The organism is Chryseolinea lacunae, from assembly GCF_016735595.1.
GTDB lineage: Bacteria > Bacteroidota > Bacteroidia > Cytophagales > Cyclobacteriaceae > Chryseolinea > Chryseolinea lacunae.
The window spans coordinates 115,344-173,014 of sequence record NZ_JAERRB010000015.1; the positions used below are offsets into that span (position 1 = coordinate 115,344).

Sequence of the window (57,671 nt, forward strand, 5' to 3'; positions counted from 1 at the left end):
GGCTACGACACCTGGGCAACCAACGCATACAAGGAAGTGGGCGGCACTAACGCCTGGGCTGGGATGAGCCTGGACGAAAAACGCGGACTGGTGTTTATTCCAACCGGATCGCCCGCATTTGATTTTTATGGCGGAAACCGGAAAGGTGAAAATCTCTTTGGCAACTGCCTCATCGCACTCGATGCGAAAACCGGTGCGCGCAAGTGGCATCATCAACTGGTGCACCACGACTTGTGGGACTATGACCTGCCCGCCCCGCCAACACTGGTGACATTGCATAAGGATGGAAAGACAATTGACGCCGTTGCCCAGGTGACAAAGATGGGCATGGTGTTCGTGTTCGAGCGCGAAACTGGAACACCGGTGTTTCCCATAGAAGAACGCGCCGTGCCTTCATCGGATTTGATGGCCGAAGAAACCTGGCCCACGCAACCCTTCCCCGTGAAGCCACTTCCCTTTGTGCGTCATCGTTTTTCGGACGACGACATCACCGACATTTCTCCGGAAGCACATGCTTTTGTGAAAGCGAAAATTGAAGGAGCACGCAAGGGCACCATTTATACACCACCAAGCATCGACGGTGTGGTGCAATTTCCCGGAACCCGCGGCGGCGCGGAGTGGGGAGGAGCATCGTTTGACCCGGAGACCGGCTTGCTCTACGTGAACGCGAATGAAATTCCGTTGCTCATCAAAATGAAAGCCGTGGAGATGGCCGGGGGACAACAACTTCTTTCTCCCGGCGAAAAGGTATATACGTTGAATAACTGCACCATGTGCCACGGCGCCGATCGTGCCGGCACAGGCGTGTTCCCGTCGTTGCAAAATTTAGCAAAGCGTCTTCGCGAAAGCGATGTCAGCCAGATTTTGAAAAACGGCAAAGGACAAATGCCGGCGTTCCCGAACCTTTCTGTGCAAGACAAGGAAGCACTCCTGGCGTTTTTGTTTGACAAACAGCAACAGCAAACAACATCCACCAATCAAACACCGGCCCAACCCACCACGTACCGCTATGTGCACGACGGCTGGAAGACGCTTACTGATGCTGATGGCTATCCCGGTGTGAAACCTCCCTGGGGAACACTCAATGCGATCGACCTCAACACGGGCGACAGGGTTTGGCAAGTGCCACTGGGTGAATATCCGGAGCTTACGGCTAAGGGTATTCCCATCACCGGCACACAAAATCTGGGAGGCTCTCTCGTCACCGCGGGTGGCCTTGTGTTTGTTGCCGCTACGCGCGACGAAAAGCTCCGTGCGTTCGACAAGCAAACGGGCAAGTTGTTGTGGGAATATAAACTACCTGCCGGGGGCTATGCCACACCCGCCACCTATGTTGTAGACGGCAAACAATACATCGTGATTGCAGCGGGAGGAGGAGGAAAGGTAGGCTCTCCATCCGGCGATGCCTACGTGGCGTTTGCCTTGAAAGAACGGTAGTGTCTGCGTAGTGCGTCAACCCAACCCAGCACTAAAAATCTCACCGGCTTTTCATGAGATATGCAGGCCGTCGTGCTCTTCAGTATAGACGACAACCTATTGTGACAGACGCATGGCACGTACGATTACGCCTCAAGAACTTTACGCATGGTGCAGCATTCCCTGCGACCAGCTGCTCGCACATCCGCAGCGAAAAATTCCGTTTCGCCTCGCACACGATTCGGCCCATATGGGAATGCTCATGGCGCGCGAGCTCGTGGACGAGATAAAACAAAACAACGCTAACCATCGCCAAACCCGCGCGATCATTCCTTGCGGACCCGCGTGTTGGTATGCACCGTTCACCACGCTGGTGAACAAAGAAAAGGTTTCACTAAAGAATGTGGTGGTGTTTCATATGGACGAATGCCTGGATTGGCAGGGAAACGAATTGCCAAAAAAACATCCTTATAATTTCCGGGGATTCATGGAAAAATACTTTTATGATCCGGTTCATGCCGATTTAACGGTACCCCTGGAGAACCGTAACTGGCTCAACGCGTATAACATTCCTGATGTAAAAGAAAAAATCGCCGTCGCGCCCATCGACATTACGTATGGCGGTTGGGGACAAGATGGGCACATTGCCTACAACCAGGCACGCCGTCATCCATTCAGCGAGGTCTCGCTTGAAGCTTTGCGCAACTCCACTATCCGGGTTCAAGAGAATAATATCGACACCATCATTGCGCTGGCGCAGCGAACCTTTGGTGCAGCCTACCAGTTTGTGCCACCCATGTCGGTGACGTTGGGAGTGAAGGAATGCCTGTCTGCAAAAAAGGTGAGACTCTACAGCGACACGGGCAAGTGGAAGCAAACCGCGTTGCGTGTGGCTTTGTTTGGTCCGTTAACGCCGGAGTATCCCATCACGTTATGCCAGGAGCATGCAGACGTGGTTATCACCGCCACCGTGAAAACAGCTACACATCCCATCAGCGAAAATCCGGATTGGGAACTGGGACTTTAGTATGTTGCAAACTACTATGAAGCCGCTGCACATTCCTCCCCATGAGCAACAATACGCCGGCATGATCGGCACCGGTGGCCTTGGCACCGGAAAGTTTTTTCATCTCAATGGCAATCACACACTCGGCCGTGAAGAAAGCCGCAGCGGCCGGTTTCTCGACGTGGAAGACTATTGCAAACAGCACATCATTCTCCACTATGTGAAGGTGCTTGCCGGTCCTCAATTTTCCGTAACACCCATCGGCAAGGTGGGGGAGGACGATCTTGGCCACACCCTCTTGCGCGAGATGAACGCAACCGGATTTGTTATGGATCACGTGCAGACGCAACACGCCGCTTCGACCTTGTTCTCGTTATGCTTCTACTATCCCGACGGCAGCGGCGGCAACCTCACTACCGACAATTCGGCCAGCGCACAGGTAACGGCAGAAGACATTGCCCGGGCCTCATCCGAAATCAACGCGCTTGGTTCACGCGGCATAGTGATGGCAGCGCCTGAGGTGCCACTGGCTGCGCGTGCGAAATTGCTAATGCTGGGCAAAGCGGCCGGCGCCTGCTGCGCAGCATCGTTTACAGCGGAAGAGCTAAGGCAACCCGAAACGCACACGATGTTGTCGTCAACGGATTTGTTGTCAATCAATTTGAGTGAAGCGCATGCTTTGATTCCGGGTCACGAACATGCCAACACAAAAGACGTTGTGGAGCGAACCATTCAAACACTCCGCGAAGCCAACCCGCACATGCTCGTGGCCATCACCGACGGACGGATGGGAAGCTGGTGCTGGGATGGCCACACGTTGAACTTCCGGAAAAGCATAGACACAGTTCCCAGGAGCACAGCAGGAGCGGGCGACGCTTTTTTTTCGGGATTGCTTTGTGGACAAATAGCGGGCCTTTCCTTTTTTGAAGCGCAGGAGCTTGCCACGCTGGTGGCCGCGTTGAGCGTCACGTCGCAGCACACCATTCATAAAACACTTGACCGTTGTGCCCTGAAAGAATTTTATCAACACACGGCCACGGCATTGTCGTTGGCGGTTAAAAAACTATTGGAGGACTAACAACTATGGGCGTCGTCATGCGCATTATTCAGCAATTTGATCCGTGTCATGAACGCGACTTCATGGCGCTGGAGCAGCAATTCGATCAACTGGAAAAGAGCCGTCCCGACTATCCGAAAGGAAAGCGGATGCAGCCCATTTCGGGCGGTGAACCGCTCAACACGCTGATCTGGCAATATGAATTTCCGGATCTGGAAACGGCCTACAAAACACTGAACTTCTTTAGCGGCGACGACGGCCACGAAGACCTTTACCGGCAGCAGGTGGCGTTTATCCGCCAGGCAAAGATCGAGTTCTACAAGACGCTGGATTTTTAGCGCGGACCGCGCCGCCAAAACAAAGGAGTCTGTATATTTACTGAAACTAACCCGTTCAGCACATGATCCGACTCCTCGTCCTATTCCTGCTCACACTGTCCACAACAACCCTCCACGCCCAGGCTACTGCACAGAAAGCAACCTCCGGCAATCCCATATTTCCCGGCTGGTATGCCGACCCCGAGGGCGTGATTTTTGGAAAAACATACTGGGTGTATCCCACCTATTCGGATGCCTATAACCGGCAGGTGTTCTTCGACGCGTTTTCGTCTACCGACCTGGTGCATTGGACAAAGCACGAACGCATTCTGGACACAACGCGTGTAACGTGGGCCAAACGCGCCATGTGGGCACCGGCGGCGTTGGAGAAAAACGGGAAGTACTATCTGTTCTTTGGTGCCAACGACATTCAGAGCAATGCCGAAAAAGGCGGGATTGGGGTGGCCGTAGCCGACCGTCCCCAGGGACCCTTCAAAGATCTGTTGGGTAAACCCCTCATCGATGCCTTTCACAACGGCGCCCAACCCATCGACCAGTTTGTGTTCAAAGACAAAGACGGCACCTACTATATTATCTATGGCGGCTGGCGACACTGTAACATCGCGAAGTTGAACAGCGACTTCACCGCGGTGTTGTCGTTTGCCGATGGCAACACATTTAAAGAGATCACACCACAAGGCTATGTGGAAGGTCCCTTCATGTTTATCCGGAACAACAAGTATTATTTCATGTGGTCGGAAGGCGCTTGGGGTGGCCCCGATTATTGTGTGGCCTACGCCATTGCCGACTCGCCATTTGGTCCCTTCATCCGTATCGGAAAAGTATTGGAGCAGGATGCTGCAGTGGCGCGGGGCGCTGGTCATCATTCGGTGATGCATACACCGGGAACCGACGCATGGTATATCGTGTATCACCGCAGACCCTTGACCGAGACGGATGCAAACCATCGCGAAACGTGTATTGAAACGTTAACCTTTGATGCAAAAGGACTCATCGAACCCGTGAAGCTCACAACGCAAGGCGTGTCGCCCCGGAAGATCAAATGAGGACACCGGACTGCCGTGTTTGGCGGGGACGTAATTCTAAATAGAATCTTTAAAATCAGCTAACAAACACGATGCCATGCAGCGAGTGTGGAATTTTATTCCCACTTTTTTCCCCAACGCATGCCATAGAGCGCTCTGAAATTCCACAGCCAAAATTATCGCGCCGATATCAGGAATTCTTCCTGTAATTTTTAATGCAGGATGCATTTTATTTCTCCTTCACACTGTATACTTGTGCACGTCCTGCACTATGATATTGATTGTTGACGACAACCAAGAGAATATATACTCCCTGAAGAAGTTACTGGAGCTTCACAAATTTGTGGTGGACAGTGCGCTGTCGGGCGAGGAAGCGTTGAAGAAGGTGCTGAAGAATTCGTATTCGCTGATCATCCTCGACGTTCAAATGCCCGACATGGATGGCTTTGAAGTGGCGGAGGCCATCTCGGGCTACAGCAAGTCAAAAGACATTCCCATCCTCTTTCTTTCGGCCGTGAACACGGAAAAGAAATTTATTACAAAAGGATTTCAATCCGGCGGCGTAGACTACGTCACCAAGCCGTTCGATCCGGACCTGCTGCTGTTGAAGGTAAAAAGCTTTTACAAAATCTCGGAACAAAACCGGCAGCTCAGCGCCATGGACAAGTTCTTGCGCGAAGAAATTGAATTTCGAAAGAAAGCCGAGAACGAACTGCAGGAGCGTGTCGAAGAATTGAAGTCCATCCTGGAGTCGATGCCCCAAATGGCATTCACCACAAAACCCGATGGCAACATCGAATTTGTGAACAACCACTGGGCCATGTACAGTGACGACAACACTGCGTTTCCCACCACGGAGGGCATCACGGTGACGGACTGTATGAAAATGGCCATCCAAACACAGAAGCAATTCATCCAGGAGGTGCGCATCAAGGTGCTGAACGGCGACGACTATCGCTTCCACGTGCTCTATCTCACACCGGTGAAGAAGGAAGACCACCTCATCAAATGGGTGGGCATCTTCACCGACATTCATGAGCAAAAGATGGCGTCTCAAATTCTCGAGAACAAGGTTGAGGAAAGAACGCAGGAGTTGAAACACATCAACCGTAAACTTCAGGAAAGCAACAGCGAACTACAGCAATTCGCCTTTGTGGCGTCACACGATTTGCAGGAACCGCTTCGGAAAATTCAGGTGTTCAGCAATATGGTGATGGAAAAATATCCACCGCCCCAGAGCGAAGGAAAACGTTTCCTGGAAAAAATCATTTCGTCGGCCGACCGTATGCGCAAGCTCATCACCGACCTGTTGGACTATTCGAGGCCTCCCGACAAGGATCTCTTTCAGGAAACCGATCTCAACGCTGTGGTTAACGAAGTGTTGGTGGATCTTGAGTTGAAGGTGAAAGCAAAGAATGCCATCGTCGATGTGGGGCCGATACCTCGGGCGGTGGTGATTCCCGGACAGATCAAGCAAGTGTTTCAGAACCTGATCAGCAACGCCCTCAAGTTTTCGAAGGAAGAAACCTTTCCCGAAATCAGCATTCGGGCAGAACGTGTCGACAGCAAATCCTTAGCCGCGAGCCCGACCCGCGATGGCGACTATTTGCGCATCACCTTGCGCGACAATGGCATCGGGTTCCAGCAGCATTATGCCGACAAGGTGTTTGAAATCTTTCAACGCCTGAATCAAAAAGATTCTTATGAGGGAACAGGCATTGGACTTGCCATAGTGAAGAAAACAATCGATCGTCACAACGGTCTTATCAGCGTGACGAGCGAAGAGAATGTCGGGACAAAATTCACCATCGTGCTGCCTCTTCGGCCAATTGAAATTTCCGGAGCATGAAAATTAAAATTAGCAGAGCATACTTAACAGAACCTTGTTTTTTATAGTGAAATGAAGACTACGTATAAGAGAAACCTCATCATTGGCTTTGGCGTATCGCTATTGATCCTGATGATTAGTTCGGTGGCCTCCTACATCAGCATCCGCAATTTGCTGGACAGTTCAAACTGGGTGAATCATACCCATGCGGTTATTCTCGAATTGAACGACGTGATGTCGGCGTTGAAAGATGCCGAGACGGGACAACGCGGCTATTTGCTGACCGGCGAAAAGGATTATCAAGAACCTTACAAGGCAGCACAGGCCGTGGCGGACAGAGCTCTTGACAACGTGCAGGCGCTCACCCTCGACAATACCGCACAGCAAAAGGGCATTGAAGATCTTCGCCGCCTCGTGACAAAGCGGTTCACCATTCTGCAACGCGTCATCGACCACCGCGATTCCGTGGGCACGTTGCAGATAAAAGACCTTCGCATGGGCAAGGACTATATGGACTCGGTGCGCTCGCTCATGACGTCTATGCGCGAACGCGAAGAAGCACTATTGAAGGAGCGAACCTCGCGCATGGAAACATTCTCCAACTTCACGCCGGTGCTCATTGTGACTGCCGCTGTCATCGCCTTGCTCATCACCATCGCGTTCTATGTGCGCGTCCGCAACGACTTCGAAGAGAAAGCGATCCTGCAACGTGAACTGGAAGCGAAAGAGAAAGACATCAGCACACGCATCGGCATCATACGAGGCATTGCCGACAAGGTCGCGGCGGGCGACTACGGCATTCGTGTTGACGACCAGCAAAGCGATGCGCTGGGCAATGTGGCGGGGTCACTCAACAAGATGGCATCGTCGCTACAGGAGTCGTTTGTGCAGCTCTCTGACAAGGAGTGGTTGCAAGCTGGCATCGCCGGACTGAACGATGTGATGATCGGGGAGAAGACGTTGCAGGCCCTCACCAACCAGGTCATCGAGTTTGTGTCGTCCTACTCGCAAAGCCAGGTGGGCGCCCTCTACATTCTGGAACGCGACGAGCTTCAGGTGTTTGCAGGCTATGCCTATATGCCCGACAAGTCGCGTGCGCGATTCAAGATTGGCGAAGGCCTCGTAGGGCAGGCCGTGTCGACCGGCAAGCTCATGGAACTGAAAGATGTTCCTGAGGAAAGCATCTACATCAGCTTCACCACCGGCCAGGCCCGACCCAGGCACATCGTGGCCATTCCGCTCTACGACGGCTACACCATCAAAGGTGCACTGGAAGTGGCTTCCCTGCATACATTCACCACCCGTGACCTTGAGTTTTTGAGAACGTCAGCAGCCAACATCGGCGTATCGATCAGCACAGCGCAGAACCGGAAGCGCATGCAGGAACTGCTGGAAGAAACACAATCCCAAACCGAAGAACTACAGGCCCAGCACAGCGAGCTGGAACACGTGAACAGCGAGCTGGAAGTGCAAACCGAAAAGCTCCAGGCTTCCGAAGAAGAATTGAAAGTGCAACAGGAAGAACTGCGCCAGGCCAACCAGGAACTGGAAGAAAGAAGCCGCATGCTCGAAGACCGGAACGAGTTGATCACCGAGCGCAACCTCGAAATACAGGCGAAGGCGGAACAGCTCGCGCAGACCACCCGCTATAAATCCGAGTTTCTTGCCAACATGTCGCACGAACTGCGCACACCACTCAACTCCATCCTGTTGCTATCGCGACTGATGTCCGAAAATCCGGAGAAGAATCTCAACACCGATCAGGTAGAATATGCCCGTGTCATCCAAAGCTCAGGCAACGGTTTGTTATCGCTCATCGACGAAATATTGGACCTCTCCAAAATTGAGTCCGGAAAAATGCGGCTTGAATATAGCCAGGTGTCGGTGCAGGAAATTATCGAAGAGATGCAAGGCGTGTTTCATCCCATGGCCAAAGTGAAAGGCATCGAGTTCCTCACAACGGTGGCGAAGGATGTGCCCGAAAAGATAGAGACCGACAAACTACGGCTCGTGCAGATCTTGCGCAACCTTTTGTCGAACGCGCTGAAGTTCACCGCGAATGGCTATGTGAGCCTGGATGTGGCCAAAGAAGGTAAAGACATGTTCATGCTGAGAATTGCTGTGAAGGATACGGGCATAGGTGTGCCGTTGGAAAAACAGCAGCTCATCTTTGAAGCCTTTCAGCAAGCCGATGGTTCGACGCGCCGTAAATATGGCGGAACCGGGTTGGGCCTTTCCATCAGCCGCGAATTGGCCAAGCTTTTGGGTGGAGAAATCCGCATGAAAAGTGAAGTGGGTAAAGGCAGTGAATTTATATTAAACATACCCCTGAGCCAGCCGCAGGGAAAACCCGAAACGTTCACCAACAGTCTCTCGGATTTACTCACCAGCGATCCGCTGCAATGCAATCGCCCTAAAACAGACGCCAAGTATATTAGCACGTCCATTCCCGAAAACATTCCCGACGACAGGGCTGTGATCAAGACCGATGACAAGGTGATTCTTATTGTGGAAGACGACACAAACTTTGCCAAGTCGTTGCTGGACTTTACGCGGCGCCGTGGCTACAAGGGCATCGTGGCTGTTCGCGGTGACGAAGGCATTGCACTGGCCCGCGAATTTTCACCCGTGGGCATATTGCTCGACATTCAACTGCCCGTGAAGAGCGGTTGGGAAGTGATGGACGAATTGAAAGCCAATGCCTACACCCGCCACATTCCCGTTCATATCATGTCGTCGCACGAAGGAAAGAGCGAGAGCCTGCACAAAGGCGCCGTGGATTTTATCAACAAACCGGTGGCCTACGAAAAGATGCAGGAGATCTTTCAAAAGATCGAATACGTGTTGACGCACCATCCCAAGAAAGTGCTCATCGTAGAAGAAAACCCCCAGCACGCCAAAGCCCTGGGCTACTTCCTCGAAACCTTCGACATCAGTCTCGAGATCCGGAACGATGTGCAGGAAGCCATCGCGCTCCTCAAGTCGAAAGATACCGACTGTGTGATACTCGACATGGGCATGCCCGATCAGAAATCGTATGAGACCCTGGAACAGGTGCGCAGCACCCCCGGTCTTGAAAATGTTCCCGTCATTATTTTTACAGGACAAAATCTGTCGCGCGCCGAAGAGTTGCGTATGAAGCAATATGCCGACTCCATCGTTATCAAAACCGCGCATTCCTACAAACGCATTTACGACGAGGTGTCGCTATTCCTTCACCTGATGGAAAAGAAAGAATCTCCCAATGCAAAACCACGCTATCACAAACTTGGCGAACTGGACGAAGTGCTGAAAGGCAAAACCGTACTCATTGCCGACGACGACGTGCGCAACATCTTCTCGCTCACAAAAGCCATGGAGAACTACATGATGAATGTGATCACCGCGGTGGATGGTAAAGACGCCTTGAAACAATTGCAAGCCAGTCCCAACGTCGATATCGTGTTGATGGATATGATGATGCCCGAGATGGACGGCTATGAGTCCACCACCGCCATTCGAAACGATCCGCGCCTGAAGAACATCCCGGTCATTGCCGTCACGGCCAAAGCCATGGCGGGCGACCGCGCCAAATGCATCAGCGCCGGAGCCTCCGATTATATTTCAAAACCGGTAGACATAGACCAACTGCTGTCGTTGCTGCGGGTGTGGCTCTATGAACGCGGCACCACTAAACGCTAGGAAGAAATGACTGCGGTAGGAAAAAAAATACTGATTGTCGACGATGACACGCGCAACATCTTTGCGCTCACGGCTGTGCTGAAATCGCGTGGCTACCCATGCCTCTCTGCACCCGGCGGCGAAGAAGGTCTGCACCTGCTCTCCACCACCGACGACATTGGCATGGTGTTGCTCGACATGATGATGCCTGAAATGGATGGCTATGAAGTGATCGCCAAAATCCGCGAGAGCGAACGTAGCCACCTTCCCATCATCGCCGTGACGGCCCAGGCCATGGTGGGCGATCGCGAAAAGTGTCTGGCTGCAGGTGCAGATGCCTACCTCTCGAAACCCATCGATATCGACGTGCTGGTGGACGAAATGGAAAAACTGCAGGCAAGATGACAGCCGATCTTCAGCTAACGGACGAGCAGATTGAAACGATCCTGGAGGACATGGTGGAAGTGCATGGATACGATTTCACCCACTACTCACGCGCGTCGCTGAAACGCAGGATCATCCGCCTGGTGTCGCTTGATAAATTTTTGAGCTTTGCCGAATTTCGTTTCAAAGTGCGGCAGGACCCGAGCTATCTGAACCGGTTTGTAGAGCAAGTCACCGTGAACGTGACCGAGATGTTTCGCGATGAAACATTCTATCGCACCCTGCGTGAAGATGTGCTTCCCGTGCTGGCCACGTGGCCGCTCATTCGCATTTGGCACGCAGGCTGTTCCACCGGTGAGGAGGTCTACTCAATGGCGATCTTATTGCAGGAAGCAAACCTGCTTCATAAGTCGCTGCTCTACGCAACAGACATTAACCCTGCGGTGTTAGAGCAGGTGAGGAGTGGCGTGTTTCCACTGCACCAGATGAAGCAATACTCCGACAACTATATCCGGTCGGGGGGACGCAAAGATTTCTCGATGTATTATACCGCCCAGTATGACGCCGCGAAATTTGATGAACGTTTGGGCAAGCGCATCATACTGGCCACCCACAACCTGGTGTCGGATCGCTCGTTCAACGAGTTTCAGTTGATACTCTGTCGCAACGTGATGATTTATTTTGATAAGGAACTACAGGACCGCGCACTAAAGCTCTTCGACGACAGTCTTGAAGCCCTGGGCTTCCTGGCCCTCGGATCGAAAGAGACGCTGAAGTTCTCTACGGTGACCGGCAACTACCGGCAGATCGAGAACAAAGAGAAAATCTGGAGAAAGATCAAATAAATCTCACGGTGAAAAACGACAACACGCCCATGAATCCCAAGTATGAGGTACTGGCCATCGGCGGATCGGCCGGCAGCCTGAGCATGTTGCTGACCCTGTTGCCCCACCTGGTGCCCACACTGAACATCGCGCTGGTGGTGGTGCTGCATCGAAAAGATTCTGAAGACAACACCCTGGTTGACGTGCTGCGACACCGAACGATGTTTGCCGTGAAGGAAGCAGAAGATAAAGAGACCATCGAAACCAACACCATCTATGTGGCGCCCACCGACTACCATTTGCTCGTGGAAAAAGATCACAGCTTTTCCCTCGACAACTCGGAGAAAGTGAACTACAGCCGTCCCAGCATAGACGTCACCTTCGAATCGCTGGCCGATGTGTATGGTCCCACCGTTGTAGGGCTGCTGTTGTCCGGCGCAAATGCCGACGGGGTGGATGGATTGAAGGCGATAAAAAAAGCTGGCGGTGGCATTGTAGTGCAGGACCCGGCCGCTTCCGTTGTTCCCTACATGCCGCAGCAGGCGCTGAATGCGCTACCGGCAGACATGCTCTTGCATGAACATTCCCTGGAGCGTTTCATTCAGTATCTCGCTGATAAATCTCAATAAGGATCAGGACGAGGGCTTCAGTCCCGCGTGTATCGCCGCGAGAATGTTGGTGAAGTCACGAATGTTCGACGGCTTGATGATGAAGTCGATAGCCCCCATGGCTTTGGTTTCTGCAATCATGCGGGGATCCGACGATGTGGAGCACAAATAAATGGGAACATCTTTCAGCCGGTCAATTTTCCGGATCTCGAGCAGGCATTGAATGCCGTTCATGCGGGGCATGTTCATGTCTATGAAAATGCAATGGGGCACAATATGCGGTATGGTATTCAGTTTTTGCAGCGCCTGCACGCCGTCGTTGGTGCGGATGCAATCAATGGTCGGTTCAACATCGTGAATGGCCAGGCAAAAAATTTCCTGGTCGTCCGGATCGTCGTCGATAAGGAAATAGCGCATGGGTTGGTGAGCCGGGGTCATCGGATTTTGGAAGCGGATTATGTTGCGCCTACTTCAAAGGTAGCACGAAAAGACAATCGGGTCAATTGCCCATCCTAATCCGGAAAAGGACAAACACCGTTGGTGAATAGGTCGGAAGGGCGGTAGCGTCGACATTCGGGGTGACGGGAGAAGGGTGATTTGGCGAGGAGACAGTCGCGTTCCTAGAACAACGCCAGCTGCAAGGGCGCGGTATCGGGCTGTGGCTTTTTCTCCATCAGCTGCACCGGCTTCTGAATTCTGAACACGGGAGTTTCTTCATACCGCGTGGCGATCACGATCTTTGTGTTGCGCGCATTGCGGCGGAAAAGATCTTCCACAATCTGCGGGTGATTGTTATGCTTGGAAAGATGCGACAGCAACAGGTGCGACATATATTCCGGGCGATGCTGCGTGAACAAACGCAACGCCTGAACGTTCGAGAGGTGCCCCTGGCCGCCGCGAATACGGTTCTTCAGGTGGATAGGGTAGCGGCCATTGTCCAGCATCTCCTCGTCATAGTTAGCCTCCAGGAAGGCGGCATGACATTGCTGAAAGTGGTGGATCACGTGCTTGCACGCGGCGCCGATGTCGGTGAACACACCCACCTTCACCTGACCGTCAGTCACGGTGAAGCTATGCGGGTCGCAGGCGTCGTGAAATTTCGGAAAGGCCATCACCGACAGGGTGCCGATGCAAATGGGGTCGTAGGGCTTGAATGTGCGCACGAGGTGTTCGGCCATGCGCAGCTTGCCTTCGTGTAGGGTTGGGGTGGTGATGTAGGCCGGGATCTCGAACTTTTTAACCAACTGGGTGAGGCCGTGAATGTGGTCGGCATGCTCGTGCGTCACAAAAATGGCCCGTACTTTCCGCATGTTCAGCCCCAGTCGCTTCATGCGTTTCTCCGTTTCGCGACACGAAAGACCGGCATCCACCAGCACGGCATCGTTTTCGTTGCCGATATAGTAGCAATTGCCGTTACTTCCGGAATTTAGCGAGGAGATATACAAAGCCATACGAAGCCACAAGGTAGCAATAGGAGCAGACTCTATTTCCAAACGCCGCTACAAAAATTTCACGTGCTGTCTCGCGAATAAATTTTGGCGGAAAACAAACGAATTTTTCTGGCCGCTTTGTCACGCGGTTCACATCAATAAGAATGTGCCGACCGCTTGCATCAGCCTTCCCGTCAACCTAAACCAACCATTTTAACTGATGAACACAACTAAGTAAAATAACTGTAAGTGAGTGGTTTATGATGTTTTAAGAGGAATCGTTTGAAAAATAATTTAATCAATTGATTAAATTATTTGATTAAATCATGAACCTGTCGCTACCTTTGCCGTACAACGTCATTGGAAAGCGCAAGCATGGCAAAGAAAAAAACGATAGAAGCCGACCTGTCCACACAGGAAAAGATCAAGGAGGCCGCCCGCAAGGTGTTCACACAAAAGGGATATGCCGCCACACGCACGCGCGACATCGCCGAGGAGGCGGGCATAAACCTGGCCTTGCTCAACTATTACTTCCGTAGCAAAGAGGGGCTTTTCGAAATTGTGATGGTGGAAAAACTGCAGCAGCTTTTTGGCACCATTGTGCCAATACTGAATGACGAAGGCACTACGCTGGAGAAAAAACTGGAGTTGGTGGTGCTATGCTACATCGATATGCTGACCGCCCATCCCGACCTGCCCATTTTTGTGCTCAGCGAAATCCGCGTCGACCCCGAACGGTTCAGCCAGCGCATCCAGGCCGGCAAGCTGTTGCGCGAAGCCTATTTTCTGAAGCAGCTCAAAGAACGCCGCCCCGACCTGCACCCGCTTCACTTTGTGATGAACCTCGTGGGCATGACGTTGTTTCCGTTTGTAGGAAAGCCGATTTTTCAAGCCATCGGCAACCTTCCCGCCAAGGACTACGCGGTGTTGATGGAAGAACGGAAAGCCCTCATTCCAAAATGGGTGCAGGCCATATTGAAGACCAAGTAAATTTTTTTGCGTATTGATTAATCAAATGATTAAAACAAATAGTTAAACGTATGACCCGATACACCTCAAAAATCATAACGCTTGGCATCCTGCTGCTTCTGTCGGAGGCGGCACGTGCGCAGGCGTTAACCCTGGAGGCTTGCTATGCGCTGGCCGAGCATCACTACCCGCTCATCAAGCAACGCGAACTGGTGGCAAAGAGCGCCGAATATTCCATCGACAATGCGGCCAAAGGCTACCTGCCACAGCTCAGCGTGAACGGTCAGGCCACCTATCAATCGGAAGTGACGCATGTGCCGGTTGAGAATCCGGCCTTCACCATTCCGCTCATCAGCAAGGATCAATACAAGCTGTATGGAGAAGCCACGCAGACGCTATACGACGGTGGTGTCATCCGTCAGCAAGTGCTGTCGCAGAAAGTGAACGCGCAGGTGGAAGAGCAGAAGATCGACGTGCAACTCTATGGCCTGAAGGAGCGAATCAACCAACTCTACTTTGGCGTGCTCACGCTCGACGAACAGCTGAAACAAAATGAACTGCTCATCAAAGACATCAACACCGGCATCGCCAAAACCGAAGCGGCCATTGCCAACGGCACCGCGCTGAAAAGCAGCGCCAACGTGCTGAAAGCCGAGTTGCTAAAAGCCAACCAGCGCACCACCGAATTAAAAAGCACACGCCATGCCTACACCGACATGCTGGGGCTTTTCATAAACCAATCGCTCGGCGAAGAAGCCGCACTGGCCAGACCCGCGCCGGTCGAACCTTCACAAGAGATTCAACGCCCCGAACTGAAGCTTTACGACTATCAAGCCCAGAGCACCGAAGTGCAATACAAAATGCTGGCGGCCCGCAACCGACCCAAACTCAACTTCTTTGTGCAGGCAGGCGTGGGGCGACCTGCGTTGAATATGCTGAGCAACGAAATGAAAGGCTACTACCTGGGCGGCTTCCGGCTCAATTGGTCACTGTCAGGTTTGTATACCTACAAGAAAGACAAAGCACTGATCGACCTGAGCCGCCGCAACATCGCGGTGCAACGCGAGGTGTTCCTGTTCAACACCAACCTAACCCTGCAACAACAGAACCGCGAAGCGGCCAAATACCGCGACCTGCTGGCCAGCGACGACGAAATTATTTCGCTCCGCGCGAGCGTGAAGAACGCGGCCCTGGCCCAACTGGAAAACGGCGTGATCGACACCAGTGACTACCTGCTCGAAGTGAACGCCCAGGACCAGGCGCAGCAAGCCAAAATCCTCCATGAAATTCAGTTTCTCATGGCCCAATACACACATAAAACAACCACCGGAAATTAATCCATAACATCCTGTCATCATGAAAAGAATAGCATACCTCCTGACAGCCTTCACCGTTGCGGCCTGCACATCAAACAAAAATGCATACGATGCATCGGGTACATTCGAAGCTGTGGAAACCATTGTCTCGGCCGAAGCGTCGGGCACGCTCAAATCATTCACCGTAGAGGAAGGGCAGACCCTGCAAGCAGGCGTCCACGTAGGCTTCATCGACAGCGTGCAGTTGTATTTAAAGAAGAAGCAACTGATGGCCCAGATCGCTGCCGTGCTCAGCAAAAAGCCCAACGTGGCCAAACAACTCGCCGCCCTGCAGGAACAACTCAAGCAAGCCCAACGCGAACAACAACGTGTGGCCAACCTCGTGAAAGCAGACGCAGCCACCCAAAAACAACTGGATGATGCCACCACACAGCTCGATGTGGTGAAGAAACAAATTGAAGCACAGCAATCGACGCTGGGCATCACCACATCGAGCCTCACGGAAGAAACGTCGCCGCTCTCGGTGCAGATCGAACAACTGAACGACCAGCTGGCAAAATGCAAAGTTGTGAATCCCGTGAACGGAACCGTGTTGACAAAGTATGCCGAAGCAAAGGAGATGACCGCCGTAGGGAAACCGCTTTATAAGATTGCCGACCTGTCCACCATCATTCTGAGGGCCTACATTACGGGCGACCAGTTTGCCCATGCAAAACTGAACAGCAAAGTGACGGTATCTGTCGACGACGGAAAAGGCAACTACAAAGCATATCCGGGAGTGGTTGAATGGATCAGCGACAAGGCCGAATTCACACCCAAAACCATTCAGACAAAAGACGAACGTGCCAACCTGGTGTATGCGTTGAAGGTACGCGTGACAAACGACGGGCTGCTGAAAATAGGAATGTACGGCGAACTAAAGTTCTGACCATGGAAGCTGTAGCATTGCGCAATCTATCAAAGGTGTATGGCAAGGAAGCAACACGCGCGGTGAACGACGTCTCATTCACCGTAAACAAAGGCGAGCTGTTCGGCCTCATCGGTCCCGACGGTGCAGGCAAGACCAGCATCTTCCGCATGCTCACCACGGTGCTGCTGCCCGACGGCGGCTCGGCCACGGTAGACGGACTGGACATCGTGAAAGACTACAAACAGATCCGCAGCCGCGTGGGATACATGCCCGGAAAATTTTCCCTCTATCCCGACCTCACCATCGAAGAGAACCTGAACTTCTTCGCTACAGTGTTCAACACCACGGTGGAAGAGAACTATGCATTGATCAAAGACATCTACGTGCAAATCGAACCGTTCAAAACGCGACGCGCAGGCAAGTTGTCGGGAGGGATGAAGCAAAAGCTGGCGCTGTGTTGCGCACTCATTCACAAACCGTCGGTGCTGTTTCTCGACGAACCCACCACCGGTGTTGACCCGGTGTCGCGCAAAGAATTCTGGGACATGCTGAAGCGTCTGAAAGAGCAGGCCATCACCATCGTGGTGTCAACACCCTACATGGACGAGGCCACGTTGTGCGACCGTATCGCCCTCATTCAAAACGGCAACATCCTCAGCATAGACACCCCGGCAAACGTGGTCGCGTCCTATCCCGAAAAATTGTTTGCACTGAAAGCCGGCAACATGTACGCGTTGCTGCAGGCGATGGAACACTATGAGCACACATTGAACAGCTATGCCTTTGGAGAATACATGCACGCATCGTTCAGGACCGATGTGTCTGAAGTGGATGTGAAAAACTATTTGCAGCAACAAGGTCTGCAAGGTGTGGAGATGAAAACCACGGTGCCCACCATAGAAGATTGTTTTATAAAACTTTTAAAAGACTGATATGGCCACGCCCGTCATTCAAACCGACAAACTCACCAAACGCTTTGGCGACTTTGTAGCGACCAACGAAATTACGTTCGATGTGCAGCCCGGAGAAATCTTTGGTTTTCTCGGCGCCAACGGTGCAGGCAAAACCACCGCCATGCGCATGCTGTGCGGCTTGTCCATTCCTTCGGCAGGACAGGCGCGGGTGGCGGGCTTCGACGTCTACAAACAAACCGAACAGATCAAGCGCAACATCGGCTACATGAGTCAGAAGTTTTCCTTGTATGAAGACCTGACGGTGTTGGAGAACATCAACTTTTTCGGAGGTATCTATGGTCTCAGCAACGCCGACATCAAAACCAAAAGTGAGGCGCTCATCGGGCGCCTGGGATTGCAAGGCGAAGCGAAGAAGCTGGTTGGATCGTTGCCGCTGGGATGGAAACAAAAACTGTCGTTTTCGGTGGGCATCCTGCACCAACCCAAAATCGTTTTTCTCGACGAACCCACCGGTGGCGTTGACCCGGTCACCCGGCGCCAATTCTGGAACCTCATCTATGAAGCGGCCCACGAGGGCATCACCATTTTTGTGACCACGCACTATATGGACGAAGCCGAATATTGCAACCGCATTTCCATCATGGTCGATGGAAAAATCCAGGCACTCGACACACCGCAGGCCCTGAAACAAAAATTCAACGCCGCCAGCATGGACGACGTGTTTTATCAACTGGCCCGTGGCGCCAAACGAAGCGAATAACCCGAAGCAACATGAAACAATTCCTAACCTTCGTCCGCAAAGAATTCGCACACGTGCTGCGCGATCAAAAAACATTGCTCATTCTCTTTGGTATGCCCATCGTGCAAATCCTCATCTTCGGTTTTGCGCTCACCAACGAAGTGAAGAACTCCAAGATGCTCATCGTAGACAATGCACACGACCGTGCATCGCAGCAACTGATTGCCAAAGTGGAAGCCAGCCGCTATTTCGAAATAGAGCAATCGGTCATGAGTCCGTTGCAGATGGAAGCCGCGTTTCGCGAAGGCAAGATCAAGGTAGCCCTGGTGATTCCCGACAATTTTAACGGCGACCTGCTGCACCTCAACGAAGCAAACGTGCAGATCATTGCCGATGCCTCCGACCCGAACACCGCCACATCGCTCATCAACTACGCCACATCCATCGTGCAGGATTATCAGACGGGGCTGAACCGGAATCTTACGGTCCCGTTTCGCATCATTCCCGAAACCCGCATGATCTACAACCCCCAGCTGAAAGGTGTCTACAACTACGTGCCCGGCGTAATGGCTTTGGTGCTCATGCTGGTGTGCGTGATGATGACGGCCGTGTCGATCGTACGCGAAAAAGAAACGGGCACCATGGAGATTCTTTTAGTATCGCCTTTCAAACCCATATTTGTCATCCTGGCAAAGGCCGTTCCGTATCTCATTTTGTCGCTCATCAACGTCGTCACCATTTTGTTGCTGAGTGTTTATGTGCTGGACCTGCCGGTGGCGGGGAGTTTGCTGTTGTTATTTGCCGAGAGCACGTTGTTCATCATCACCAGTTTGGCGCTGGGCATTTTCATCAGCATCAAAACCAGTTCACAGCAGGTGGCCATGCTCATTTCGCTCATGGGCATGCTGTTGCCCACCATGCTCTTCAGCGGCTTCATGTTTCCCATCGAGAACATGCCATTGCCCTTGCAAATGATCTCCAACATTGTGCCCGCCAAATGGTACTACATCATTGTGAAAGCCGTGATGATCAAAGGCCTTGGCTTTAATGCGATCTGGAAAGAAACCCTGATCCTCGCCGGCATGACCGCCGTGCTTTTTATTGTCAGCCTCCGCACCTTTAAAATACGACTCGCATGAGAACCTTACGATTTCTACTGCAGAAGGAATTCAAACAGATCTTTCGCAACCGTTCTATACTGGTCATGATCGTGGTGATGCCCGTGGTGCAGCTCATCCTGCTGCCGCTTGCAGCAAACTACGAAGTGAAAAACATCAACCTCTGTGTGGTAGACCGCGACCATTCGTCCACATCACAAAAGCTGGTGGGCAAAATTGCGTCGTCCGGCTATTTCAAGCTCACGGGAAACCGGGCTACGTTTAAAGAAGCATTCCCCCTCATGGAGACCGACGAAGCCGATCTCATCCTCGAAATCCCCGCGGGCTTTGAACGCAACCTGGTGCGTGAAGACGAGCAAAAGATTTTTGTGGCCGTGAACGCCATCAACGGCACCAAGGCCAACCTCGGAGGTGCCTACCTGGCCAGCATCATCCGCGACTATAACCACGACTTCCGCGTGCAGTGGATTCAGCCTTCAGCGTTCAACCAAAATCCGGTCATAGACGTGTCTTCGTCCAATTGGTTCAACCCCTTGCTCAACTACCGCATGTTTATGGTGCCGGGCATCTTGGCCATACTCGTCACCATGATCGGTGGCTTTCTCTCGGCGCTCAACATTGTAAAGGAAAAAGAGATCGGCACCATTGAGCAGATCAACGTCACGCCGCTGCGGAAACATCACTTCATCCTGGGCAAGCTCATTCCGTTTTGGGTGTTGGGCAACGTGGTGTTCACCATTGGCCTGGTGGTGTCTTGGATTTTCTATGGCATTGTGCCGGTGGGCAACCTCGCCGTGCTCTATGTGTTTGTGGGCGTTTACCTCTTGGCCGTGCTGGGCTTTGGGTTGCTGGTGTCTACGTTCTGCGACACACAACAGCAGGCCATGTTCATCATGTATTTCTTTATGATGATTTTTATTCTCATGGGCGGCCTGTTCACGTCCATCGACAGCATGCCCGGGTGGGCTCAAATGATCTCGCGTTTCAATCCCGTCAGCTACCTCATCACGGTGATGCGCATGGTGGTGCTGAAGGGCAGCGACCTTCACGATGTGCGCATGCACCTGGGCATGGTGGCACTGTTTGCCGTGGTGCTGAACGGCTGGGCCGTGCTCAACTACAAAAAGACAAGCTAGCGCACCAACGCAGGGTTGGGATGATCGTCAGGGCTTTGGCTTGGCGTCGTCGCGAATCAGCCAGGCGTTCATCGTATTGTAGGGGGCAACAACCAGGACTTTATAAAAGTCACTTTCTGCGGGAAGGGTGAACGTGAATTTTCCTGCACTGATTTTTGCTTTGCCAATTTCTTCATAACGATCGGATTGACCTTTGCTGAACGCATTGGTGCGCGACAGGTATACCGTGGCTTCTCCCGTAGGATTCAGAATGTTCCAGCGCAGCGCCACCTCGTTGCCTTCGCGCGTTGCTTTCAAATGACTAAGCGACACCCCGCCAACAAACGGAACGCCATCCATTTCGCGAAGGGCTTCTTCCGGAGCATCTACCTTGAGGAAGCGCAGCAGGGAAGGAGCGATGTCGACCATGGCAGGTGTTTCTTTGAAATGGGCATTAAGCTCCCGCGCGTTGGTGGTGATCCACGTGGTGCGCTCGCGGTCTGATTGCCCGCCGTGGTCTTTTCCGGTTTGCACGTTGCGGCCATGGTCGGTGGTGATCACGATCATCCACTCTTCTCCAAACTTTGCCTCGCGGGCTTTGATGGCTTTCCACACGCGTCCCACTTGTGCATCGGCTTTCTTCACGGCATCATAAAACTGTGGACTGTCGCCATGCATGTGGCCCATGTCGTCGGTAAATTCCAGGTATACCCACGAGAGGTCGGGGCCTTTGTCAAGAATGTAGCGGCCGGCTTCGGTTGAAACGGCTTCGTCGATGTTGAACATGAACGTGCGGTCGGCAGTGTGTGGGAAACGTGTTTTGTCCAGCTCCAGCCCGTCGTAGGAATAGTCGAGTTTGATGTTTCCTGCTTCGGCCAGGCTTTCACCTACCAGTTTGGTGCGATTGTCGGTCCACGACGAGAACACGGCCGTGGTGAGCTGGGGCCTCACCGTTTCAACGATGCGAAAGATATTCCAGTAAGAATAGTTGGGTGCTTTAATGTCGTTGTCCCACACGTTGTGTTTGTGCGTCCACGTGCCGGTGAGCAGGTGATTGTAGCCCACGGCCGAGATGGTAGGCGACTGACTGTAGCCATCTTTCTCGCCACCCACATGGGCACGGCTATAGCCGCCTTGTCTGGCAATTTCCCGAAGCACAGGCGTTTCCAGCTTCTCCATCACATCGGCGGGAATGCCGTCGAGAATGATGAACACGGCTTTGCGTTGGGCTTGGGTGAGGGTGGCAGACAAGAGCAGCAGGAGGGTGAGGCATCGTCGCAGGTGTGGCATAAGCGGGCTTGGGTTGAGCGACCCAAAAATGGGCACAAGTTGTCAGGAAACCAATGCCTTTGGTTTTATGGAATGATTAAGTTTCGTGCAGGAGAATTGAAAAAAGACAAATTGCTCAGTGCGCGGTCTGCCCCGTGTAGGCAATCTTCATGATGTTGCCGTTCTGAATCTCATTGCCTTCGTTGGAAATGTAGAGGTGGCCGGCATCGTCAAACGCAATGCCTTCGGGTTGGTTGAAGTAGTGCGGGTCCAGCGCATAGGAGGCGAGGGGCTTCCAGGAAGCATCGGTCACCAGCAGTGTTTTGTGAACAGACGAGATGATGAACCACTCGTGTGTGATGGGGCTCTGCGCGAGGGCGGAAGGCTGAAATGCTTTTTTGATTTTCTTCTCCAGCGAAGGCAGCCCGTCCAGGTCTATGCCGAAGGGCTGAAGGTTTGTGAGGGTGGTGTCGGAAAGGTCAAGCGAATACCCTTGAATTTGATGTTTGCCGCTCTCGCATTTCTTGCACAACGTGATGAGCTTGTTGGCGGGTTCCTGAACAAACAGGCTTTCATATTCGCCTTCCGGAAATGCAGCGTCCCATTTTTTGGCCTCGCTCTTTTTGCGGTCAATGCTGTCGGCAAACGAGAACACGGTGCCATCGCTGCGCAGGGTATAGATTTGATTTTTAAAAACCGCCACATCTTCAAAGTCGCCGCCCTTAAAAAACCGGGTGGAGTAGGCTTTCTTTTCTCTAATGGGAAAATAGAAAAGTTTTCCGTCTTCGTCGTTGATGGCCAGCACGGTGTCGGCATTGCCATGGTGAAATGTGATGCCCGAAATCTCGAGCAGCGACTCGCGCATGATAAGCTTTTCGGGGGCCTCAAAGTTATAGCCCGGAGGGCCGTCGTATAGCGGAACGGGGGTGCAGCCGACAAACAGCAGGGTCAAACAGATCATTCCCCAGGTCATCCGGCGTGTCGTGTTGGTGGTTTTCATGCGCAGCGTCAAAGGTACCGTGTCTTTTCAGAACTTTACGCTATTTCTTACGCATAAAGTTTAGCCGGGGTTGACATGTACATCAGCTTCAAGCATCCGTACATCGATTACTTTGACGGCAGACTGCGCAAACCTGCTGACGGGCAAACACGTCGCTCAGGAAAAAATCTAAAGGGTTGTTTCTATTGGAAGCGATATCCTACATACAAGCCGGGGCCTTTGGCGTAGGTAGGCACCACTGTGAGGTTACTGTTTTTGTTTTTCCAGTGGTAGCGGTGTGTCAGGTAGGCAATGTTGGTGGACAGGATGCCGATGCCGGCTCCGGCAAACACATCCGACACCCAGTGGCGGTTGTTCATGATGCGCATAGCGCCCACGGTAGTGGCCATGGTGTAGGCACCCACAGAATACCAGATGCTTTGCTCTCCATATTCCTTTGCCATGAAGGTGGCCGTGGCAAAGGCCTGGGCCGTGTGACCCGAAGGAAAGGAAAAGTTGTCGCCACCGTCGGGACGTTCTTCGTTTGTGATGGACTTGAATGAAAACGTGAGGGCGGTCATGATCATCTCAGATTTCAAAAGCAACAGCGTTCTGTTCTTGAAATCGTGTTTGCCTTTCACGCCGGCAAGGTTCAAACCATACACAATGGCCGCGGGGGCATGCATCATGTAATTGTCGAGCGAGCAGCGGAAGTTGGGCATGATCTCGTTCCGTTCTTCCCGTATCTCAAAACGATTGATAACCTTGTCGTTGTTGGCCGTGTATACACCAAGCCCGATGAGCACAGCCGGCATTTTCACAGCATTGAGCCAGGGACGTTCCTTCTTCCTAATGGCTATTGGCTCCTGATAGGAAAGCGCAATTTCGGTTGGCGTCGGATTGATCTGAGCGCAAACAGCGCCCGACAGCGATACTACTGAAATGAGAAGGACGGGAAACTTCATAACCTCGAAGATAATACTTTTTTTTATGAGCAATGCAAGATACAACCACGCCAGGGGGCTCAGTTCGACAATTCCGTCCAAAAAAGCACAAGGGTGAGGCTTTAAGACGGACCGCACAAAAGTGAGCACCCGCAAAAACGAAGCGGTGAGGCGTTTAGTATTTGCGAAATTATCGGGATAGAATCCAGTGATTTAACCCAGCAGCATTGAATCATTGTGCTTCAGGCTTTTGTGTAAAAACGAGCGGTAGAGATCCTGGTAGGGGAAGGTTTCGCGGCCTCATTTCAATTCAAAATCAACACCTGAACCAAAGGCAACGAACGGTTCAGAAATCATTAAATTAATAGCCCCTGAACAGACATGGCCGACGTGGCGGCAACGCGCGCAACCCCATTCAACGTTCAGAAAAAACAAACCCATTCAACTTCGTTATGACAGAACCCTATGTTGTGCCGGCGGCCACGCGCATCGGCCATGTGCACCTGAAAGTTTCAAGCCTCGAAAAAGCCCTGGCCTTCTATGAGGGCCTGTTGGGATTCCAGGTCATGGCCACCTATGGCGATCAGGCCGCGTTCATCTCGGCCGGTGGCTATCATCACCACATCGGATTGAACACGTGGTACAGCAAAGGATCGGCGCCAGCACAGCGCGAGGGCGTGGGCCTGTTCCACACCGCCATTGTCTATCCCACCCGAAAAGATCTGTCCATCATCTACAACCGCCTGCGCGCCGCCAACTATCCCTTCACCGGTGCCAGCGATCATGGTGTATCCGAAGCCTTATACCTGAACGACCCCGACCGCAACGGCGTGGAGCTTTACTGGGACAAACCCCACAATCAATGGCCACTCAACCCCGACGGCACACTGGACATGTTCACCAAACCGTTGGACCTGGTGTCGCTTGGCAACGCCATGAACGAAGAATGATCATGCCCCGACAGCGGTAAAAATTCACACTGCAATCCGTCCGCCTCAACCCGACGCTTCCATCATTCAGGGGCGTCGAAGGCTGCGCCGCGCTTGATGCCCAGACGTTTCATTTTTGAATTTAATGTAGTAGCCGGCACACCCAGCAGATTGGCCGCGCCGCCCTTTCCGGAGATTTTGCCGTGGCATTTCTCGAGCACGGCCAGAATATGGTCGCGCTCGTTTTCGTCAAGGGTTTTGGTGTGAGAAGATTCGTGGTGGGATGCGGGCACGCCTTTGCGCGAAGCGTTCTGTGCTTTGCCTCCCGGATCCATAAGATTTGAAACAGCCGTTGCCAGCGGGAACGACAGCCCGTGCAACAGGAGCAGGTCAGCAGACGTGAACCGTTTTTTGTTCGGAGCAAAGCACAAAAGCGCACCCCAAACCGGCTCACCATGCCGAAGCGCAACGGCAGCCATCGTGCGAAAGCCCACCGCGTGCAGCGCATGGAAGAGATTGCGCGCATTGGGCTTCACAATATCCTTGTCAAGATCAACAATCGTAGGATTATCGGCCGACGCAATCAACTGATAGATCGCATCGTTCACCGGAGCAAGTCCCAGAAATTCCGACAGCAGGGGACTGTTGTATTTGTCGTCGGCAAAGGTGATGAGAAACGGAGTCTGCGTCTGATCCACCAGCACAAGCGCCGAATGTCCGAAAGAAACAAACCGCCGGATCACATTCTGAAGAAGCCCCTGCAACTCGGCTTTCGAATGCACCGTAGCAAGCGCATTCCCAAGAAACAGAATGTCGCGCGCCACAGTAGGCGAAAGTTGTTCAGACCCTTTATTTGGAGCGTGATGATCAGGTTGCATGGCTGCGAAGCGGAGTAAAAAAACAGTTGGCCGCCATGTGAAGATCGATCTATTCCATCACTAATTCAACGACCACCTCACGATATATCGCCAATTGACGACCATAAACATGCGTTGACTCCTCAATTTCAAAGGTTTTCGCACGTCCATGACAGATGATGGCTCCACCCCAACCCTGCATTGAAAAGGTTGAACGCAAGCAGGAGCAAGCCCATCGGCTCTGTACGGACGGACGAAGATGTCAATTTGAATCCTGGGAAGTAACCAGCCCCCAAAGCGGAATGAATCTTCTCATCTCTTGCGCACAACGTGCTTCTTCTGCTATCCGGATGCACCATCAAACGAAGGCCAAAAAAACATCATCCGCCTAAACTAATACTGAGCAACTCAGTACCAATATTGAGCCACTCAGTCACACTCAATCAGTTCACACCCATGCCCCACACGCACACCTCTTCCAGCATGTTCCCATCTGGGCCTGAGCCGATCTTTGGCCTGGTCATGGCATGCGCGGGTCGGGTCTAGCCCAGATGGGAACATGCGGGGCCTCCGCGGCCCCGGAGCGGGGCTATGAAAAGCGAAAGAACTTCTAAAGCAAACTCCTTCCTATCACACTGAACATTCAGCGCAAGAGTGCTAATATCTCGTCATAAAAAAAAAGAAAGGGAACGTCTACTTCAATTTACGACTCACCCCAACCGGAGGCCGCAAATAAATTTCAAACGACATAGCAGGTCCCGAGGTCCTGACAGGAATAACCCCTTCTGGAAGCGTGAGACTCAGGTTTCGCCGGTAACCAGCAAACAACTCCACCCCCAGCATACGCGTAAGCTGACGGTTATAAGCCACGCCCAGATCCACTTCAACACGCCGAAAGGTTTCAGGTTCAGTCTTGTCGGGACAAGTCACATAATAGGTCCGTGTCACCGCTTCACTCTTCACATAAAAGATGTCGCGAGAGGTGGCGTTATAGCGTGCCGCGATGCGGTGGGGCAGGCTCATTTCAATGCCGGTGCGATCGGAGAAGTTATAGTTGTAGATAAACACAGGAAGCACCGACAGGTTATAACTCTTGTTCACCATCAACCCAACACCCACTTCCTTGCGGGCTGACTTGCGCCGCAGATAAACAGACGTGAGCGTATAGTTCAACGGTATGCTGCCGGGCAGATCGGAACGAAGCGTTCCACTTTGATTGACTTGCGCACTAAACAACAACCACGACGTGCTGTCGACCTTCACAGACGCTTTGAGGTCTACGCCCATGGCACGCAGGGTCCAGTTGGACAGTTGATGGGCCGGATTGTTGCCGCCCTCACGCTTCAGCTCCAGCTGTTCGGTGCGATAGTGCGGCCCTATAATGATGCCGAACTTCGGCCGTATGAGCACGGGCAACCACATCTTGAAATAGAAATCCTCTTGTGTGTAGGTCGTGGCAGGCGTGGTGGTAGACGCATAGGAGCGCCCGGGTGCCTGTGTGTTTCGAATGGTGATCCAACGGGAGGGGGCCATGCCCGGCAATCCGGGTTTCAACCCTTGACAATAGGTAGCCGTACCGTGCGACGTGAGCAGGCAGAGCAAACAACCCCAGAAACGCTTGAGCATAAGTCTTTTTCCCAGATAAAGGTTTCAGGGCGGTCGTCCACCCCAGGCCTGCATTCCACTACAGTTCGCCGGCCTGCCACATCAACGCTGTGGCGTGTGGTTTAAGTTCCGGGTGTTGCCGGAAACGTTTTCGGACGCACCTCGCGTCGCCGGGAAAGGGGGTCTCAATCCACAATTGGCTTCCTCACCATGCCATGCATGAATTCGGAAATTAGGCGGTTGTAGCATCGCTCGTGTTTGCGTACCACACGCTCCACAGCCGCGCGTTGTGCAGGAACCTTAATGTAGTCGCTGGCATAGCGCTGGGCTTCCCGGAGCCTCTCGCGCGTGCGCTTTTGTTTTTCCGACCACACCACGCCGCTCATGTCGGCCTTCTTGCAGAGGAACGTTTCTCCCCCAATTGTTTTGTACACATGATCGTCGTCGGCTTTGCCACTAAGACCCTGCGTCACCATGTTTTTGCCTTTGTATCGTGCCATACTCCAAGATAATGAGAAGCCGGATTGCCTGTACCTAACCTCCGTTATTTTTCTGAATATGCTCCGTTAATTCTATGTTTAACCTTTGATTAACCTCCGTATTTCATCGGAGGATGAACGGAGGATTATCGGAAGATAAACGGGAGTATGTGCAAGGCATCCTAATGCTTTAGCCACCACCGACCCATCAGGGCTCACCTGTCTGTAGCCGCCGGGAAATAAACATCGATTAAAAAGGCCACGCTCGCACGGCTTCGTCGCACCAACGTTCATGGCGCGCAAACGCGGATCATTTCGGCCATGGTTGCACAACGGTGTTGGACTTGGTCATGACGTTGTGGGTTGATTTCATTTTGAAAGAATAAAGAGGCGCGCATTGCACTGGCTGCAAGCGGATGGAGGAACGAGGAAAGAAACGGTAGCAAAAAAGATCAAATGAAAAAATGCCACCCAGCGATACGTCACCGGATAATCACATAATTCCGATACTCACCCAACGGACTGCCTGTCAGTTTTTCGTACCAGCCCTTCACGCGATCTTTCAAGGTAAGGCGGTTTTGGGCGGAGGGGTCGAAGGAGAAGTGCCAATTGAGGGCGGCGATTCGTTTTTGCATCGCCTGGGGATGAGTTCCCTGGAAGCGGTGCAGGCGGTCTACTTGCGAATAGTCGAACTCGTTCACCTTCGGAATGTTTTTGTCGATCCACTCGTCGTTGAAATAGAAACGGTTAAACTGAAGTTGCTTGCCTTGCATGGCCTTTGGTTCGCGCACATAGCCATAGTGAAAGATGGCTGCCGGAATGTGCTTCACGTTGAGCTTCCGGTTGGGAAGGATGCGGAAGCCTTGTGCGTCGCGATAGGAGAAGACGTCTTTCCGGTTGCGCACAACGCGCACCTCGCGCCGGTACCATCGGTAGGAGGCGCCGTAGAAATCGTAGGAGCCATAGAAGTGCGTGTAGTCAAACAACAATCCTTCCACGGCCTGGTCGTCTTTGTAGCGGATCATGTTCTGGCGCACGGCGTCGATGTATTTTTCGTGGAGCACTTCGTCGGCCTGGATGTAGAAGGCCCAGTCTGATGATGGGTCGATGGCGGCAAAGGCCTTGTCTGTTTCCACGGCCAGCACGCGCCCGTTTTCGCGGAGCGAGTCGTCCCACACGGTTTCGATGATGCGGATTTTGGGTGATGGAATGGAGCGGATCAGGTCCAGCGTTCCGTCTTCCGAATTTCCTACGGCCACCACCAGTTCGTCGCAGAGGGGCAGGATGGAAGTGATGGCTTCAACAACGGGATAGTCGTATTTGATGGCGTTTCTGACAATCGTAAAACCACTTACTTTCATAGGGGAAAATCCGGTTTATGAACAAGGCGGGCCGGGCTCAAAGATAAGCAGAGTACGCCGTACGACCGCGTAATTTTTGGACGGTACAACCTTTTGCGTGCGGCCGTTGTCCAATGCGTGGACTTTGGGCACATGTTTGAGCGTTGACTCCTGTGATGTATCTTTGCACAACTTTTTTGCGAAGGTATGCGTTGGACTACGCGATGTGGGCCGGAAATTTTCTTCTCACGGTCTGTGGTTCAGGCATTTGAATAATGAAAGTGTGCAAAGCAAGAAGATCGTAGACGTGATGAAACGGTTCCGGGCAGACAAAACGTTGACGCCAGACAACCCCCCCAGTGCCCCCGCCGTGAACAATATCGCAGCCTTGCCAGCGCAGGGACTGACCCCCGTCGTGGTGCGAACACGTTTCGCGGCCGCGTCATATATACACAATCGTGCAGTGAACTATGGAAAATTATCCGCGTTTTGAGTTGTCCGGTCCCTTGCGGAAAGAACACACGGACTTCTTTGCGCAATATGGTTTTTTACATTTTTCCGGTTTCGTTCCCCGCGAAAGCGTGAACCAGATCCGCGACGAGATCCGGCGTATGGAAGTGCACGACGGTCGCCTCTGGCATCCTGTGGCACAAGCCACTATCTTGGGTGAACAAAGCCGCCGGCAAGTTATGCACATACCCATCATCAGCGGCGCCTATGCCATCAAACATGAAAAAAGTCCGACGTTAATGTATCAGCACTTTCAAAATTTGGTCCGCTAGCGAATGAAGCACGCGATCGTCACAGGAGCCAGCAAAGGACTGGGAAAAGCATTGGCCCAGGCCATGGCCGCACGCGGCTATGATGTGCTGCTGGTGGCCCGCTCGGAAGCGTTGCTGGAGCAATTGGCGTCCGAAATAACACAACAACATCCCGTGAAGGCCCACTGCCTCGCGCTGGATCTCGCACTGCCCGTGTCGGCCGATCAGATTGCGGCCTGGTGTGCAGACCGTGGTTTTCAACCGTCGGTGCTCATCAACAACGCAGGCTTTGCGTGTTGGGGCTATTTTGAAAAACTTTCGCTGGCACTGCAGCTTCAGATGTTGAACCTGCACGTGCAGGGCATGGTGGCCCTCACACACCAGTTGTTGCCGGCACTGCGCAAACACGAACAAGCCTACGTGCTGAATGTGAGCAGCACCACGGCCTATCAGGCTGTGCCAACGCTGTCGCTGTATGCCGCCAGCAAAACGTTTGTGCGTTCGTTCAGCCGCGGTCTGCGCTATGAGCTGCGTAACAGTCCGGTGTCGGTCACGTGTCTCAGTCCCGGGCCCATGTCCACAAACTTTATTGCCGAAGCCAACATGCACGCCATGCAGCAGACGGCCGCCAAGTTTGAGATGACGGCCGACGAGGTGGCCCGTCGCGGTGTGAAGGCCATGTTTAACCGACGCGCCGAGGTCATACCCGGCTGGATGAACCGGCTCACGGTGGTGCTCTCGAAAGTGGTGCCCGATGCTCTGCTCGAACGAATTGCCAGCAACCTCTATCAATCCAAACTATCATGATCCATAAAAACAACGGCGGGACGGTGGTTCCGGCGACAGCAATTTTTAGAACGACATGCTTGTGAAAGACAACTGGAAAAACGCCTGGGCATCTCCCGACTTCAGGAAACATTTCATCGTCACACTATCCATCCTGGTGTTGATGGTGGCATTCATAGACCACTTCTTTTATTATATCCAATCGCGCGATGGCCACCCGCTGCGCGACGTCGTGCTCGACTGGCTTCCGGCTGACGACGTGTCGAACTATATCTTTGCATCGCTCTACATCGGCGTCATCATTGCCATGGGCAGCGCCCTGCGTTATCCCGAAGCGTTGCTCACCGGGTTGCAGGCCTACGGCTACCTCACGCTCATGCGCATGTGCACGCTCTACTTCATTCCGCTGGAGCCGCACCCCGCCATCGTGTCGCTCGAAGATCCGTTCATCGGCTACCTGTTCTACGACAAGATCGAGATCACAAAAGACCTTTTCTTCTCGGGCCACGTGTCCACCATCTGCCTGCTCGTGATCACCGCTCCGGGCCGTAACCTCCGCATCTTCCTCATCCTCGACACCATTCTGTTGGCCGGACTCATGCTCGTGCAACACGCCCACTACACCGTCGACATTCTGGCTGCCCCGCTCTTCGCCGCCTTCAGCGTTTACCTGGCCGGCAAGCGAACGCAAACGGTCATTCCCAGTGCGATCGGGAAAGAGTCGGTCAACGAATAGAGACAGATTAAAATGTAAAAAGCGTAATGCCATGTGTTGAGACGGCATTACGCTTTTGTGTTTAAGGATTTGTCCGGCTTCAAACGTCCGGCCCAATTCGGGTTTGTGTCTACTTCAGGTGGGCTCTGAGCATCCACGCCATTTTTTCGTGTTCTTCCATGAGGCCGGTTACGAAATCGCTTGTGCCCAGGTCGCCATAGTCGTTGGCGAAGCGGTTCACGCTTTCGCGGAGTTTCATGATGATGCTTTCGTGGTCGGTCACCAGTTCGTGCATGTAGCCTTTCGAGTCGTTGCCTTCGCGGTTCTGTTCGGTGAGGCGTGTCAGTTGAAGAAAATCTTTCAGCGTGGCCGGTGTGTAGTGACCCAGGGAGCGAATGCGTTCGGCCACTTCGTCGATCACTTCGTCAAGCTGTTCGTATTGGGATTCGAAAAATTTGTGTTGGCTGTGAAAGTCAGGGCCTTCCACGTTCCAATGGGCACGGCGTGTCTTGGTGTAGAGCACATACTCGTCTGCCAGCAACTTGGAAAGTTCCTGGGCGATCTTCGACAGGTTGTCTGCCTTGATTCCGATGTTTGTTTGCATATGGATGTTGGATTATTAGTTCTTGGAAATAGGTATTGGTATTGACAACGTGCGTTCAGGTCTTCTCGTGAGGATTGATTTCTTTCACTAGCCCGCTGGAGTATCCCACAATCACCTTGGTCACCATGCTGTAGCTGAACAATCCGGTGGCCACAACGCCGGGGATCTTCCTCAACTCGGCATCGAGCAGAATGGGGTGGAGGATTTCCTTGAACTGGCAGTCGACCGTGAGGTTTCCGTTTTCGGTAATGTAGTCTTGTCCGTTTTCCTGGCGGATGTGGGGCTCGCATCCTGTGGCCTTCAGGTGTTGCAGGGTGAGGCTGGTCGCGAAGGGCACAATCTCGACGGGCAACGGAAACTTGCCAAGCTTCTCCACCAGCTTCGACGAGTCGGCGATCACGATAAAATCCTTGCTGTTGTAGGCCAGAATTTTTTCGCGTGTATGCGCGCCGCCGCCGCCTTTGATGAGGTTGCACTGTGCATCCACTTCGTCGGCGCCGTCGATGGTGACGTCGATGCTGTCGATGGATGAGAAGGACACGATAGGTATGTTCAGTTCGCGCGCGAGTTTTTCGGAGCGGTCAGAACTGGCCACTGCCTTCACGGTGAGCCCTTGTTTGGCGAGCTCGCCTATTTTCTGAATGGCAAAGAACACCGTGGAGCCGGTGCCCAGGCCGATGGTCATTCCGGGTTCGATGTATCTCACAGACCATTCGCCTGCGTAACGTTTAGCCTCCATGATGATGCGGTGGGTAGTAGCCTCTAAAGTTATGCGCCAAATGTTGAAAACAAATCACGGGATTGAAATATTCTTTTACTTGAAAATGATTACGAATTGTACCTGCGTCACCCCGGGCTAGCGTTGCCACAACACATCCACAAACCAACGTTTGCTGTCCACAAAATGCTGCAGCGGCACAAAGCCCGACTCCACGGCAAGGTTGTCGATTTCTTCCAGCGAATACTTCTGCGAAATCTCCATGAACACCGGCTCGCCCTCGGCAAAGCGAATGGCATTGGGACCGATGTGCACCTGTTGCTGTCGGCGGCTCACCAGATAGCTCTTGCAGGAGCCGGTGTGCGGATCGTAGGTTGGGTAGTGTGCGAAGTGGTCGAGGTTAAAATCGCCACCCAGCTCGCGGTTGATCCGCTTCAGCAGGTTCAGGTTGAAGGCGCGCGTAATGCCCTGGCTGTCGTTATAGGCATCGAGAATAACCATCGGATTTTTCTTCAGGTCAAACCCGATCAGCATCACGTCGCCGGGCAAGAGGTGGTTATACAACTCACGGCAAAACGCCACGGCGCCCTGGGGCGGCACGTTGCCGATGCTGGAGCCCATGAACATCACCAAACGACGGCGCCCTTTCTGTTCGGTTTCTTTCAGCATCTCCAGGTAGTCGCCTTCAAAACCCTGCATGCGCAGGCCGGGCAGTTGCTCGGGCAACGTGGTCTGCAGAAGCGAAAGCACGTTGTGCGAAATGTCGATGGGCATGTAGGTGTAGTCAACGTCGCGGTTCAGCAATTCCTTCAGCAGGTAGCTTGACTTGGAGGCATCGCCCGGGCCCAGCTCCACCACGTTAAACGCATCGGTGCTCGCCTGGATGGCCGAAGCGATGGCGTCGGTTTGGTGCGAGAGAATTTCCAGTTCGCAGTCCGTCAGGTAATATTCGGGACATTGCATGATGCGTTGAAAGAGCGCGTCGCCTTCTGCATCATAGAAGTATTTTGATTTGAGGGCCTTTGGCGATGCCGTTAGACCGCTCACCACATCGGTATAGAATTCCAGGCGCGCAGTTTTTCTGTTCTTAAGCCGGGTGTAGTGTTCTTCCTGAAGGTGTATGCTCATGAGTGAGGTGGTTAGTGCGCCAGACGTATGCCCGTGAGTTGCCAACGCAAATGGGGGTGGAAAAAGTTTCGATAGGTGATGCGGCCGTGTTCGGGTGAGGTAAATGCCGATGCGCCGCGCAACACTTTTTGGTTCACCATAAATTTGCCGTTGTATTCGCCCACGGCGCCGGGTGCACGCACAAAGCCGGGGTAGGGCAGGTAGGCACTCTCGGTCCATTCCCAACGGTGGCCCCAGGCAAAATTCGGAGCGGCCGCTTCCCATTCAAATTCCGTGGGCAAACGTTTGCCCGACCACACAGCAAAGGCGGCCGCCTCATAGTAGCTCACGTGTGTTACGGGCTGTTGCAAGTCTACGGGCACGAAGCCGCGGAGCGTATAATGAAACCATTGGTCGTGTTGCCGATACCAATAGAGCGGTGCTTCAATGCCCTGGGTCTTCACCCAGTCCCAGCCTTCGGCATGCCAGTGCACAAAATTCCTGTATCCACCGTCGGCGATAAACGCGAGGTATTCTTCATTGGTAATCAAACTGGTGGCGATGGCGTAGGAGGGAAGGTAAACTTTATGACGGCCCAGTTCATTGTCATAACAAAACGCATCGCCTTCATAACCGATCTCATACACGCCCTCCATCATGGCAACCGAAGATGGGGGCGACGGTGGCGCGGTGATTTCGATGTGGATGTTTTCGTCGTAGGCAGGCAGCAACGGATTGTGACCCAGAATAAATTTGATGTCGGTCCACAACAGTTCCTGGTGTTGTTGTTCATGATGGCAACCCAGGGTGATGAGGTAGTGCAGGTCGTCGGCCAACGGTTGTTGCAGGAGCGCGACCATGGCGTTGTCAACATGTTTGCGATAGCGAAAGATTTCGTCCACGGTGGGGCGGCTCAGGTTTCCCCGTTGCGTTCGCACCACGCGTGTGCCCAGGCTTTCGTAATAGCTGTTGAAGACGAAGTTGAAGTTTGGGTTGTATTCCGCATAGCACTCCCGGTAGGTTTTCAAAATCAAGGTTTCAAAAAACCACGTTGTGTGGCCCAGGTGCCATTTCGGTGGGCTAACGTCGCCCGTGGGTTGCACCACATAGTCTTCCGTTTGCAACGGGGCGCATATTTCTTCTGTCAGCTTTCGTACTGACAGAAATTGTGCCGTCAGGTTCGCTTCGCGTGAGGGTTGGGTTGGTGGCGTGAGAATGGCGGGCATGGGTCAGGGGTTGTCTAGCGTCATGAATAAGTTGTTCAAAGATTCGGAAAAAGTGGGATGTGCAAAAATCATATCGCGTATTTGGTCATACGGAATATTTCCGATCATGGCCATTTGCAACACCGACATAATCTCTCCGCCGCCGGGTGCCAGAATTGACGCGCCCAGAATTTGATGCGTGTCGTCATCCACCACGGCCTTCATGAGTCCCCGTGTTTCACCGGTTTCGATGCCACGGGCCACGCGATTCATTTTCAGCTTCGCGATTTTTACGCGACGCCCGTTGGCACGCGCCTCCTTCTCCGTCATGCCGATGCGTCCCAGTTCGGGGTCGATAAACATGCAATAGGGCACGGGACGGTTTCGGATGGAGAGGTTGGCGTGGTTCAGAACGTTTTGTGCTACAATGAGGTAGTCGTTGTAGGAGATGTGCGTAAACGCCGGGCCTTCCTTCACATCACCCAGTGCATACACGCCTTTCACCGAAGTTTCCAGTTGGTCGTTGGTTTTGATGAAGCCGTTTGCCGTCAGGGCCATGTTGCCTTGTTCTGGTTTCAGGGCCGCCAGGTTTGGAACACGTCCGGAGGCAACGAGCAGATGCGACCCCGACAGGTGTTGGGTGGTTCCGTTCACAGTTAAGTCTATTTCAATCTTTCCCGGTGTTGGCGAGCTCAGGTTGGTGATTGTGGCGCGTGTATGGAAAACGATTCCGTCTTCTTCCAGAATGGCGCGTATCTCGCGTGCCACGTCGTCGTCTTCCTTGTGCAGGAGGTCGGCCGATTTCTCCAGTATGGTGACACAACTCCCAAGCCTTCGGTAGAGCTGACCGAATTCAAGCGCGATGTAGCCAGCGCCGAGAATGATCAGGTGTTGAGGAATTTCTTTCAGGTCCATGATGGTGGTAGACGTGAGATACGGAACCGTATCTAACCCTTGCAGGGTTGGGATGGCGGGTGTAGCCCCGGTGTTGATAAATACAAAATCGCCCTCGGCCTCTTCCATTTCTCCGTTGGCCAGCACGATGCTCACCTTTTTTTCTCCGGTGAACGTGGCCGTGCCGATAATCACCTCGAGGTTAGGTAGGCTGTTCACCCACTTTTCTGCCCCCGTGCGTTTTGTTGACACGATCGCGTCTTTGCGTGCGATCACTTTTTCGATGTCGATTTCGGGAGAAGGGAGATTCACGCCGAGGGCACCGGCGGTGCGGGCCAGGTAGGCTCTTCGGCCGCTGGAGAGCAACGCTTTGCTGGGGGTGCAGCCATCATTCACGCAGGTGCCACCAATCCAACGTTTTTCAACAAGGGCTGTGCGCCAGCCGGCTTTGGCCAGTTTCACCGCCAGGGGTGTGCCGGCCTGACCCGACCCGATGATGAGTGCATCGTATTTTTTCATCTTCATGTTGTAAGTAAGCACATAACACCAAATGACAAAGATATCCGTATTACCTTTTCATTATCCTGCATAAATCCCTGAAAGCGATGTACAAAAATAATGTGCCAACTCGTCTCAAGTCGTCGTGAACGGCAGATAACGGGAACCAAAGGACGAATTTTGGGTATGAGATGTTTGCGCATTGACCGTGCGTGTTGACGATGAAACCGATGGGAATTTTCACCTCGTTGTCATGCCCAAGAAAACTGCCCGCCATCAAAATTCGTGCAACTTGAAAAAAGATTAAGAAGTGTAGATTTTTCTACACACTCCTGATTTTACTTCGCGATAAAGTCGATTTCCCCTTGGAGCAGGATGGAAATTGAGAGTGTTTCTTCATACTTTGTACAGAATAAACGTCCTGCTATGAAAACCAAATCAGCGCCGAAAGAGAAGCGTGTCCCCGCAGCAAAAGTTTCCACGTCGCGCACGGCCAAGAAAAAAGCAACCAACGGCCACACCAACGGAACTTCAAAAACCACAACACATTCCAATGGCGCCTCCGTGGACGTGAGCGGTTCCAAAGAATTGCTCCGCGTGCTTACCGAAGTAAAGAACGGAAACTTCAGTGTGCGCATGCCCATAGACGAAGAAGGACTGAACGGCAAAATCTACGATACGCTCAACGAAATCATATCGCTCAACGAAACCATGATGCTGGAGTTTACCCGCGCCGGCAACACCATTGGCAAGCAGGGCAAGCTCACACAACGCATCGAAATTCCAAGCACAAAAGGAGCCTGGAGCGAAGGGGTGAATTCACTCAACGTGCTCATCTCGGATCTGGTGCACCCCACCATTGAAATCGCGCACGTGATCAGCTCGGTGGCAAAAGGAAACCTGTCGCAGGAGATGCCCGAAGAAATTGGCGACCACCGGTTGGAAGGCGAATTTCTCCGCATTGCCAAGGAAGTGAATTACATGGTGAAACAGCTCAACCTGTTCTCGATGGAAGTGACCCGCGTGGCACGCGAAGTGGGATCGGAAGGAAAGCTCGGCGGACAAGCGAAAGTGAAAGGCGTGGGCGGCGTGTGGAAAGATTTGACCGACTCGGTGAACCACATGGCCGGTAACCTCACCAACCAGGTGCGGAACATCGCCGAAGTGACCACGGCCATTGCCCGCGGAAACCTCTCCAAGAAAATCACGGTGGATGTGAAAGGTGAAATGCTGGAGCTGAAAAACACCATCAACACCATGGTGGATCAGCTCAACTCGTTTGGTTCCGAAGTAACCCGTGTGGCGCTGGAAGTGGGAACCGAAGGACGACTCGGCGGGCAAGCCACGGTGAAAGGCGTGGGCGGTGTGTGGAAAGATTTAACAGACTCGGTAAACCAGATGGCCGGCAACCTCACGGCCCAGGTACGTAACATTGCCGGGGTGACCACGGCCGTGGCAAAGGGAGACTTATCAAAGAAAATTACGGTAGACGCCAAAGGCGAATTGTTGGAATTGAAAAACACCATCAACACCATGGTGGATCAGCTGAACTCCTTCTCAAGTGAAGTGACGCGTGTAGCCCGCGAGGTAGGATCGGAAGGACAGTTGGGAGGCCAGGCCGATGTGCCCGGCGTGGGGGGAACATGGAAAGATTTAACAGACTCCGTAAACGAAATGGCCGGTAACCTAACCAACCAGGTGCGGAACATTGCCGGTGTAACAACGGCCGTAGCCAACGGCGACTTGTCAAAGAAAATCACGGTAGATGTTCGCGGGGAAATGCTGGAGTTGAAGAACACCATCAACACCATGGTGGATCAGCTCAACTCGTTTGGCTCTGAAGTGACGCGTGTGGCGTTGGAAGTGGGAACAGAAGGAAAGCTCGGCGGGCAGGCCACAGTGAAAGGCGTGGGCGGTATCTGGAAAGACCTGACCGACTCGGTGAACCAAATGGCCTCCAACCTCACGGGCCAGGTGCGGAACATAGCCGGTGTAACAACGGCCGTGGCCAACGGCGACTTGTCGAAGAAAATCACGGTAGACGTTCGCGGGGAAATGCTGGAGTTGAAGAACACCATCAACACCATGGTGGATCAGCTCAACTCGTTTGGTTCTGAAGTGACGCGTGTGGCGCTTGAAGTGGGAACAGAAGGAAAGCTTGGCGGGCAGGCCACGGTGAAAGGCGTAGGCGGTGTGTGGAAAGACCTGACCGACTCGGTGAACCAGATGGCCGGTAACCTCACGGCACAGGTGCGGAACGTGGCGGGGGTGACCACCGCCGTGGCGAAGGGAGACTTGTCAAAGAAAATCACGGTAGATGCCAAGGGCGAGTTGCTCGAGTTGAAGAACACCATCAACACCATGGTGGATCAGCTCAACTCGTTCTCGTCGGAAGTGACGCGCGTGGCGCGCGAGGTGGGTTCGGACGGACAGTTGGGTGGTCAGGCCAACGTGCCCGGTGTAGGCGGAACGTGGAAAGATTTGACCGACTCCGTGAACCAGATGGCATCTAACCTCACCAACCAGGTGCGGAACATTGCCGAAGTAACCACCGCCGTGGCGAAAGGAGACTTGTCGAAGAAAATTGCCGTGGATGTTCGCGGAGAAATGCTGGAGTTGAAAAACACCATCAACACCATGGTGGATCAGCTCAACTCCTTTGGTTCGGAAGTGACGCGTGTAGCCCGCGAGGTGGGTTCGGAAGGACAGCTCGGAGGCCAGGCCGATGTGCCGGGTGTGGGTGGAACATGGAAAGACTTAACAGACTCTGTAAATAAAATGGCCGACAACCTCACCAACCAGGTGCGGAACATCGCCGACGTGACCACCGCCGTGGCGAAGGGCGACTTGTCGAAGAAAATCACGGTAGACGTGAAAGGGGAAATGCTGGAATTGAAAGACACCATCAACACCATGGTGGATCAGCTCAACTCGTTTGCCTCGGAAGTGACACGTGTGGCCAGCGAAGTGGGATCGGAAGGAAAGCTTGGCGGACAGGCCACCGTGAAAGGTGTGGGGGGTGTGTGGAAAGGCCTCACCGACTCGGTGAACCAGATGGCCGGCAACCTCACCGCCCAGATCCGGAACATCGCCAACGTGGCCATTGCCGTGGCCAACGGCGACTTGTCAAAGAAAATCACGGTAGACGTTCGCGGCGAAATCCTGCAGCTGAAAGACACTCTGAACACCATGGTGGATCAGCTTCGCGGTTTTGCCTCGGAAGTGACGCGTGTAGCCCGCGAGGTGGGTACGGAAGGAAAATTAGGCGGGCAGGCCTTTGTGCCCGGGGTGGCCGGAACGTGGAAAGATTTGACCGACTCGGTGAACCAGATGGCCGGTAACCTCACCGACCAGGTGCGGAACATCGCCGGTGTAACAACAGCCGTAGCCAACGGCGACTTGTCGAAGAAAATCACCGTAGACGTTCGCGGCGAAATGCTTGAGCTTAAGAATACCATCAACACCATGGTGGAGCAGCTCAACTCCTTCGCCTTTGAAGTGACCCGTGTGGCACGCGAAGTGGGAACAGAAGGAAAGCTTGGTGGACAAGCCGAAGTGCGCGGGGTGGCCGGAACGTGGAAAGATTTGACCGACTCCGTGAACCAGATGGCTTCGAACCTCACAGGCCAGGTGCGCGGCATCGCGAAAGTGGTGACCTCGGTGGCCAAAGGAAACCTGAAACAAAAACTGTCTATCAACGCCCTGGGCGAGTTGGCGCAGTTGACGGATACCATCAACGAAATGATTGACACGCTGGCCGTGTTTGCCGAACAGGTAACCACCGTGGCCCGAGAAGTGGGTGTGGAGGGACGCCTGGGCGGACAAGCCAGCGTTCCCGGAGCATCCGGAACCTGGAAAGATTTGACCGAAAACGTGAACCAGCTCGCCGCCAACCTCACCACGCAGGTGCGCTCCATCTCCGAAGTGGCCTCGGCCGTGACGCAAGGCGACTTGACGCGGACCATCCGGGTGGATGCCAAGGGCGAATTGGAAGCGTTGAAAGATACGATCAACCAGATGATCACCAACCTTCGCGAAACAACCCTCCGAAACCAGGATCAGGACTGGCTGAAATCAAATCTCGCCAAGTTCACGCAGATGTTGCAGGGACAGCGCGATTTGAAAACCGTAACAAAACGCATTCTGTCCGAGCTTGCGCAAGTGGTGTCGACACACTATGGTGCCTTCTACATTCTGCAGCAGGAAGACGAAACGCAGCAAGTGAAACTGAAACTGTTTGCGGCCTATGCCTATAAGGAAGAAAAAAACATTCCCCGCGAGTTTGCTATCGGCGAAGGATTGGTAGGACAGTGCGCCTACGAGAAAGAAAAGATATTGCTCACCAATGTGCCGCAAGGCTATGTGAAAATCAATTCTGGATTAGGCAAAGCCAAACCAGCCAACCTCATCATCCTTCCCATCGTGTTCGAAAACAAAGTGAAGGCCGTGATTGAATTGGCGTCGCTCGATGTGTTTAGCGAAACCCACCTTGACTTCCTCGACCAGCTCACCGAAAGTTTGGGTATTGTGTTGAACACCATCGAAACCAACACGCGAACCGAAGAACTGTTGGCGCAGTCGCAGTCGCTGGCCGGCGAGCTCAAGACACAGCAGGAAGAACTTCGCCGCACAAACGACGAGCTTCAGGACAAGGCGCTGCTGCTGGTGAAACAGAAAGACGAAGTGGAAGCGAAGAACAAGGAAGTGGAAGAAGCCCGCAAGTCGCTGGAAGAAAAAGCCGAACAGCTCACGCTCACATCGAAATACAAATCCGAGTTCTTGGCCAACATGTCGCACGAATTGCGCACGCCACTCAACAGCTTGCTGATTCTCGCGCAACAGCTCTACGAAAACGCCGAAGGCAACCTGAACGACAAACAGATCCGCTACGCCAAAACCATTCACTCATGTGGCGACGATTTGATCCAGCTCATCAACGACATACTCGACCTTTCGAAAATCGAATCCGGGTTCATCTCGGCCAACATCTCTTCGGTGCGCATCGCCGAGATATCGTCGTTTGTGGAAACCACATTCAAGCCGATCTCGGAAGCCCGCAACCTCAAATTCAAAATTGAAACCGACACCGCGTTGCCGGCCTCGATGGAAACCGACATCCAACGCCTCAACCAAATTCTGAAGAACCTGTTGTCGAATGCTTTCAAGTTCACGGAGAAAGGTGAAGTGGCCTTGCGCGTGTTCCAGGCAAAACGCACGTGGAAACCGGGAGCGTCGTCGTCGCTCGACAATGCTGCTACGGTGGTTGGCTTCTCGATCAGCGACACGGGCATCGGCATACCACAGGAAAAACAACTGATCATCTTCGAAGCCTTCCAGCAAGCCGAAGGGTCTACCAGCCGGAAGTATGGTGGAACAGGGCTGGGGCTATCCATCAGCCGCGGCCTGGCCGAATTGTTAGGGGGCACGATTGAACTTGATAGTGAAGCAGGGAAAGGCAGTACGTTCACCCTCTACCTGCCATTGAACAGCGTGTCCAACGTGGCGCCGCGCGAAGTATCGCAGAGCATCAAAGTGATACAGGAAATGCAGGACAGCGCAGGCAACCAGATCAACAACCTGCTGGGCAACCTGCGCATCACAAGCGACGGCGTGGAAGCACGCAACCTCGACATCGTGAACGAAATGATCAACGACACCGGCGACGACCGGAGCCACATACAAGCCAGCGACAAAGTGGTGCTGGTGGTGGAAGACGACCTGCGCTTTGGCAAGATCGTGATCGACAAAGCCCACGAGAAAGGACTGAAGGCCATCGTGGCCACCAACTACCTCGAAGTGTTTGATTTCATCAACCGCTTCGCGCCCATCGCCATCACGCTCGACGTGAAGCTGCCCGACACCAGCGGATGGAAAGTGATTGACTTGCTGCGCAACGATCTTACCTACCGTCACATTCCCATCCACGTTATCTCCGGCGAAGAGAACCGGCAGCTGGCTATGAAGCGCGGCGCCCGCAGCTTCCTGTTGAAGCCCCTCAACAACGACTTGCTCAACGCCCTCTTCGACGACATTGTGGCCTATGATAAAAAAGAGAAAAAGAGCATCCTCATTGTGGAAGACAACGAGCTCGACTCGTCGCAGATCGCCAAGATGCACCACGATGACAAGTTGCAAGTGACCGTGGCCAACACAGCCAAAGAAGCCCTCGACCTGGTGAACGCCGAAGACTTTGATTGCATCATTCTCGACTACACCTTACCAGACATGGCTGGCACCGACCTGCTTCAGGAAGTGAGCCGCGCCAAACGCGACAACACGCCGGTCATCGTCTACTCGGCCAAAGACTTCAACAAAGTGGAGATGACCACCGTGAGCCTTAACTCAAGCTCGCACATTGTGAAAGGTGTTAACTCCATTGAGTATCTGCTGGAAGAAACCATTTCGCACCTGCACATCAATCACAAATCGCTGGCACCCGAAAAACGGAGAATCATCGAGAACATCCGGAACAAGGAAGATATTCTCACCGGCAAAAACATTCTTGTTGTCGATGACGACGTGCGCAACTTGTTTGCGCTCACCACCGTGTTCGAGCGCTTCAACATCAACGTGATCACGGCCGAAAGCGGGAAGGAGGCCATCAACATTCTTACCGAAAATCCGAAAATTGAAATGGTGCTCATGGACATCATGATGCCTGAAATGGACGGTTATGAAACCACGCAGAAAATCAGGCGCGAGCATAAAAACAATACGTTGCCGATCATTGCCGTGACGGCGAAAGCCATGAAGGGCGACCGTCAGAAATGTATAGAGGCAGGCGCTTCCGACTACATCACCAAGCCGGTGAAAATAGACCAGCTGCTGTCGTTGATGCGTTTGTGGTTTTGTAAATAAGGGAACATACGTATGGAACCGAAGATATTGCTCGTAGACGATCGCGAAGACAACCTGCTCTCCATTGAAACCATTCTGGAGCCCAACGGCTACCGCTTTGTGAAAGCCAACTCGGGCCGCCAGGCATTGAAGGTGCTGCTGAACGAGTTCGACTTCGCCATGATCCTCATGGACGTGAAGATGCCCAATCTGAACGGCTTCGAAACGGCCGCGCTCATCTATGAACGCGAGAAGCTCAAACACATTCCCATCATCTTCATCACCGCCAACAACTATGGCGACGAGAACATGTTCAAGGGTTATCAGTCAGGCGCCATCGATTACATTTTCAAACCCATCAACCCCGATGTGCTACGGGCCAAGGTGGGCGTGCTCATTGACCTCTATCGCAAAAACCGGTTGCTCTATGAACAGGAGCAAAAGCTGATTGTGATCAATCGGAACCTCGAGCGCGAAATCAACGAACGCAAGGTGTCGGAAGAGAAAGTGCGCCAGCTCAACCATAAGTTGCTGGAGAATATTGCCAACCTCGAATCGGCCAATAAGGACCTGGAGCGCTTTGCCTTCATGGCCTCGCACGATTTGCAGGAGCCCCTGCGAAAAATCCGCATGTTCAGCGACCGGCTGTTCAACAAATACAAAGACGTGTTTCAGGAAGACGCCAAGATGGTGACCCGCATTCAGCAGGCGGCCGAACGCATGCAGGCGCTCATCGTCGACATCCTCGCGTTTTCAAAAATCTCCATCGACAAGTCTGCCTTTGTCATCAGCGACCTCAACGTGGTGTTGCAGGACCTGCTGGGAGAAATGGAAGAAGAGGTGCACGAAAGCCAGGCCAAGATCTCCATCGAACCCCTGCCACAGCTGTGTGTGAGCCCCAGCCTCATGCGTCCGCTTTTTCAAAACCTCATCAGCAACGCCTTAAAGTATCGCCAGAAAGATCGTGAGACGACCATCCGCATCCGGTCGGAGGTGAGCGTGGGCATTAATGAACGTGATAAAAACCTGGTGAATCGTTATTGCCGCATTTTTGTGGAAGACAATGGCATTGGCTTCGATCAAAAATATGCCGAAGAAATCTTTGGTATGTTCCGCCGCCTGCACAACAGCGGCGACTATGCCGGCACCGGCGTGGGGCTGGCGCTCTGCAAGAAGATAACCGAACTGCACAACGGCTTCATCTCTGCCCGCAGCAAAGTGAACGAAGGGTCTACGTTCATCATCTCGTTGCCGCTTAAACAGGAAGAGCTTGAGCAAGGCAGATCCAGGGTGGACGCGCCATCGCATACGTAAAGCCTGGCCAATAGACGTTGTAGAAGATTTCCTTGATAAAAGATTCCTGGGGGTGTTACCAGGGCGTGGTAAGAATGTAGCTCAGCGCGCTGCAAAGGTCGGCAAAACGCGTTGGCTTGATCATGTGGTGGGCGGCACCTTCGGCCGTGATTTCCTCAATGTCCTGTTCGCCAAAAAACGTGGAATACATGATCACGGGAATGTTGTTGATGTCGCGGCGTTTTTTCAGTTCCTGAAGCACCTGCTTCCCGTTCATGCGGGGCATGTTCAGGTCGATGAAAAGAATATCCGGACGGGCCAACGTGTTGCCTGTCAGCAGGGTGAGGGCCGCATCCCCGTCGTTGGCACAGAGACAGTGCACGGTGGGTGCCACTTCGCTTACGGCGTCCATAAAAATCTCCTGGTCTTCCACGTCGTCGTCGACAAGGAGAATTGTGCGATACAGGCTCATGCGAGTCGTAGGGTGAAGTGGAGAATGGAACGTACAGGAAACAAGCGAACTGGATATGTCCAGTAAAGATAAATAGAATTCAGAACGTCCCTTCAGACAATTCTGAAATTAATATCGGGATGGCTTCTTTCGGATGGGAAAGCTAGTTGAATTAGGATGAATGGTGACCACGTAGTGCGTTGGTCCCTGCTTCCAGGGGCGTTGCCGTCTGATAATCTGAAAGCTGCTCATGCGTGGAGAGGTTGGGAACGTCGATAATAAACGTGGTGCCCGTCTGCAACCCCGACTTGATTTCTACGGTCCCCTTCAGTTTCTCCACGGCTTCCTGAACAATGTAGAGCCCTAGTCCGGCACCGTCGTTGTTGTGGGTGGCGCGGAAAAACATATCAAACACCTTCGACAAGTAAGCCGGATCAATACCGATGCCGTTGTCTTCAAATTCCATGTGTGCACGTTCGCGCGAAACCTGGATAGAGATGCGCAGATACGGTTGAGCTTTTGCCTCGTCGTAATATTTGATAGCGTTGGAAATGATGTTGTTGAAAATAACCGACAGTCTGTACTTGTCAGACCAGAACGGATAGTTTTCTTCCACCGAAATGTCTTTCACAATCTTTTCCGATCCGGGCATGTATTGCATGCGTTCGAGGTTGTCGGTCACCAACTGACGGATGTTTATTTTTTCTACTGTCAGATCCTGGCGGGCATTGCGCGAATAGTCGAGTATTTCTTTCAGGGTATCGTCCAGCTTGTTCATGCTGTTTTCCATCATGCCGAAATATTCATTGAAGAAATTCCCACGCTTCTCGTCTTCCATACGTGCCAGGTTGATGAGCCCAAGCACCGAGCGAAGAGGCGCGCGCAGGTTGTGCGATACGCTATAGACAAAGCTGTCGAGTTCTTTATTGATCTTCATCAGCTCGTCATATTGCCGGCGCATGGCATCGTTGGCCATCATCTTGGCGGCTTCGGCTTCGCGTTGGCGCACGGCGTTAATGATGGCGGAGGGAAGCCGGGTGAGATTTGATTTCAGCACATAGTCGTCGGCACCCTGCTTCAGGGCGTTCACGGCAAACTCTTCCGACACGGCGCCGGTCACCAGAATGAACGGTATCTTCAGTCCCGACTCCAGATAAATGGCGAGGGCTTCCTGCGAATTAAATTGAGGGAGCGAATGGTCGGAGAGAATAACATCTATCTGATCATCGTGAAGGGCGGCAATAAATTCATAACGATTGTCTACGCGCTTCGTCGTGAAATCAAGATTTGCATCGGTAAGAATGTATTCGATAAGTTCCAGATCATCTTCCATGTCTTCGAGGACAAGGATTTTAAGATTCTTTTCCATAAGAAAGTTATAGGCACCGAGAGAAGCGCAATTATTGTTCCGATATTATAAACGCAATTTCGAAAGAAAAATGTGGGTTGCGACGCACATATTGTGTAGAGGATTCTACAGAATGCGTAAAATTGACATGGAATACCTGCCTGCGTCTTCGGGTTGGGATGGTTATTAAATGAAGAAATGATGAGACTGCAGCCGCTGTTTTTTGACCGGTTTACATAAAGTAACAACGGTTTTCTTTTTTGGTTAAAAAGAAGTAAAAAAGAACCACCTTTCACAACGGATTGGCCGTATAACGAACAGCAACTATGAACGATTTCCTCGCGGCACGTTTGCAGATGGCCTTCTCGCTGGGCTTCCACATCATCTACGCCTGCATCGGCATGGTTATGCCATTCTTCATGGCAGTGGCGCACTATAAATGGATCACCACTGGCAACGAAGTGTATCGCAACATCACCAAAGCCTGGAGCAAAGGCGTGGCAATCTTCTTCGCCACAGGCGCCGTGTCGGGCACCATGTTGTCGTTTGAACTGGGATTGTTATGGCCTGAGTTTATGAAACACGCCGGGCCCATCTTCGGCATGCCTTTCTCGCTCGAAGGCACCGCGTTTTTTATCGAAGCCATTTTCCTTGGATTTTTTCTGTACGGCTGGGGACGCTTCAACACCTGGTTTCACTGGTTCACCGGCGTGGTGGTAGGCATCAGCGGTTTGGCATCGGGCATCCTGGTGGTGTCGGCGAACGCGTGGATGAACAGCCCCGCCGGTTTCGACTTTGTGGATGGCCAGTATCTCAACATCGATCCCATTCAGGCCATGTTCAACGACGCGTGGTTCACGCAAGCCTTGCACATGACGCTGGCGGCCATTGCCGCAACGGGCTTTGCCGTGGCCGGTGTTCACGCCCTCATGATTCTGCGACGCAAAAACGTTTCGTTTCACCTCCATGCCTTTCGCATTGCCGCAACCTTTGGTGCCGTGGCCGCTTTGTTGCAACCCCTCAGCGGTGACCTGTCGGCCAAAGATGTGGCCGTGCGGCAACCGGCGAAACTTGCGGCCATGGAAGCACACTTTCATACACAGAAACATGCACCGCTCATTGTAGGCGGAATACCCGACGCGAAAAACAAAGACGTGAAATTTGCCATCGAACTTCCCGGCATGCTCAGCTTCCTGGCCCACGGCGACCTGGATGCGGAAGTGACAGGCCTCGACCAAATTCCGGAAGCGGATCAGCCACCCGTGTCCGTGGTGCACTATGCATTTCAGCTCATGGTGGGCGCTGGCATGTTCATGATGTTGCTGGCCCTGATGCTGTTTGTGGCTTTCCGCAAAAAAGCATGGTTCGAACACCGCTGGTTTATGCGCCTGTTTGCCCTGGCCACACCGTTGGGCTTCCTGGCCGTGGAGGCAGGTTGGACAGTGACCGAAGTGGGACGACAACCCTGGATACTGCACGGCATCATGCGCACCCGCGATGCCGTCACGCCCATGCCGGGCATTGTGTGGTCGTTCTATCTTTTCACGGCGGTCTATATCTCCCTGAGCATCATCATCATCTTCCTGCTGAAACGTCAGATCCAGAGCGTTCCGGCGTTGTATGATCAACCAACCTTAACGCCGAAGTCATGAGTTATGTGGTGATCACCTTTTTGTGGCTGTCGATCCTGCTCTATTTTCTGTTGGGCGGAGCCGATTTTGGGGCAGGCATTGTGGAGCTGTTCACCTCGTCGCGCAACGTTGACCGTACACGCCGAACCCTCTATCACGCCATCGGGCCCATTTGGGAGGCCAACCACATGTGGCTGATCATTGCCATCGTTATTCTCTTTGTGGGTTTCCCTGTGATTTATAGCGAGCTGTCCATTTACCTGCACATTCCCCTTGTGGTCATGCTCATGGGCATCATTGCCCGGGGAACGGCCTTTGTGTTCCGGCACTACGACGCCGTGCGCGACGACATGCAGGAAATCTACAACCGCGTTTTTGTGTGGTCAAGTTTCATTACCCCGCTCTTTCTGGGCATCACGGCGGGCAGCACGGTGTCGGGTCACATCCAACCCGACGCCAAAGATTTTATGACGGCCTATGTGCTGGGCTGGTTCAACTGGTTTTCAATTTCCGTGGGCTTCTTCACCGTGGCGCTCTGCGGCTTTCTTGCCGCCGTCTACCTCATTGGCGAAGCCGATGAAGAAAGCGCGCGCAAGGGATTTATACGCAAAGCACGTAATGCCAACATCATTGCTGTGGTGTGCGGCATCCTGGTGTTTGTGGCGGCCGAAGTAGATCACGTTCCGTTGGTGACGTGGGTATTTGGCGACTCCGTAGGGGTGACGGCGGTGATTGCGGCAACGCTTTCGCTTGTTGCGCTGTGGCGATTGATCCCGAAAAAAAGACGACTGGCGCTGCGCATACTGGTGGCGTTTCAGGTAACTATGATTTTGTTGGCGATCAGCTATGCACACTTTCCGAACATTATTATCATGGCAGGGGGAAAGACCCTTTCGCTTTACGATTATCAGGCGCCTGCTAAAACGATGTCGGCATTGGGGTGGGCGCTATTGATTGGGAGTGCGTTCATTCTTCCGGCGTTGTTCTATCTGTATTATAGTTTTCAAATTAAACGGATGCGGCATTTTGAAGAGGCCTAGTGTGATGCGTTAGTGCGCTCCAGGCACGACACCCGTCCGGGCCGATGCCTGGTAGACTTCTGTGTGATCTTCGGCAGGAACAAAAAAAAGAGAGCTGTTCCAAACCTGAAACAGCTCTCGGTTGTTCTATATGCTAACTGCGTATCAACTCAATTTATAAGATAGCAACACAAAAAAAGAGTTGAGAGCATTCTGTCATCCTCATTCTCGCTATATCACCGCTCTCACTCTAATTTCATTTTCACGTTGCACGCAACATCGTAATTGCAAGGTGTCAATTCACGACATTCTGTTCGCTTACGGATTCATCGTCAGCAATGCTTCTTCGGGTGCGGTGCGGGTCAGGGTGTAGATGTGCGCGGTTGCGCCGACATGCACTTCGTAACGATCTTCTTCAAATGCGCTTACCAGATCTGACGCCACTTCCGAAGGGGGAATTCCTCTTTCGCCGCCGATCTCTGTAGAGAACTCTGTGTTTACCAGGGGAGGCATCAATTCAAATACTTTGATGTTGCTCGATTTGGCCAACGCAAGTCGCAGCGATTGTGAATAGGAGTGGAGGGCTGCTTTGCTGGCGCCGTAGGTTGATAGTTTATGATTGGGGGCAAAGGCCACGATTGAGGTGACGTTCACGATGGCTGCTTCGTCTTGTTTCTTCAGCAAGGGGAGTAACGCTTCGTTGAGGCGGATCACCGACAAATAGTTGGTGAGCATTTCTTCGCTGGCTTTTTCGAAGGTACCATAGTCGTCGGAGAGGCTGTGCACGAACGCGCGGCCTGCGTTGTTCACCACCACATTGAGGTTGGGAAACTTGGCGGCAAGGGTTTTGGCCAGTTGGTCAACGTTGTCGCCTTTGGTCACATCGAAGGGGATGGCGGTGACCCCGGGAATTTGTGCGGCAGCGCGATTCAGACGGTCCTGGTCGCGGCCGGTAATGATGACGGCGTTGCCTTTGGCGGCAAACTGTTTGGCAATCTCGAAGCCTATGCCGGCACTGCCGCCGGTGATGAGGACTGTGTTTTGTGTTGTTTTCATGGTGATAGGAAAGTAGATGGTGTTTTGATATAATATACCAATCGGTATAATTTCAGAACAGACCGGTTTCCCAAATAGTTCTTGCGCCCGGAAATGTTTTTTGAAATTTGTTTTATCCAGCCTCTCGGGATGCCGGGCAACAGCAATGGAACGTGCTGACTGATAACGCCCTAACAGGGGTTTGCCTTTAGATTAACTTATCAGTATTTTCACCGCGCGGCATGGCGTTCGGCAATCGTATCGGAGGCATGCCCGTGTTTGCTAAACCGTGTTCATTCCACATTGCTCATTAACCTATGACATCTTTTAGACCTATCATTCTATTCTTAAGCATTGCCACCGTCATGCTATCCTGCCAGAAATCAACCGAAGAAAACAAAACCGCCGCCAGCACCGACACCGCCGAAAACCCGTTGTTGCAGGTTTGGGATGGACGGTTCGGCGGCTTGCCGCCGTTCGACAAAGTGAAGGTGAGCCATTTCGCGCCGGCGTTCGACGCGGCCACGGCAAAAAATCAAACCGAGATCGACGCCATTGCGGGCGAGACTGCAGCGCCCGATTTTGAAAACACCATTGTGGCTCTGGAGAAGGCTGGCCAGGAATACGCCCGCTTCAAAACATTCTTCAACATCTGGTCCAGCAACATGAGCGACTCCGTGTTTCAGAAAGTTGAAGCAGAGCTCACACCAAAGGCCGCCGCCTTCAACGACAAGATGATTCAGAACGCAAAGCTTTTTGCGCGCATCAAAGCGGTCTACGAATCTGACGCGCTGAAAAAACTCACTCCCGAGCAACAACGCCTCACATGGTTATACTACACCACCTTTGTGCACTCCGGTGCGCAACTTGACTCCACGGCTAAAGTCAGGCTTTCAGACATCAACCAAAAGCTGGCCGAGCAGTTCACCAAGTTCAGTCAGCACGTGCTGGCCGATGAGAACGATCAATACATCACCATCACGGCCAAGGAAGATCTTCAGGGGCTGCCGCAAAGCCTTATTGACGCGGCGGCCGAGAGTGCCGGGCAACACAAGCTTGCCAACGCATGGGTGATTGCCAACACGCGCTCGTCTATCGATCCGTTTCTCACCTTCTCGACCAACCGGGCCCTGCGCGAGAAAGCGTGGAAGATGTTTATTAACCGTGGCGACAAGGGCGACGCCAACGACAATAACGCCATCATCACCGAAATTCTTAAGCTTCGCGCCGAAAGGGCCACGCTGTTGGGTTTCAAAACGCACGCCCACCTCATGCTCGACGACAAAATGGCGAAGACTCCCGAACGCGCCATGGCCCTCATGGAAGAAGTTTGGAAGCCCGCTGTGGCCCGTGTGAAAGTGGAAGTGGCCGACATGCAGGCCATTGCCAAAAAGGAAGGAGCCAACCTGAAAATTGAACCGTGGGACTATCGTTTCTATGCCGAGAAAGTGCGCAAGCAACGCTATGACCTGGATCAGGGCGAGATAAAAGCCTACATGCAACTCGACAAAATGCGCGAAGGCATGTTTTGGGTGGCAGGCGAGTTGTTCAACTTCTCGTTCACTCCCCTCGACAGCATTCCGGTCTATCATCCCGATGTGAAAGTTTGGGAAGTGAAAGACAAGACCAGTGGCCGCACCGTTGGCGTGTGGTATTTCGATCCGTTTGCGCGTCCCGGAAAACGTTCGGGCGCCTGGATGAACACCTATCGCAACCAGAACAAACTCGATGGTGCCATTCCCATGGTGTCGAACAACAGCAACTTCATTAAAGGAAAACCCGGCGAGCCCGTGTTGATTTCACTCGACGATGCCAACACGCTCTTTCACGAATTTGGTCATGCCCTGCATGGCTTGTCGTCGAACGTGACGTATCCTTCCTTGCAGTCGCCCAACGTGGCCAGCGACTATGTGGAGTTCCCTTCGCAGTTGCTGGAGCGCTGGTTCACCACGCCCGAAGTGCTGAACACCTTCGCGTTGCATTTTGAAACTGGCAAGCCGCTGCCGCAGGCCTTGGTGGAAAAAATTAACAAGGCCAAAAGCTTTAACTCCGGCTTCAACACCGTGGAGTATTTGGCAAGCGCACTGGTAGACATGAAACTTCACCTCGAAGGCGCGAAGACCATTGACCCCGACAAATTTGAACGCGAAACACTGGGTGCGTTGGGCATGCCGTCGGAAATTGTGATGCGTCATCGCACGCCACAGTTCCTGCACATCTTTGCGGACGATGGATACTCTGCCGGATATTATAGCTATATCTGGTCGGACGTGATTTCGGCTGACGCCTTCACAGCCTTTACCGAAGCCGGTGGTCCTTACGACAAGAGTGTGAGTGCCCGCCTGAGCCAGCATGTGCTTTCGGTAGGCAACACGGTAGATCCCGCAGAAGGCTATCGCTTGTTCAGAGGCCGCGACCCAAAGATCAACGCGCTGATGGAAGCACGCGACTTTGCGAAACCAAATAAGTAGCCAAATGGTTTTAATTTCTTCACACGGACCTCAGCGCCTGAGGTCCGTGTGAAACTATTGCGCTTATGCGAAAATAACAGCGGTGTTGAGTAGTTGGGAATGAAATGAACGCGGGAGTTAGCGTGAGCGAAATTCGAACGGAACTTCTACCTGCTCTGAAAATTCAGTGCCTGCGTCCTGCACTTCTTCGTCGTCGGCATAAGAATACCAAACGATCTGGATGCCTTTGATGTCTTTGAGCACGTGCAGCAAATCGAGAATGAGTTTGGAGGAAGCGGTGTTGAAATAGTCGAGTTTGAAAACAAAGGCGGTTGTGGGATTGGGCGAAGCGCCGTATGCTCTAAGCCAGTCCATGATGGGATTAAAAAACGAAACAGCATCTTCGGGGAGCGACCGGCCCGAAATTTCAAAATGGCCCTTCGCGCTATCTAAGATCACCTCTGGGGTTTCGTCACTGCTCACTAAATGAAATACTTCCATACCTTTTTATAGAAATTGCGCTAAACATCGAAAAGGAAGAGGATCTGAATTTTGGCCAAAGGTAATGATCGGTTGTGTTCAATGCTTACCATTTGTAAAAGTTTCACCGTCACAATCGCCGAAAGTTTTGAATTCCTGAACCGGCCTGCATTCCTGGCCGTTGAGAGGACAATTTCGCAATCGAATGTTTTTCTGTTTCTGAAAATAACGCTCTGTGTGGACGTCATTTTTGTTTTTTTTGTAGGTTAGCGCCTGAAATGGATGTTATTCAGTTTGTTTGATTTACGAACCTGTTGTACTAACCCCACCCAAACAGTTTTGATTGTGCTCAAGTTGACTACTATGAAACGTTCCCGAATAATTTTTTCTTCCAGCCTTCGTGCTGGTTCACAACACGAACGCTCAAATCATGGCTACTATTGCATGAAGCCCTGCGTCACGTTCATTCTTCTCCTGATCAGCCTCATCGCTTCCGGTCAGGATGCCGAACTTCCCAGGGAATATTTCAACCACGCATGGGAAGTTGTCAGTGATCCGAAAGATGCCTCTTATTATCGAACTGTTGAAGAAAAGGAGGGGCTGGTACTAATGAACGATTATTTCATATCGGGACAACTGGAGGAGCACTCGGAATTTCGTGTTGTTGATGGACTGTTGGTGAAAGACGGCAGAACTGTGATTTATTATCCAGATGGCGCCCTGAAGCGCGACGGTACCTTTGAAAAGGATGCTGCCACGGGCATTCATACATTCTATTACACTACCGGAAAACCTCGCCTTGTTAGACGGCACAACGGCGACAAGATAACATACATACACTATTGGTCCCCCACGGGCCAGGAGCTTATTCCAAACGGCAATGGCCTTGTTGTGCACGAGCCGATAAACAACACAGTGGCCCATGATTATGTGAAAGATTCTATATCGGTGGTGCAATATGAGGTAAAAACACTTACGCATGACACGCTGTATACGTTGACAGACACCCCTCCCGAGTTTAAGGGCGGACTGAAGGCAATGTCAAAAGCGGTGGGGCAAACGTTGAAGTATCCTGCACCCGCGCGGAGCGCGGGTGCTCAGGGTGTCACATTTATTATGTTCGTTGTTGAAGTGGATGGAAGCATCACAAACGCAGAAATCAGGAGAGGATTTGATATGTATTGCGATCAAGAGGCGTTGCGTACGGTAAAAGCCATCGCCAATTGGAAACCGGGAAAGGTGAATGGGAAAGTTGTTCGATGTCGATTTGTTCTGCCTATTAGATTTAAGCTTGGCTGAAGTGCAATTGCGGACATCGTTGGCCGGCTTCAAAAAATGTGTTGCAAGACGGGATCAATATTTAATACGCAAAACAAAGACGGGAGATATCCTAAAATACTTCCCGTCTTTGCGGAACAGTAACTCACTTCAACGCATTCTTCAATTCACCGGCCGCATGTCTCAATGCCGACTGCACGGCAGGCACATTCGCCAGGGGATTCAACAATCCATAGTCATGAATCATGCCCTGTATCTGCACTAACGTCACATCCACACCGGCTTCATCCATCTTCCGCGCATAGGCAAGTCCTTCGTCGCGCAGCACATCGTTTTCGGCGACCTGAACCAACGTGGGTGGCAAGCCTTTCAATTCGGCAAGCGAAGCTTTTAGCGGCGACGCATAGATCTCGTTGCGTTGTGCTTTGGGAACATAGTTGTCCCAGAACCAGATCATCATGTTGCGTGTCAGAAAACGCGAAGTGGCATATTGGAGATACGATGCGGTTTCGAAGTTGGCATCGGTCACAGGCCAGAACAACACCTGCAGTTTCAGCTCGGGACCTTTTTTGTTTTTTGCCATCAACGCAGTGGCCGCGGCCAGATTTCCGCCGGCGCTGTTGCCCACAACGGCCAGACGTTTTCCATCGAGGTTGATTTCAGCACCGTGTTCGGCAATCCACTTGGTGGCTGCATACGATTCGTTTAGGGCTACGGGATATTTCACTTCCGGTGATCGCGAATATTCCACAAACACACCGGCCACGCCGGAGTAGACCACCAGGTCTCTCACAAACCGTTTGTGTGTGGCGAAGTCGCCAAGCACCCAGCCGCCGCCGTGAAAGAACAGGAAGGCCGGCAACACACCCGATGCCCCCGAGGGACGAACGATGTATAGCTTCACACTGATGCCATCCTGTGTGATGGTTTTCTCGGTCACGTCGATGCCAGACAGGTCTACGGCCACCGAGGTTTGTGCGCCCTCCAGCACTTTGCGTGCATCGGCGGGAGTCATCGTTTCCATGGGTTTACCGCCGCCGCCATTCAGGGCATGGAGAAAGGCTTTGGTGCGGCGTTCAATCGCGGCGTCCTTGTCCGGATCGATCGGTTGGTGTTGGGCTTGGGTTGGGTTGATCATAAAGGTTAAGCAGTAGATGAGTAAAATGGATTTTAATAGTGCTTTCATAGTTTCCTTGTGGTTTTGTTTTTGGGTTGTTGATAGTGACGATCAGTGTGCGCGAAGCCATTCGACAATGTGCGTGGCGTCGGCTTTCCAGGTGGGCAATCCCAGCACAAAATGGTTTCGGTCTTTCTCAACAAAGTCGGTGACGGATTCTTTGTGGGAGTATTTTTTGAAGACGCGTTTGCAGAGGTGCGAGGGAATGCAATGGTCCTGACTTCCGGCCACGATGAGCAGGGGAGCATGCGCTTTGGCGAAGTCGACGGCTGCGGCACTGGTGAGCCCGCCGCGGAGCACGCGTTTGGATTCGGGTATGGAGAAGTCGAAATAGCCTTTGCGCTGAACGTCGAAAGGCAATCCGTTTGTGAATACAAACTGCCATTTCTCAAACGACATCAGGAATGTTTTTTTGCTCGAGGTGAAAAATCCCAGCGCGCCGATGTTTGACTTCAAAAAGTTGAACTCATAGGGAATCACGCCTTGTGGCGGCACGGCATGAAGGGCAACGCAGGCCGCGGCAAACCCTTTGTTCAACATGATCTGCGCAATCAAACCTCCAAACGAGTGGCCGATCACGATAGGCTTTTCGTGCAGGCTTTGAACGATCTTTGTGTAGTGAGCAATCACGTCGGGCAACGACACCGCAGCAAGCGCTGCATCGGGATGACGGCATCGCAGGGTTTCGGCGTCAGCATCTTTGGCGGGCCACGGTGGCACCAGAGTAGTGTAGCCTTGATACTGAAAGAAGGTGGCCCATTCCTCCCAGCAGCTATGGCTCACAAAGGCTCCCGTGATGAACACGATGGTTTTGGATTTGATTTTTGTCATGGTCGGCGCGTTAAGATCACGGACGAACGGTTTGGCGCAGCCTTGTCTTTCACAAGGGAACGTCAGGTTAACACACCCAGTTCGTCACGCGGATGACGACAAAAGTATTTGATCGGGAAAACGCGCGCGATTGACGAATGGCAGATACCCTTGTACAAAACGATGATTTGAAAAATGGATGGCGGCGATTGCATTCCACCCTAAACCAAAACAGGCGACCCCCAATGGAGTCGCCTGTTCGGAATGGATGGGCGTTGATAAAAGTCGTTATAGCGGGTTGGGCACAATTCCCCAATGGTAAACATCACGCAGCTCGCGCAGTTTGGCCAGCGATGCGGGCGATGGCGGTCCGATGGCCGGCCCGTTCTCGTTCATAAACGACGCGGGCAGTTTGAACGCGCCTGCCGTGTTTATGTTGTGGACCACGGCACCGCGGTGCACCGTGTTGATGATGGAGTCTATGTCGGCCGTTGTCAGCAGGTTGGGACCGCTGATGTCGATGTATTGGATGTGGCTGTCGTCGGGAAGCAACAGATCTTCCAGTTGCCGCAGTCCGGGCATGTTGAGGAACGTTACGTTGGGATTGTAGCGGAGGTCCACAACCGGCGGACAATACGTTAAACCGAAAATGAAACTCTCCAGGTTGGAAAGGCCGTGCACGTTCAAGTCATTCACACTTCCCTGTCCATAGAACGAATAGAACGTTGTGATCTTGTCGAGATCGCCGGTGACCTTGATGAGATAGCTTCCGTTGCCGGGATAGGTATGTTCGAGGAAGGCGGGGTTGAGCGGGTTGTCGATCAAAACTGCCTGCGTTGTGCCGTCACCCCAGTTTATCTGGAGCGATACGTTTTCGCCATTCAACATCATGCGGTAGGGATTAGACCCATGGTCGGCATCCACCCGCGCCGCGATGGTGAAGAGCGGTTGCACCAGCAAAATCTTCCAGGGTAGGTTTCCAAGTTTGCTATACACAAAGTCTTTCGCATAAGAAATGTAGCCGGGCTTGGTCACCGCCAGGCGGTGTGTAGCCGCAGTGTCGCCTTGAAACGAGATAGTGTTTAGCGTGGCATCGAGCACAAATTTTTTCACGGTGTCGGTGCCGTGCAGGATGGCGGCTTTGGCGCTGGTCAAAATCTGGTGGTTGCCCTCGAGGCGGAACACCGAAAGGCGAAGGGGATTGACCACGTTGATGGAGAACGCCACATAACCAAATTCTTCGGGTGTGCGCGTGGTCACGTCAACCACTTCCATATCCACATTGGTCACGTTGTTGCGATACACGTTGATGCCGTAGGGCAATGGATGATTGACCGCCCTGGCCAACGGCGAGTTGCCACGCGGTGTGGCATAGAGCACAACCGATGGATCGGCCACCAGCAAAAAATCGGTGATGCGATAATAGCCCGGCGCCAGCTCAAGCGGATCGGCAAGAAAGCTGTTGCCTACGCGTAGCAGTTTAATTTCCTTGCGGGTGATCACCGGCGCACCGGC

At 52.7% G+C, this 57,671-nt stretch carries 48 protein-coding genes (2 of these 48 cut by a window edge); 27 read left to right on the plus strand and 21 right to left on the minus strand.

From position 1 onward, the window contains the following. The 10 genes from JI741_RS28975 to JI741_RS29020 form a co-directional block, all read left to right on the plus strand. On the plus strand, positions 1-1,437 hold the 3' portion of the coding sequence (locus JI741_RS28975) for an outer membrane protein assembly factor BamB family protein (protein ID WP_236676326.1). 666 nt of this gene lie to the left of the window's left edge; the window shows 1,437 of its 2,103 coding nt (coding positions 667-2,103); the start codon falls outside the window, past its left edge; the stop codon is at positions 1,435-1,437. 112 nt (positions 1,438-1,549) lie between these two features. Beyond that, positions 1,550-2,443 carry a sugar phosphate isomerase family gene (locus JI741_RS28980; protein WP_202015671.1) on the plus strand — a complete coding sequence of 298 codons (894 nt, stop codon included), beginning with the start codon at positions 1,550-1,552 and terminating at the stop codon, positions 2,441-2,443. 16 nt (positions 2,444-2,459) lie between these two features. Next, on the plus strand, positions 2,460-3,500 hold the full coding sequence (locus JI741_RS28985) for a carbohydrate kinase family protein (protein ID WP_202015673.1): 1,041 nt from the start codon (positions 2,460-2,462) through the stop codon (positions 3,498-3,500). Positions 3,501-3,517: 17 nt separating this feature from the next. After that, positions 3,518-3,817: a hypothetical protein gene (locus JI741_RS28990; protein ID WP_202015674.1), complete on the plus strand. Its 300-nt coding sequence runs from the start codon at positions 3,518-3,520 to the stop codon at positions 3,815-3,817. 62 nt (positions 3,818-3,879) lie between these two features. Then, positions 3,880-4,863 carry a glycoside hydrolase family 43 protein gene (locus JI741_RS28995; protein ID WP_202015675.1) on the plus strand — a complete coding sequence of 328 codons (984 nt, stop codon included), beginning with the start codon at positions 3,880-3,882 and terminating at the stop codon, positions 4,861-4,863. A 250-nt stretch (positions 4,864-5,113) separates the two neighbouring features. Continuing rightward, positions 5,114-6,691 (plus strand): response regulator, encoded by a 1,578-nt coding sequence (locus tag JI741_RS29000; RefSeq protein WP_202015676.1) that lies wholly within the window; start codon positions 5,114-5,116, stop codon positions 6,689-6,691. Between the two features lie 51 nt (positions 6,692-6,742). Then, positions 6,743-10,351 (plus strand): response regulator, encoded by a 3,609-nt coding sequence (locus JI741_RS29005; protein ID WP_202015677.1) that lies wholly within the window; start codon positions 6,743-6,745, stop codon positions 10,349-10,351. Between the two features lie 6 nt (positions 10,352-10,357). After that, complete coding sequence (locus JI741_RS29010; RefSeq protein WP_202015678.1) at positions 10,358-10,735, plus strand: response regulator; 378 nt, start codon at positions 10,358-10,360, stop codon at positions 10,733-10,735. Beyond that, entirely contained in the window at positions 10,732-11,559 is an 828-nt protein-coding gene (locus tag JI741_RS29015; RefSeq protein ID WP_202015679.1) for a CheR family methyltransferase, read from the plus strand. Before JI741_RS29010 ends, JI741_RS29015 begins: the two co-directional genes overlap by 4 nt. Positions 11,560-11,588: 29 nt before the next feature. Beyond that, positions 11,589-12,167 carry a chemotaxis protein CheB gene (locus tag JI741_RS29020; protein ID WP_202015743.1) on the plus strand — a complete coding sequence of 193 codons (579 nt, stop codon included), beginning with the start codon at positions 11,589-11,591 and terminating at the stop codon, positions 12,165-12,167. 3 nt (positions 12,168-12,170) lie between these two features. Here the strand turns inward: JI741_RS29020 and JI741_RS29025 are convergent, their stop codons facing one another. Together JI741_RS29025 and JI741_RS29030 are read right to left on the minus strand one after the other, a co-directional pair. Further along, complete coding sequence (locus JI741_RS29025) at positions 12,171-12,563, minus strand: response regulator (RefSeq protein WP_236676327.1); 393 nt, start codon at positions 12,561-12,563, stop codon at positions 12,171-12,173. Between the two features lie 203 nt (positions 12,564-12,766). Further along, a complete protein-coding gene (locus tag JI741_RS29030) occupies positions 12,767-13,597 on the minus strand; it encodes an MBL fold metallo-hydrolase (protein ID WP_202015682.1) in 831 nt (276 codons plus the stop codon). Positions 13,598-13,951: 354 nt separating this feature from the next. Between JI741_RS29030 and JI741_RS29035 the strand changes: the two genes are divergently transcribed. Genes JI741_RS29035 through JI741_RS29065 form a run of 7 tightly spaced genes read left to right on the plus strand, consistent with a single transcriptional unit; the run spans position 13,952 to position 20,678 of the window. Next, positions 13,952-14,566: a TetR/AcrR family transcriptional regulator gene (locus JI741_RS29035; protein ID WP_202015683.1), complete on the plus strand. Its 615-nt coding sequence runs from the start codon at positions 13,952-13,954 to the stop codon at positions 14,564-14,566. 50 nt (positions 14,567-14,616) lie between these two features. Beyond that, positions 14,617-15,882, plus strand: a complete 1,266-nt coding sequence (locus JI741_RS29040) for a TolC family protein (protein ID WP_236676328.1) — start codon at positions 14,617-14,619, stop codon at positions 15,880-15,882. Between the two features lie 19 nt (positions 15,883-15,901). Next, positions 15,902-16,789 (plus strand): HlyD family secretion protein, encoded by an 888-nt coding sequence (locus tag JI741_RS29045; protein WP_202015684.1) that lies wholly within the window; start codon positions 15,902-15,904, stop codon positions 16,787-16,789. A gap of 2 nt (positions 16,790-16,791) precedes the next feature. Beyond that, positions 16,792-17,703, plus strand: coding sequence for an ABC transporter ATP-binding protein (locus tag JI741_RS29050; RefSeq protein WP_202015685.1), 912 nt, complete (start codon positions 16,792-16,794; stop codon positions 17,701-17,703). A 1-nt stretch (position 17,704) separates the two neighbouring features. Next, on the plus strand, positions 17,705-18,445 hold the full coding sequence (locus tag JI741_RS29055) for an ABC transporter ATP-binding protein (RefSeq protein ID WP_202015686.1): 741 nt from the start codon (positions 17,705-17,707) through the stop codon (positions 18,443-18,445). Positions 18,446-18,456: 11 nt separating this feature from the next. Beyond that, a complete protein-coding gene (locus tag JI741_RS29060) occupies positions 18,457-19,563 on the plus strand; it encodes an ABC transporter permease (protein WP_202015687.1) in 1,107 nt (368 codons plus the stop codon). Then, a complete protein-coding gene (locus JI741_RS29065) occupies positions 19,560-20,678 on the plus strand; it encodes an ABC transporter permease (RefSeq protein ID WP_202015688.1) in 1,119 nt (372 codons plus the stop codon). The genes JI741_RS29060 and JI741_RS29065 overlap by 4 nt, the downstream gene beginning before the upstream one ends. Positions 20,679-20,705: 27 nt before the next feature. On the opposite strand, the gene JI741_RS29070 is transcribed toward JI741_RS29065, so the two are convergent. The 3 genes from JI741_RS29070 to JI741_RS29080 form a co-directional block, all read right to left on the minus strand. After that, the gene (locus JI741_RS29070) at positions 20,706-21,947 is read right to left on the minus strand and encodes an alkaline phosphatase family protein (RefSeq protein ID WP_202015692.1); all 1,242 of its coding nucleotides are present in this window, start codon (positions 21,945-21,947) and stop codon (positions 20,706-20,708) included. Between the two features lie 115 nt (positions 21,948-22,062). Then, positions 22,063-22,926, minus strand: a complete 864-nt coding sequence (locus JI741_RS29075; protein WP_202015694.1) for a hypothetical protein — start codon at positions 22,924-22,926, stop codon at positions 22,063-22,065. Between the two features lie 182 nt (positions 22,927-23,108). Further along, positions 23,109-23,870: a phosphatase PAP2 family protein gene (locus JI741_RS29080; protein ID WP_202015696.1), complete on the minus strand. Its 762-nt coding sequence runs from the start codon at positions 23,868-23,870 to the stop codon at positions 23,109-23,111. Between the two features lie 431 nt (positions 23,871-24,301). On the opposite strand from JI741_RS29080, the gene JI741_RS29085 reads away from it, so the two are divergent. Further along, a complete protein-coding gene (locus tag JI741_RS29085) occupies positions 24,302-24,799 on the plus strand; it encodes a VOC family protein (RefSeq protein ID WP_202015698.1) in 498 nt (165 codons plus the stop codon). 62 nt (positions 24,800-24,861) lie between these two features. Here JI741_RS29085 and JI741_RS33165 read toward each other — a convergent pair whose 3' ends face one another. From JI741_RS33165 to JI741_RS29105, 4 genes are all read right to left on the minus strand, one after another. After that, complete coding sequence (locus JI741_RS33165; protein WP_369411882.1) at positions 24,862-25,602, minus strand: GAF domain-containing protein; 741 nt, start codon at positions 25,600-25,602, stop codon at positions 24,862-24,864. A 726-nt stretch (positions 25,603-26,328) separates the two neighbouring features. Beyond that, positions 26,329-27,261, minus strand: a complete 933-nt coding sequence (locus JI741_RS29095) for a DUF6268 family outer membrane beta-barrel protein (protein ID WP_202015701.1) — start codon at positions 27,259-27,261, stop codon at positions 26,329-26,331. A 164-nt stretch (positions 27,262-27,425) separates the two neighbouring features. Further along, a complete protein-coding gene (locus JI741_RS29100) occupies positions 27,426-27,740 on the minus strand; it encodes a hypothetical protein (RefSeq protein ID WP_202015703.1) in 315 nt (104 codons plus the stop codon). A 461-nt stretch (positions 27,741-28,201) separates the two neighbouring features. After that, positions 28,202-29,080: a glycosyltransferase family protein gene (locus JI741_RS29105; protein WP_202015704.1), complete on the minus strand. Its 879-nt coding sequence runs from the start codon at positions 29,078-29,080 to the stop codon at positions 28,202-28,204. Positions 29,081-29,529: 449 nt separating this feature from the next. Here JI741_RS29105 and JI741_RS29110 point away from each other — a divergent pair, with 449 nt between their 5' ends. Genes JI741_RS29110 through JI741_RS29120 form a run of 3 tightly spaced genes read left to right on the plus strand, consistent with a single transcriptional unit; the run spans position 29,530 to position 31,342 of the window. After that, a complete protein-coding gene (locus JI741_RS29110; protein WP_202015706.1) occupies positions 29,530-29,841 on the plus strand; it encodes a hypothetical protein in 312 nt (103 codons plus the stop codon). 3 nt (positions 29,842-29,844) lie between these two features. Further along, positions 29,845-30,627, plus strand: a complete 783-nt coding sequence (locus JI741_RS29115; RefSeq protein ID WP_202015708.1) for an SDR family NAD(P)-dependent oxidoreductase — start codon at positions 29,845-29,847, stop codon at positions 30,625-30,627. A 55-nt stretch (positions 30,628-30,682) separates the two neighbouring features. Then, complete coding sequence (locus tag JI741_RS29120) at positions 30,683-31,342, plus strand: phosphatase PAP2-related protein (RefSeq protein ID WP_202015710.1); 660 nt, start codon at positions 30,683-30,685, stop codon at positions 31,340-31,342. A gap of 109 nt (positions 31,343-31,451) precedes the next feature. On the opposite strand, the gene JI741_RS29125 is transcribed toward JI741_RS29120, so the two are convergent. The 5 genes from JI741_RS29125 to JI741_RS29145 form a co-directional block, all read right to left on the minus strand. Beyond that, entirely contained in the window at positions 31,452-31,925 is a 474-nt protein-coding gene (locus JI741_RS29125) for a Dps family protein (protein ID WP_202015712.1), read from the minus strand. Between the two features lie 55 nt (positions 31,926-31,980). Further along, entirely contained in the window at positions 31,981-32,664 is a 684-nt protein-coding gene (gene rpiA, locus JI741_RS29130) for a ribose-5-phosphate isomerase RpiA (RefSeq protein WP_202015714.1), read from the minus strand. 117 nt (positions 32,665-32,781) lie between these two features. Next, positions 32,782-33,771, minus strand: coding sequence for an L-histidine N(alpha)-methyltransferase (egtD, locus tag JI741_RS29135; protein WP_202015716.1), 990 nt, complete (start codon positions 33,769-33,771; stop codon positions 32,782-32,784). An 11-nt stretch (positions 33,772-33,782) separates the two neighbouring features. Then, on the minus strand, positions 33,783-34,976 hold the full coding sequence (egtB, locus tag JI741_RS29140; protein ID WP_202015717.1) for an ergothioneine biosynthesis protein EgtB: 1,194 nt from the start codon (positions 34,974-34,976) through the stop codon (positions 33,783-33,785). A 3-nt stretch (positions 34,977-34,979) separates the two neighbouring features. Then, positions 34,980-36,374, minus strand: a complete 1,395-nt coding sequence (locus JI741_RS29145; protein ID WP_236676329.1) for a mercuric reductase — start codon at positions 36,372-36,374, stop codon at positions 34,980-34,982. 399 nt (positions 36,375-36,773) lie between these two features. Between JI741_RS29145 and JI741_RS29150 the strand changes: the two genes are divergently transcribed. Next, positions 36,774-43,205, plus strand: coding sequence for a HAMP domain-containing protein (locus JI741_RS29150; protein WP_202015718.1), 6,432 nt, complete (start codon positions 36,774-36,776; stop codon positions 43,203-43,205). 12 nt (positions 43,206-43,217) lie between these two features. Next, a complete protein-coding gene (locus JI741_RS29155; RefSeq protein WP_202015719.1) occupies positions 43,218-44,498 on the plus strand; it encodes a response regulator in 1,281 nt (426 codons plus the stop codon). A gap of 55 nt (positions 44,499-44,553) precedes the next feature. Here JI741_RS29155 and JI741_RS29160 read toward each other — a convergent pair whose 3' ends face one another. Together JI741_RS29160 and JI741_RS29165 are read right to left on the minus strand one after the other, a co-directional pair. Next, positions 44,554-44,949: a response regulator gene (locus JI741_RS29160; RefSeq protein ID WP_202015720.1), complete on the minus strand. Its 396-nt coding sequence runs from the start codon at positions 44,947-44,949 to the stop codon at positions 44,554-44,556. 151 nt (positions 44,950-45,100) lie between these two features. Beyond that, the gene (locus JI741_RS29165) at positions 45,101-46,297 is read right to left on the minus strand and encodes a sensor histidine kinase (protein ID WP_202015721.1); all 1,197 of its coding nucleotides are present in this window, start codon (positions 46,295-46,297) and stop codon (positions 45,101-45,103) included. Positions 46,298-46,602: 305 nt separating this feature from the next. Between JI741_RS29165 and JI741_RS29170 the strand changes: the two genes are divergently transcribed. Then, entirely contained in the window at positions 46,603-47,928 is a 1,326-nt protein-coding gene (locus tag JI741_RS29170) for a cytochrome ubiquinol oxidase subunit I (RefSeq protein WP_202015722.1), read from the plus strand. Then, positions 47,925-48,947 carry a cytochrome d ubiquinol oxidase subunit II gene (locus JI741_RS29175; protein ID WP_202015724.1) on the plus strand — a complete coding sequence of 341 codons (1,023 nt, stop codon included), beginning with the start codon at positions 47,925-47,927 and terminating at the stop codon, positions 48,945-48,947. Before JI741_RS29170 ends, JI741_RS29175 begins: the two co-directional genes overlap by 4 nt. 297 nt (positions 48,948-49,244) lie before the next feature. Here the strand turns inward: JI741_RS29175 and JI741_RS29180 are convergent, their stop codons facing one another. Further along, on the minus strand, positions 49,245-49,982 hold the full coding sequence (locus JI741_RS29180; RefSeq protein ID WP_202015726.1) for an SDR family oxidoreductase: 738 nt from the start codon (positions 49,980-49,982) through the stop codon (positions 49,245-49,247). 296 nt (positions 49,983-50,278) lie between these two features. Between JI741_RS29180 and JI741_RS29185 the strand changes: the two genes are divergently transcribed. Continuing rightward, on the plus strand, positions 50,279-52,432 hold the full coding sequence (locus JI741_RS29185) for a M3 family metallopeptidase (RefSeq protein ID WP_236676330.1): 2,154 nt from the start codon (positions 50,279-50,281) through the stop codon (positions 52,430-52,432). Positions 52,433-52,549: 117 nt separating this feature from the next. Here JI741_RS29185 and JI741_RS29190 read toward each other — a convergent pair whose 3' ends face one another. Then, complete coding sequence (locus JI741_RS29190) at positions 52,550-52,912, minus strand: DUF1987 domain-containing protein (RefSeq protein ID WP_202015728.1); 363 nt, start codon at positions 52,910-52,912, stop codon at positions 52,550-52,552. Positions 52,913-53,335: 423 nt separating this feature from the next. On the opposite strand from JI741_RS29190, the gene JI741_RS29195 reads away from it, so the two are divergent. After that, positions 53,336-54,190, plus strand: coding sequence for an energy transducer TonB (locus JI741_RS29195; RefSeq protein ID WP_202015730.1), 855 nt, complete (start codon positions 53,336-53,338; stop codon positions 54,188-54,190). 124 nt (positions 54,191-54,314) lie between these two features. On the opposite strand, the gene JI741_RS29200 is transcribed toward JI741_RS29195, so the two are convergent. The 3 genes from JI741_RS29200 to JI741_RS29210 all read right to left on the minus strand — a co-directional run. Next, on the minus strand, positions 54,315-55,307 hold the full coding sequence (locus JI741_RS29200; protein ID WP_202015751.1) for an alpha/beta hydrolase: 993 nt from the start codon (positions 55,305-55,307) through the stop codon (positions 54,315-54,317). 90 nt (positions 55,308-55,397) lie between these two features. Next, a complete protein-coding gene (locus JI741_RS29205; protein ID WP_202015732.1) occupies positions 55,398-56,177 on the minus strand; it encodes an alpha/beta hydrolase in 780 nt (259 codons plus the stop codon). Positions 56,178-56,444: 267 nt separating this feature from the next. After that, positions 56,445-57,671 carry the 3' portion of a hypothetical protein gene (locus tag JI741_RS29210; RefSeq protein ID WP_202015734.1) on the minus strand. 195 nt of this gene lie beyond the right edge of the window, so 1,227 of the gene's 1,422 nt are visible here — the last part of the coding sequence; its start codon lies beyond the right edge, outside the window; the stop codon is at positions 56,445-56,447.

Bases quoted from the DNA above. Each gene is read 5' to 3' on its own strand.
- JI741_RS28980 (WP_202015671.1), top strand. From the start codon at position 1,550: ATGGCACGTACGATTACGCCTCAAGAACTTTACGCATGGTGCAGCATT.
- JI741_RS28985 (WP_202015673.1), top strand. From the start codon at position 2,460: ATGAAGCCGCTGCACATTCCTCCCCATGAGCAACAATACGCCGGCATG.
- JI741_RS28990 (WP_202015674.1), top strand. From the start codon at position 3,518: ATGCGCATTATTCAGCAATTTGATCCGTGTCATGAACGCGACTTCATG.
- JI741_RS28995 (WP_202015675.1), top strand. From the start codon at position 3,880: ATGATCCGACTCCTCGTCCTATTCCTGCTCACACTGTCCACAACAACC.
- JI741_RS29000 (WP_202015676.1), top strand. From the start codon at position 5,114: ATGATATTGATTGTTGACGACAACCAAGAGAATATATACTCCCTGAAG.
- JI741_RS29005 (WP_202015677.1), top strand. From the start codon at position 6,743: ATGAAGACTACGTATAAGAGAAACCTCATCATTGGCTTTGGCGTATCG.
- JI741_RS29010 (WP_202015678.1), top strand. From the start codon at position 10,358: ATGACTGCGGTAGGAAAAAAAATACTGATTGTCGACGATGACACGCGC.
- JI741_RS29015 (WP_202015679.1), top strand. From the start codon at position 10,732: ATGACAGCCGATCTTCAGCTAACGGACGAGCAGATTGAAACGATCCTG.
- JI741_RS29020 (WP_202015743.1), top strand. From the start codon at position 11,589: ATGAATCCCAAGTATGAGGTACTGGCCATCGGCGGATCGGCCGGCAGC.
- JI741_RS29025 (WP_236676327.1), bottom strand. From the start codon at position 12,563: ATGCGCTATTTCCTTATCGACGACGATCCGGACGACCAGGAAATTTTT.
- JI741_RS29030 (WP_202015682.1), bottom strand. From the start codon at position 13,597: ATGGCTTTGTATATCTCCTCGCTAAATTCCGGAAGTAACGGCAATTGC.
- JI741_RS29035 (WP_202015683.1), top strand. From the start codon at position 13,952: ATGGCAAAGAAAAAAACGATAGAAGCCGACCTGTCCACACAGGAAAAG.
- JI741_RS29040 (WP_236676328.1), top strand. From the start codon at position 14,617: ATGACCCGATACACCTCAAAAATCATAACGCTTGGCATCCTGCTGCTT.
- JI741_RS29045 (WP_202015684.1), top strand. From the start codon at position 15,902: ATGAAAAGAATAGCATACCTCCTGACAGCCTTCACCGTTGCGGCCTGC.
- JI741_RS29050 (WP_202015685.1), top strand. From the start codon at position 16,792: ATGGAAGCTGTAGCATTGCGCAATCTATCAAAGGTGTATGGCAAGGAA.
- JI741_RS29055 (WP_202015686.1), top strand. From the start codon at position 17,705: ATGGCCACGCCCGTCATTCAAACCGACAAACTCACCAAACGCTTTGGC.
- JI741_RS29060 (WP_202015687.1), top strand. From the start codon at position 18,457: ATGAAACAATTCCTAACCTTCGTCCGCAAAGAATTCGCACACGTGCTG.
- JI741_RS29065 (WP_202015688.1), top strand. From the start codon at position 19,560: ATGAGAACCTTACGATTTCTACTGCAGAAGGAATTCAAACAGATCTTT.
- JI741_RS29070 (WP_202015692.1), bottom strand. From the start codon at position 21,947: ATGCCACACCTGCGACGATGCCTCACCCTCCTGCTGCTCTTGTCTGCC.
- JI741_RS29075 (WP_202015694.1), bottom strand. From the start codon at position 22,926: ATGAAAACCACCAACACGACACGCCGGATGACCTGGGGAATGATCTGT.
- JI741_RS29080 (WP_202015696.1), bottom strand. From the start codon at position 23,870: ATGAAGTTTCCCGTCCTTCTCATTTCAGTAGTATCGCTGTCGGGCGCT.
- JI741_RS29085 (WP_202015698.1), top strand. From the start codon at position 24,302: ATGACAGAACCCTATGTTGTGCCGGCGGCCACGCGCATCGGCCATGTG.
- JI741_RS29095 (WP_202015701.1), bottom strand. From the start codon at position 27,261: ATGCTCAAGCGTTTCTGGGGTTGTTTGCTCTGCCTGCTCACGTCGCAC.
- JI741_RS29100 (WP_202015703.1), bottom strand. From the start codon at position 27,740: ATGGCACGATACAAAGGCAAAAACATGGTGACGCAGGGTCTTAGTGGC.
- JI741_RS29105 (WP_202015704.1), bottom strand. From the start codon at position 29,080: ATGAAAGTAAGTGGTTTTACGATTGTCAGAAACGCCATCAAATACGAC.
- JI741_RS29110 (WP_202015706.1), top strand. From the start codon at position 29,530: ATGGAAAATTATCCGCGTTTTGAGTTGTCCGGTCCCTTGCGGAAAGAA.
- JI741_RS29115 (WP_202015708.1), top strand. From the start codon at position 29,845: ATGAAGCACGCGATCGTCACAGGAGCCAGCAAAGGACTGGGAAAAGCA.
- JI741_RS29120 (WP_202015710.1), top strand. From the start codon at position 30,683: ATGCTTGTGAAAGACAACTGGAAAAACGCCTGGGCATCTCCCGACTTC.
- JI741_RS29125 (WP_202015712.1), bottom strand. From the start codon at position 31,925: ATGCAAACAAACATCGGAATCAAGGCAGACAACCTGTCGAAGATCGCC.
- rpiA (WP_202015714.1), bottom strand. From the start codon at position 32,664: ATGGAGGCTAAACGTTACGCAGGCGAATGGTCTGTGAGATACATCGAA.
- egtD (WP_202015716.1), bottom strand. From the start codon at position 33,771: ATGAGCATACACCTTCAGGAAGAACACTACACCCGGCTTAAGAACAGA.
- egtB (WP_202015717.1), bottom strand. From the start codon at position 34,976: ATGCCCGCCATTCTCACGCCACCAACCCAACCCTCACGCGAAGCGAAC.
- JI741_RS29145 (WP_236676329.1), bottom strand. From the start codon at position 36,374: ATGAAGATGAAAAAATACGATGCACTCATCATCGGGTCGGGTCAGGCC.
- JI741_RS29150 (WP_202015718.1), top strand. From the start codon at position 36,774: ATGAAAACCAAATCAGCGCCGAAAGAGAAGCGTGTCCCCGCAGCAAAA.
- JI741_RS29155 (WP_202015719.1), top strand. From the start codon at position 43,218: ATGGAACCGAAGATATTGCTCGTAGACGATCGCGAAGACAACCTGCTC.
- JI741_RS29160 (WP_202015720.1), bottom strand. From the start codon at position 44,949: ATGAGCCTGTATCGCACAATTCTCCTTGTCGACGACGACGTGGAAGAC.
- JI741_RS29165 (WP_202015721.1), bottom strand. From the start codon at position 46,297: ATGGAAAAGAATCTTAAAATCCTTGTCCTCGAAGACATGGAAGATGAT.
- JI741_RS29170 (WP_202015722.1), top strand. From the start codon at position 46,603: ATGAACGATTTCCTCGCGGCACGTTTGCAGATGGCCTTCTCGCTGGGC.
- JI741_RS29175 (WP_202015724.1), top strand. From the start codon at position 47,925: ATGAGTTATGTGGTGATCACCTTTTTGTGGCTGTCGATCCTGCTCTAT.
- JI741_RS29180 (WP_202015726.1), bottom strand. From the start codon at position 49,982: ATGAAAACAACACAAAACACAGTCCTCATCACCGGCGGCAGTGCCGGC.
- JI741_RS29185 (WP_236676330.1), top strand. From the start codon at position 50,279: ATGACATCTTTTAGACCTATCATTCTATTCTTAAGCATTGCCACCGTC.
- JI741_RS29190 (WP_202015728.1), bottom strand. From the start codon at position 52,912: ATGGAAGTATTTCATTTAGTGAGCAGTGACGAAACCCCAGAGGTGATC.
- JI741_RS29195 (WP_202015730.1), top strand. From the start codon at position 53,336: ATGAAGCCCTGCGTCACGTTCATTCTTCTCCTGATCAGCCTCATCGCT.
- JI741_RS29200 (WP_202015751.1), bottom strand. From the start codon at position 55,307: ATGATCAACCCAACCCAAGCCCAACACCAACCGATCGATCCGGACAAG.
- JI741_RS29205 (WP_202015732.1), bottom strand. From the start codon at position 56,177: ATGACAAAAATCAAATCCAAAACCATCGTGTTCATCACGGGAGCCTTT.